Origin of the sequence: Comamonas testosteroni, assembly GCF_000761245.1 — a bacterium.
GTDB lineage: Bacteria > Pseudomonadota > Gammaproteobacteria > Burkholderiales > Burkholderiaceae_C > Comamonas > Comamonas testosteroni_C.
This window is the reverse complement of sequence record NZ_AWOR01000044.1, coordinates 1-56,566: the sequence shown is the minus strand read 5'-3', so window position 1 is coordinate 56,566 and position 56,566 is coordinate 1. Positions and strand designations below refer to the sequence as shown.

The window sequence follows — 56,566 nt, the reverse complement described above, 5'->3', positions numbered from 1 at the left end:
CTGTGCTGCGCTGCGCATGCCCGATCGGGCTGCCAGAGCCAGGGGGGCAAAGCAGCTCAGGAAGATCAGCAGAATCTTCGGCGTTTCATCGATGCCGAACCAGATGATGATCAGCGGCAGATAGGCCAGTGGCGGCAGGGGACGGTAGAACTCGATGGGCGGGTCGAAGATGCCGCGTGCGATGCGTGACATCCCCATCGCGATGCCCAGCGGAACGGCAATCATGAATGCCAGCCAGAAAGCCACGGTCACGCGCAGCAGACTTGCCGAGAAATGCTGCCACAGCGGTTTGTCGTTGGCCTGCCCGGTCAGGTATTCATAGAACTGCTGAAACACCGCCTGCGGGCTGGGCAGGAACAGGGGCTTGATCCAGCCGAAATTGGTGGCGGCGAACCAAAGTGCCAGCAGCACGGCCACGGTGACGATGCTGATGCCGAGACTGGAGCCTTCGCCGGGGGTCTTGAAGCGACTGGTCTTCACCGGTCCTGACGCCTGCGAGGCAGTGGCCTTGGGCTGCACGCGCGCTGTCGCGGCGGGCAGATGGTTGATTTGGACTGCTTCAGACATTGGCAGGCTCCCGGTGGTGAATCAGACTCAGAACTTCTTCGCGCATCCTGATGAAGTCGGGGCGCGACTTGACGGCACGTGCGTCGCCGGTGCGCAGAAACTCATGGCAGAACGGCATGTCGTCGTAGACATGGGAGATGCGTCCCGGGCTTGGGCTCATGACGATCAGCCGGCTGGCGAGAAACAGCGCCTCTTCCACCGAGTGGGTGATGAAGAACACCATCTTGTGGGTGGCATGCCATACGCGCAGCAGGATTTCCTGAACCTGCTCGCGCGTGAAGGCATCAAGCGCACCCATGGGCTCGTCCATCAGCAGCAGTGCGGGATCGTTGGCCAGCGCACGGGCAATGCCGACACGCTGCTGCATGCCTCCAGACAGTTCATAGACGGCACGCCTGGCGTAGTCCTGCAAGCCCACGAGGCCCAGTTTCTCTTCGGCGATCCGCGTGCGCGTCTTCAGATCCATGCCGCGCATGCGCAATCCCAGTGCGACGTTGTCGATCACATTGAGCCATGGCATCAGCGCATGTTTTTGAAACACCACGCCCTGATTGGCACCAGGGCCCTGAATGGGCTTGCCGTCCAGCAGGATCTGGCCGCTGGACGGTGCCAGAAAGCCTGCCATGCAGTTGAGCAGTGTTGTCTTGCCGCAGCCCGATGCACCCAGAGCGACCACGAAGTCGCCTTCATTCATGGTCAGGTTGACGGGCGCCAGGGCTTGCAAGTGTCCGCCCTTGACCTCGTAGTTGACGGTCAGGTCACGTATATCCAGAGTCGGCATGACATTGCCCTCCTATGTGAAACAAAGCGGGGAGCCACGACGGGGCTGGCCGTCGTGGGCGGGCAGTCAGCGGCCGAGAGCCTGCTTGACATAGCTGCTGCTCACGTACGCGGCATAGTCGGGCTTGACCTCCTGAATGCGGCCTTGCGACTTCAGAAACGTTGCGGTGTGGGTCATGGCCTTGGCCGCACCGCCTTCCAGCCATTGCGCGCCGAGCTGCTCTTCGGCGCTGGGGAAGCGGTAAAGCGCCATGGCTGCGGGCACGTCCTTGGGGTCGGCCTTGCTCCATTTTGCAATGGCCTTGATCTCGGGCGAATCGGGAGTCCACGTGGCCAGGTTGTCGCGCACCTGGGCGCTGGCCCGGTTCAGGGCCTTGATGAACGCCACCATGAACTGGGGATTTTCCTGGGCGAACTTGCTGCTCACGGCGATGCCTTCGAATGTGGGATAGCCCATCTGTGCAATGGAGCCGGAGGTGGCAATCACCTTGCCCTTTTGCTTGACCTTGGCCAGTACCGGATCCCAGACAAAGGTGCCGTCGATATCGCCGCGCTCCCAGGCTGCGGCAATCTCTGGCGGGCGCATGTTCATGATGTTGACCTTGCGTGCATCAACGCCTTCCTTGCCCAGGGCCGCGACCAGCTGGTAGTGCGCGGTGGAGACGAACGGCACGCCTATGCGCTTGCCCTCCATGCTCTTGAAACTGCTGATGCCGCCGCCATCGCGTGCCACCAGGGCTTCGGCACTGGCGATGTCTGCAGAGATCCAGAGCAGCTTGATGTCCTGCCCCTGGCTGGCCGCAGCAGTCAGCGGGCTGGAGCCTACCTCTCCCATCTGCACGTCGCCCGAGGCCATCGCCCGTATCACGTCGCCGCCGCCCGAGAACATGCGCCAGTTGATCTTGTAGCCCGTCTCCTTTTCCACCTCGCCCGATTCCATCACCAGGCGCAGCGGCACCAGCATGTCCTGGTTGGCGAAGGTCACGGTTTTCTGCTGCGCCAGCGCGAAGCCGGTCATGGCCAGTGCGGCTGTGGCGACACCCGCTTTCAGCGCCCATCGTTTTTGCATTTTCATTGCCAATTTCTCCATGGTTAGAGCGATATCGGTTGAAGACTTCGATCAGAGAACCCTTGCTGTGCTCACTCTTGCTGACTTGCTTTCCCATTCCCTCTTCTGGCTGAACCGGTTGAAAGCCGCATCGCGAGGCTCAAAGAGCTTTCTCAGCGGATCGTAGTGAGCAACCTTGCGCAGCCAGTAGGGCCAGTTGATGTGAATCGTTAGGTCCAGTCGCGCACGGTCCCGGATGGTGCGCGCAGCATGGGTTGGCCTGCACCGCGACCGTGCATGGCAAAGCCTTGCAGGGCGTGGCTTGCGCGGGATATCCCGGTCCTGGTGGAAGGCGTTTTTTCGGTGTCTGAATGGGCTTAGGTGGTTTCACTGATCGCAGGCAGAGGCGGGAGGATTGGGCTGTCCGGCAGGCATGAATGCTTGCGCAATATGCGTGCCAGAGGTGCGGCTTTCCTGTGGCCCGGGCGCTGGGGTGTGCACCGCATCGCATCCGCAGATCGGATGAAAAAAAGCACCTTCCTGGCGGAAGGTGCTCTTCGTTACGTGCAGCCGGACGGCGGCTGCAAGGATCAGTTCTTCTCGTCGTTCATGTGATACCAGTGGTAGAGAAAGCGCTGGCCCATGCGGCGAAATGGTGCAAATGCCTCCGAGCGCACCATATTGAACACATTCGGATATTCGAGCGATGAGTTGTAGATTGGCAACTCGAAGGCCTTGATCTTCTGGCCTGCGATGCGCTGGGCCATGCGCCGGCCTGCATGCGCAGAAAAAGACACGCCATTGCCGCCATAGCCGACCGCATAGAAGACGCTTTCCCTTGGATCGGGCTGGGTGATGCGCGGCATCATGTCGTGGCTCACATCGACCCAGCCCCACCAGGAGTAGTCCACCTGGATTCCCTTGAGGGCCGGGAACTTGTGGTGCAGGCCCTCGACCAGCTTGGCCATATGGACCGGATTGGGCGCGTCGGCGCCGGTGACGGCGCTGCGGCTGCCGATCTGCACGCGGTTGTCGGGCAGCTTGCGGTAGTAAAAGCGCAACGTACGGGTGTCGGTGATGACTTGCGTGGTCTTGAAGTTGGTGGCGGCCAGCTCTTCTTCCGTCAGGGGCCGGGTGACCAGCGAGTTCGAGAGAATCGGCATGATCTTCGAGCGCAGGCTGGGGTGCAGGCCGTTGCTGGTGTAGCCGCCGGTGGCAAAGCCGACGGCGCGTGCCTTGACCGTGCCGCCCGGTGTCTTGAGGTAGTGCACGCCGTTGCGCGTTTCCATGCCCAGCACGGGACTGGCGGGATGCACCTTCACCCCCAGTTCGCGGGCCTTGCGCAGATAGCCGAATGCCAGCTTGAGCGGATGCACGCCAATGCCGTCGGGCTCGTGCATCGCGCCACGGCAGTCGGCGTCATCGACATAGTCGCGGCGCACGGCGTCGACGCTGAGTATGCGGGCGTCGTAGCCGAAGACTTCGCGCATGATGCGGGTCTCGTTGCGCAGAAAATCCATTTTCCTGTCGCGGTGGGCGATATACAGATGCCCTCCTGGTTGTGGCTCGCATTCTGGAAACTCCGCCACCAGTTTTTTGAACGTGTCGAATCCTTCGCGGATTTCCGCATCCAGCTTCAGGGCGGTGTCCTTGCCCCAGCGCTCTATCCACTGCGAGCGATAGAGGCGGCCGCTGGCATTCTGGCCCTGGCCGCCGTTGCGGCTGGTGCAGCCCCAGGCGCTCTGGTTGGCTTCGAGAACCACGGCGCGAATGCCGTGTTCGCGGGCCAGAAACAGCGCAGTGGACAGGCCCGTGAAGCCCGAGCCCACGATGACCACATCGGCTTCCATGTCGCCGCAGACCGGACCATCGTCCTCGGGCGGCCGGCCTGCTGTTCCTACCCAGTAGGTCGGAGCGTAGCCGGCCCCATGTCCGGGGTTTCTGGCAACCAGGGGGTCGTATTGCGGGTCGTATGGATTCAGATGGCTGGGGCGGATGTCCTCGGCTTTCATGGTGCTCGTCTCCTGGTGTGGCTGCGTTTGAAGCGGCGCTCTATTGCTATGGAATTGATGGACGCAAAGTCAATGCAGATGCCGTTGCAGGCCACTGCTTGCGGGGTCCAGAGCAGCATAGCCAGCCCCTTGCGCAGCTGGTTAGGGCCACGGCGAAGGTTTTGATGGAGCCAGAGCGCAAGCCTGGTCGCCCGATTCTTAGGATTGCCTCAGACGGGCTGCGAAGCGCCTCCTGCAAACCGGGCTACGCATCGAGCCGCGCTCGCCGGGCGGGGCTGCACGCTGGCCTGCTCCAGGCCGGCATGACGAGGCTGTGCCGGTCGCAACCTCAGGGGGATGCATTGGAGTTCACCGCAACCTGTGCAGCCAGCGGGTGTGGCTGCAAGCAATCCCTGCGCCTGTGGCGGCGATGACCGCATTGAGCGTGTTGATGCTCTCCTATCGTTTTCACCTAAATGAAGCGGCCGAAGAGGCGTTTGCCCACGGGCTTCGGTGTGCCTGTGCAAGAGCTGCGACACAGCGTCGCGCTCAGAGGAGAAGCGGACTTTTTCAAGGCATCTTGCGGTGCGCGCCGCCGTCATTTCACGAGGGATCCGCGCCTTGCGCGGCAAGGTCTTGGACTTAACGATAGCCGGCAACTGGTCCTACGAAATGGAGCCAGTGCTACCTACCATGAGCCATCGGAATTTCAGGCATTTTTCGATCAAAAGGGGGCGCTTTTGCAACGGTCGGCCCCCATGACATGACAGCAATCTGGAGAGCATATGAACAAGCAAGAATCCCAACCCGACGTCCAGTTCCTGGCGCGTTTCTCCGACGCGTGGAATCGGCATGACATTGATGCATTGATGGACTTCATGGCCGACGAATGCGAGTTTCACGCCGTTGCCGGCCCTGATCTGATGGGGCGCAGCTTTGTGGGGCGTGAAGCCGTGCGTGAGGGCTTTCAGCTGGCCTGGCAGGCATTCCCCGATGCAGCCTGGGTGGATGGAGAGCATTTTGTGCAAGGCTCGCGCGGCGTTTCGGAGAGCACCTTCAAAGGCACCAAGGCCGATGGCCTGCGTGTGGAAGCTCGCATGGTCGATGTGTTCACCTTCCGCGACGGCAAGATCGCCGTCAAGAACGCCTACCGCAAGGATCGTCCACCTGTAGCGCTTTCCTGACACGAGCCTGGTGTGCGTGCGCGCCTCTTTGTCTCACGGCAAGGTCCGCTGCACGCATGGCTTCGCTCAACAATTTTTAAGCAGATAACTGAACGATCACGGCAACGGCCTGCATGAGCAGCAAGGCACAACCAGATACATAAAGCCGTGGCGACCGGCATTTCCAGGCCGGCAAGACAGGAGACAAAAATGATTGGAAATCCGCATTCGTCGCCGGACGGGCTGTCGCACAGTCTCAAGCAGCGGCACATGACCATGATTGCCCTGGGCGGCGTCATCGGTGCCGGGCTTTTCGTTGGCAGCGGCGTGGTCATCAAGTCGGCCGGGCCGGCGGCCGTCATCTCTTTTCTGATCACCGGCCTGCTGGTGGTGCTGGTCATGCGCATGCTGGGCGAGATGGCCTGCTCCATGACGGGGGGCTCCTTTTACGAGTACGCCCGGGAAGCATGGCGCGATCGGCCCGCCGTCGGTCAGCTGGCGGGATTTCTGACGGGCTGGATGTACTGGTATTTCTGGGTCATCGTCGTGGCGATCGAAGCGGTGGCGGGGGCCGAGCTGGTGCGCTACTGGCTACCCGACGTGCCGGCCTGGAGCATCAGCCTGGTCCTGCTGATCATGATGACGCTGACCAATCTGGTCTCGGTCAAATCCTTTGGCGAATGCGAGTTCTGGCTGGCTTCCGTGAAAGTGGCCGCCATCGTGGTGTTTCTGTTCATCGCCGGTGTCTATGTGCTGGGCCTGACCCCGGGGAGCGGCGGAATGCATGTCGCCAATCTGAGCCAGAACGGCGGCTTCATGCCCAACGGCATTGTTCCTGTGCTCACGGGCGCCGTGGCCGCGACCGGCTTCTATTTCGGCGCGGAGATCGTGACGATTGCCGCCGCCGAAACCGCTGAGCCCCAGAAGGCCGTGGCCAAGGCCACGAATTCGGTCATCCTGCGCGTGCTGGTGTTCTACGTGGGATCGGTGCTGCTGGTGGCCTGCCTGGTGCCATGGAACTCCACCGGTATGTCCATGCCCTATGTCAGCGCTCTCGATGCCATGGGCGTGCCGGCGGCTGCACAGATCATGAATGCAGTGGTGCTGACCGCCGTGCTGTCGGCGCTCAACTCCGGGCTCTATGCTTCTTCGCGCATGCTGTTTGCGCTGACGCGACGCGGCGATGCGCCCAAGGTGCTGGCCCAGGTCAGCCGCAACGGCGTGCCCGTGTACGCGATCTTGGTGGCTACATTGTTCGGCTACGGTGCCATCGTCATGTCCTATCTGTCGCCCGACAAGGTGTTCGCCTTTCTCGTGAACTCCTACGGAACGGTTGCCATCTTTGTCTATATCCTGATTGCGATTTCCCAGCTGCGCCTGCGCTATCGATTGGAGAACGAGGCGCCGCATCTGCTCAAGGTGCGCATGTGGTGCTTCCCTTATCTGACCTGGCTGGCGATTGCGGGCATGCTGTCCATCGTGGTGGCCATGGGCTTCATTCCCGAACAGCGCACGCCGCTGGCCCTGGGTGTGGCCAGCCTGTGCATCTTGCTGATTGCCTATGGCGTGCGCCAGACGCTGCGACGCGGGGTGAATCCAGAGAGCCTGCTCGACGAGCTGGCGCCGCCCAAGCTGCGCAAGAATTGATGAGACCCGCAAAAGCCCCGGACCTTGAGTCCGGGGCTTTTTTTTGCGCCTCTACATGCAGTGCATGGCTTCTGCCAGGGCCTTGATGCCCTGGGAGATTTGTGCCGCAGGAATGGACTGGTAGCCCAGGCGTATGAAGTTGCCCGTGTTGCGAGGGGAGGTGAAGAACACATCGCCGGGCTCGATCAGCACTCCATGCTCGGCGGCCTGGCGTGCCAGTGCCTGCGCGGGCACATGCTCGGGCAGTTGCACCCAGCACGAGCCGCCGCCGCGTACCGGCGTGATGCGACATTGGGGCAGGTAGCGAGCCATGGCTGCCGTCAGCTCGGCATGACGCTCTTTCTGGGCCTGGCCCAGGCGGCGCAGCTGGGCTTCGTAGTGGCCCAGCGAGATGAACATGGCCAATGTGCGCTGGATGAAGGTGGACGGATGGCGGATCATCAGACGGCGCAGGGCACGCAGCTCCTTGACCAGCTCGGGGGGGGCCACGATATAGCCCACGCGAAGGCCGGGTGCCAGACTCTTGGACAGACTGCCGATATAGATCACGCGGTTGTTGCGGTCCAGGCTTTTGAGTGCCGGGATGGGTTGTTCGTCGAAGCTGCTTTCGCTTTCGTAGTCGTCCTCGATGATGATGAGATCGTGCTTTTGTGCGGCTTCGAGCAAGGCTTCTCGCCGCTCCAGCGGCATGGTGACGCCGGTGGGGCACTGATGGCTGGGCGTGACGTAGAGGTACTCGAGCTTGCGCATGGCATTGACTATAGGCAGTCCATCGCCATCCACGCCGATCGGGATGACCTGCGAGGTGCGGCTGCTGAAGATATTGCGCGCATCGGGGTAGCAGGGGTTTTCGATGCCGATGGAGGTGCCCTCGCGCATCAGCAGATCGGCCACCATGTACAGCGCATGCTGGGCGCCGACGGTGATGATGATTTCGTCGGGTGACGCCCAGACGCCGCGGCGCGGCAGGATCTTGGTCTGCACCTGCTGGATGAGGCTGTCGTCGTCGCGGTTGATGTGATCGGGCGCCCACATGCGGATGTCCAGCACGCCCAGGGACTTGAGGCAGCACTCGCGCCAGGCGGCCGTGGGAAACAAGTCCTTGTCGAACTGGCCGTAGAGAAACGGATAGGGGAACTGCTGCCAGTCGTCTTCCTTCACGATGCTGCGCTGCAGGCTGGGGCGCAGCCACAGGCGGCGCGACCAGTCCGTGCGCGCCTCAGCGTCCGAGCTTCTGCCGCTGCCCGGTGTGCGTTCGGCCGTGCGGCCCTGCAGCACGTCGGGATGGATGAAATGGCCTTTTCTCTCGCGACTCAGCAAAAAGGCCTCTTCGGTCAACTGCTGGTAGGCCATGACCACGGTGATGCGGCCCACGCCCAGCAGCTTGGCCAGTTCTCGACTTGAGGGGATGGCATCACCGGGCGCGAGAATGCCGGCGAGGATGGCATCGACCAGCATTTCGCGAATCTGGCCCTGAAGGCTCAGCGAGGGCCTGGCGCTGCGGCGAAACAACTGCTCCCACATGGCCACGGATGGAGGAATCGAAGGCGAGGCCTGTTTTCTGTCTGTCGTCATTGATGGTTCTGAATGCACTGCCGCAGCCCGTGGTGGCCTGGAGCGACCGGCGCCCCTGACGCGCGGGGTCTGGCTCTTTAGGGTCCATGAACGCGACATCGCAGAGGCCGCCAGCAGCTTGCTGGCGGACCGGTTTCAGCGCTCAAGATTAGCGCATATGCATGTGCTTGGAATCAGGCTTTTCATGTGGTTGCACGCGCGCAGCGGCGCCCGGAATTTGAAAAATCTGGGGGACTTTCCTGCAGGCTAAAAAATAAGTATATAATTCGAGGCTTAGCGGCTGTAGCTCAGCTGGATAGAGTACTTGGCTACGAACCAAGGGGTCGTGGGTTCGATTCCTGCCAGCCGCACCAAACGACAAGCCTCAGAACTGCAAAGTTCTGAGGCTTTTTCGTTTCTGCCGTGTGTGCTTCGCCGGACTGATGGCAGTTTAGTGTCTTTGAAGAAAAATTCGGGTTTTTACCGAGCGCCCTCAGAATCTGTATATAATTCGAGGCTTAGCGGCTGTAGCTCAGCTGGATAGAGTACTTGGCTACGAACCAAGGGGTCGTGGGTTCGATTCCTGCCAGCCGCACCAAACGACAAGCCTCAGAACTGCAAAGTTCTGAGGCTTTTTCGTTTCTGCCGTGTGTGCTTCGCCGGACTGATGGCAGTTTAGTGTCTTTGAAGAAAAATTCGGGTTTTTACCGAGCGCCCTCAGAATCTGTATATAATTCGAGGCTTAGCGGCTGTAGCTCAGCTGGATAGAGTACTTGGCTACGAACCAAGGGGTCGTGGGTTCGATTCCTGCCAGCCGCACCAAACGACAAGCCTCAGAACTGCAAGGTTCTGAGGCTTTTTCGTTTCCGGGCTTTGACGAGCCCTGGCCAGATCAGGCCCCGATCTGTGTGAAGATCGGCCTCATGAGCAAGGCTTTCACCAAAGAATCGGACGGCGACGACGATGATGACGTCGGCGCTCTGCCGCCATTGCCCGCGGGCGGCAAGAACTACATCACGCCTCGGGGCTACCAGCGCATCAAGGACGAGCTGCTGGATCTGATCGACAACGAGCGCCCCAAGATCGTGGAGATCGTGCACTGGGCGGCCAGCAACGGCGACCGCTCAGAAAACGGCGACTATCTCTATGGCAAAAAGCGTCTGCGGGAGATCGATCGCCGCATCCGCTTTCTGACCAAGCGGCTGGAAATCGCCGAGGTGGTCGACCCTGGCGTGCATGCAGGCAGCGACCAGGTCTTTTTTGGCGCCACGGTCAGCTACGTGGATGACGAGGGCGTGGAGCGCACCATCACCATCATGGGCATTGACGAGGCGGACAGCGCTCAGAACCAGGTCAGCTGGATTGCCCCGGTTTCGCGTGCGCTGCTCAAGGCGCGCGTGGGCGACGAGGTGGCCTTGCCCACGCCGGCCGGTGTGCGAATGCTGGAGATTCTGGACGTCAGCTATCCTCAGCCCACAACTCGATCCTGAGTTCACCGGCAACAAAAAAGCGCGGCTTCCGTATCGGAAGCCGCGCTTTTATTCTGTGAGCTGCAATCGCTTGATGTCAAACGATTTCAGATAGTTTTAGTATTGAAATCGTTGATCACAAAGCGCTAAAAGCTATTATTTTTGAGGCTGATTGCCAACCTGCAGGCGTTGCAGCAGCTCCAGCGTGGGGTAGCCGTCTGCCGCCAGACCCTGGCTCTGCTGGTACTGCCGAAGCCCGGCACGGGTGGCCGGACCCATCACGCCGTCGGCCACTCCGGTGGCAAAGCCGCGCTGGGTGAGGGCGGTCTGCAGCGCCCGGGTCTGCTCACGCGTGAGTGCGCCGAGATCGCGTGGCCATTCGGCGCTGACACCGCCATTGCCTGCCAGCTGCGATGCAAGCAGGCCCACGGCGAGTGCGTAGTTGGTGGAGTTGTTGTAGCGCAGGATGGCGCGGAAGTTGCTGCCCACCATGAAGGCCGGACCACGGGCACCGGCCGGTGCAATGATGCTGGCTCCGGCCATCGCGGGCAAGGCCTGGCCGTTGACGCTTTGCACGCCTTCTGCAGCCCAGGCATTGCTGTTTTGGCGCGTGGAAAGCTCGGTGCGCGCGTAATCGAAATTGGCTGGCAGGCGCACTTCAACGCCCCAGGGCTCGCCGGGGTTCCAGCCCGAGCTTGCAAGATAGTTGGCGGTGGAGGCGGCCACATCGGCCATGGAGCCCCAGATGTCGCGGCGGCCATCTCCATCGGCATCGACTGCATATTGCAAAAAGACCGAGGGCAGAAACTGGGTGTTGCCCATGGCACCGGCCCACGAGCTGATCATATGGGCGGCGTCGATGTCGCCGTTGTCTATGATGCGCAGCGCGGCAATGAGCTCCTTCTGAGCCCATTCGGCGCGGCGGCCGTCGAAGGCGAGAGTGGCCAGTGCATCCACGGCCGAGAAGCTGCCGAAATTGCTGCCGTAGTTGCTCTCCATGCCCCAGATGGCTGCAATCACGGGTGCCGGCACGCCATAACGCTGGCTGGCCGCTTGCAGACTGGCTGCGTATTCCTGCATCTTGAGCTTGCCGGTCTTGATGCGCTGTGCGGAGACGGCGCTGTCCAGATACTGCCAGGGCGTGCGCGTGAACTCGGGCTGGGAGCGGTCGAGCTTGACGATGCTGGGCTGCAGCTTGGCACCGGCCAGGGCACTGCCCAGCGTGCGCTCAGAAATGCCGGCGGCGCGCGCACGCGGGGCAAATTCCTGCTTCCAGTGCGCGAAGTTGCTGGCCTGTATGGGGTTCTCGGCTGCTGCCGCCTCGCCCGTGGCCTGCTCTGCCTTGGCGGCCGGTGCCGGCTCGGGCGTGGCCACCGCAGGAGGTTCGGGCCGGGTGGCGCAGCCTGCAAGCAGGGCTGCTGCGATGGCGGCGATCAGCAGCTGCTGGCGGGCATTCAGAAGCGAAGGTGCGGTTTGGAGCATGAATGCCATTGTCGCCTGCTGTCGTGGCCGGCAGGCCCTTGCAGGGCGGGATGGTGCCCGCAGAATGCAACAAAATCTTTCGCCCATGAAAAAGGCCGCCCGAGGCGGCCTTGTGGAGCATGGAAGAGATCAGGCCATGACGCGGCTGGCGCGAATCACCGAATGCAGGCGGCGCAGATTGCGCAGCGCATTCTCCAGCTGCACGCTGTTTTGCACGGAGATGACAAAGCGCAGGTCGGTGGTGCCGATCGCTGCTTCGTCGGTCATCTCGACGCGCACGATATCGGCTTCGGCGTTCGATAGCTCGGCCGCCACGCGGGCCAGCACGCCCTTGTTGTTTTGCACCGTGACCACGATGCCGGCCTCGAACAGGCGCGTGATGTCGTCCGACCAGTCCACGGTGATGAAACGGTCGGCATCCTTTTCGCGCAGCTTGATGGCATTGTTGCAGTGGGCGTGGTGCACGACCAGGCCCTGACCGCCCAGGTAGCCCAGAATCGGGTCTCCCGGCACGGGGCGGCAGCAGTGCGAGTAATAGACCGAACTGCTCTCGTCGCCGTTGAGCGTGACCGCGCCCTGGAAGGGGCGGTTGTGTGTGTTGAAGCGCTCTTGCGTGATGAGCAGGGCATCCGGGCGCACACCCTGCTTGGTCATGAAGCTGGTCATGCGCGCGGCCACCAGGGAGGCGATGCGGCGACCCATGCCGATATCGACCATGAGGTCTGCGGGCGTGCGGTTGCCCGTGATGCGCAGGATCTCGTCCCAGACGCCCTTGTTGGCATCGTCCTGCGACGGCACGCTGTCAATGCCTTCGGCGCGCAGGGCCTGGGCCAGCAGCGTTTCTCCGAGCTGGCCGGCTTCGGTCTGGGCCGCATTCTTGAGGTAGGAGCGAATCTTGGAGCGGGCGCGTCCGGTTTTTACAAAGCTCAGCCAGGCCGGATTGGGCGTGGAGGTCTCGGAGGTGATGATCTGCACCACATCGCCGCTCTTGAGTTCGGTGCGCAGCGGCACTTCCTCGTCATTGATCTTGGCCGCCGTGGTGCGATGCCCGATCTTGCTGTGGATGGCGTAGGCAAAGTCCACCACCGTGGCGCCGCGCGGCATGGCCATGATCTCGCTCTTGGGCGTGAACACGTACACGGCATCGGGAAAGAGGTCCACCTTGACGTGATCCCAGAACTCCGCCGCGTCGCGGGTCTCGTTCTGGATATCGAGCAGGGACTGCAGCCACTGGGTGGACAGATGCTCGGAGTCATGACCTTGCTGCGCCTTGTACAGCCAGTGGGCCGCGACGCCGGCCTCGGCCACGATGTTCATCTCTTCCGTTCGAATCTGGAATTCGATACTGACGCTGGAGGGCCCCACCAGCGTGGTGTGCAGCGACTGGTAGCCATTGCTCTTGGCAATGGCGATGTAGTCCTTGAAGCGGCCCGGCATGGGCTTGTACTTCTGGTGCAGCACGCCCAGGGCGGTGTAGCAGTCCAGCGTCTTGGGGACGATGATGCGAAAGCCGTAGATGTCGGTGACCTTGGCAAAGCTCAGCTGGTTCTTCTGCATGCGCTGGTACAGCGAGTACAGCGTGCTCTCGCGGCCCAGCAGCCGCACCGGCAGACTGTGCGTGGCAAAAGCGGTGCTGACTTCGTCCTGCACGCGTTGCACCAGATCACGGCGGCGCGTGCGCGAGCGGTCTATGGCTTTTTCCAGCGTGGCATAGCGCCAGGGATGCAGATGCTTGAACGACAGATCCTGCAGCTCGCGATAGGTCTGGTTCAGACCCAGGCGGTGCGCGATGGGAGCGTAGATTTCCAGCGTCTCGGACGAGATGCGACCCCACTTGCTGCGCGGCATGTCGCTCATGGTGCGCATATTGTGGGTGCGGTCGGCCAGCTTGATCAGGATGACGCGCACATCGCGCGCCATGGCCAGCAGCATCTTGCGAAAGGACTCGGCCTGGTTTTCCTCGCGGGTATTGAACTGCAGCTTGTCCAGCTTGGTCAGCCCGTCCACCAGCTCGGCCACATCCTCGCCAAAGCGCTCCTTCAGATCCAGCTTGGTGATGCCGCAATCCTCCATGGAGTCATGCAGCAGGGCCGCCATCAGGGCGGGGGCATCGAGCTTCCAGTTGGCGCAGATCCCCGTGACCGCGATGGGGTGGGTGATATAGGGGTCTCCACTGCTGCGCCACTGATCGGTATGTGCTTGATCTGCGTAGACATATGCCTGGCGCACGCGCTCGGCGCTATCGGCATCCAGATAGCCCAGATGCTCCATCAACCCGTCAAAAGCAGCAGCCGACACACGTGCAGCCTGTTCAGCGGGCATGCGCTGAGGCTTGGCCGGTGCCGTAGAAGAAGGTGCAATCGTCGAGTTCTGGGCCGCTGTCATATTCCTTAAATGTAGCCTGCAAGTACCGAGTGCAAGGTGATAGGTACAAAAAAGCACCGACGAGCGGTGCTTAATTGTCTATTTTGGTGCTGCGATGCAACAGCTTAACCCGGCACCTTCTTCAGCATTTCCAGGCCTACCTTGCCGTCTGCGATTTCACGCAGGGCAGTGACGCTGGCCTTGTTCTTGGTTTCAATCTTGGGGGTATGGCCTTGATTGAGCATGCGGGCGCGGTAAGTCGCGGCCAAAACGAGCTGGAAGCGGTTGGGGATCTGCTCCAGGCTATCTTCAACAGTAATGCGTGCCATCAGGAACTCCGGGAACGGTCAGTTAGATTCAGGGATATTGAGCGACTCGAAGGTGTCGGCGCGAAGGCGCCGCTGGGCCGCATATTTGAGGCGTTGCGCGTGAATGATCGCCTTGAGATCAAAGAGCGCACTCTCAAACAGTTCGTTGATTATAACGAAGTCGAATTTTGCGACCTGCGCCATTTCCTCTTCGGCATTCCTCAGGCGCATTTCAATGACTTCGGGAGCGTCCTCGCCACGATTTTCCAGGCGCGCGCGCAGCTCGTCCCAGCTGGGCGGCAGGATGAAGATCAGCACGGCATTGGGAAAGGCCTGCTTGACCTGCAACGCACCCTGGTAGTCGATCTCGAGCAGCACATCGGTGCCGCTCTGGATGCGCTCTTCCAGAGACCTCTTGGCAGTGCCGTAGCGGCGGCTGTGCACATTGGCCCATTCGACAAAGCCGCTGTTGGCGACCATGGCGTCGAATTCGGCGTCCGAGACGAAGTAGTACTCGCGGCCGTGTTTTTCCTGGCCGCGCGGCGCGCGCGTGGTGTGGGAGACGGAGGGGTAGACGCGTGCGTCGAATTCACGCAGAGCGCGTACCAGAGAGGATTTGCCGGCACCGCTGGGTGCCGACACGACAAATAGATTTCCGGGATGGTCCATGACTTTGGGCATGACTTTGGGCATGAATCGAGCGTACGGAGTAGTACGCTCAGGGCTTGCTTACTCGATGTTCTGCACTTGTTCGCGCATCTGCTCGATCAGCACCTTCATGTCGACGCTGATGCGGGTCAGCTCCAGCGTGGCTGATTTGGAGCCGAGGGTGTTGGCTTCGCGGTGCAATTCCTGGATCAGGAAGTCCAGACGCTTGCCGATGTCGCCACCCTTTTTGAGCAGACGCTCGATTTCGTCGAGGTGAGAGCCCAGACGCGTGACTTCTTCAGCCACGTCGATGCGGATGGCAAAGGCCGTGGCTTCGGCCAGGGCGCGGTCCTGGGCGGCCTCGGGAGCCACCGAGCCTTCACCGAGGGCCATGGCCTCCTTCCAGCGCTCCAGAAACTTCTGGCGCTGCTGCTCCACCAGCTGCGGCACCAGCGGCACGGCGGTCTTGGCCAGCACACGCAGTTGCTTGATGCGGTCGAGCAGCATGTCAGCCAGGCGCTCGCCTTCGCGGGCACGGGCCGCGAGCAGCTCGGTGATGGCCTGTTCGGCCAGGGCCGGAGCGATCTCGCTCCAGTCCGTGGTGGTGGTGGCGGTGCCGCTGCACAGGCGCAGCACATCGGCCACGGACAGGTCGCGTGCCTTGGGCAGCCAGGCCTGAACCGAGTCCTGCAAGGTCACAAGGCGTTGCAGCTGTGGGGCTGCGGGAATGGGCAGGGATTGGTTGCTGGAGACGTCGATGGCGGCTCGTACTTCCACCTTGCCGCGCTTGAGGCGCGCGGTGAGCAAGGTGCGCAGGGCCGGTTCAAGGGCGCGCAGTTCGTCGGGAAGGCGGAAGGACAAATCCAGAAAGCGGCTATTGACCGCGCGGATCTCAAGGCCCAGACGGCTGTTGGACTGGGACTCTTGACCACCCTCAACGGATGCGCTGTGCTGGGCACTGGCGTATCCGGTCATGCTGTAAACTGGCATTGGACTTTTGATGGATGCTTGCAATTTCCCGATTATCCGGGTTTCGTATCATCCTTGAGGTTTACCGGTAAAAAATGTCTACAAAAACCAAGCCAGCCCCCCTACCGTCGGGCAGCACAATAGGCGGATACCGGGTGGTGCGCAGGATTTCCTCGGGGGGGTTCGGGATTGTCTACCTGGCTCTGGACGCCGATGGCCAGCAGGTAGCGATCAAGGAGTACCTGCCGGCTTCGCTTGCCACTCGGGCGCCTGCCGAACTGCAGCCCATGGTGGCGCCAGAAAAACTGTCCCTCTATCGCCTCGGGCTCAAGAGCTTTTTCGAGGAAGGACGCTCGCTGGCGCAGATTTCCCACGCCTCCGTGGTGAGCGTGCTGAACTTCTTTCGCGAAAACGAGACCGTCTACATGGTGATGAACTACCTGGAAGGGGCGACCCTGCAGGAATTCATCGTCACGGCGCGCGAGCTCAAGGCCGACAAGGTGTTCAGGGAGTCGACCATCCGCTCCCTGTTTGACGAGGTGCTGCGCGGCCTGCGCATCGTGCATCAGCACAAGATGCTGCATCTGGACATCAAGCCCGCCAATATCTTCATCACCAATGACGACAAGGCCGTGCTGATCGATTTCGGCGCGGCGCGTGAAGTGCTCTCCAAGGAGGGCAACTTCATCCGTCCCATGTACACGCCGGGCTTTGCTGCCCCTGAGATGTACCGGCGCGATTCCCAACTGGGTCCCTGGACCGATATTTACGCCATTGGCGCCTGTATCTATGCCTGCATGCAGGGCATACCTCCCAATGAAGCTCCGCAGCGTCAGGACAAGGACCGATTGGCCCTGGCCTTGAACAAGCTGCGCGGCGTGTATTCGGACAATCTGATCGAGGTGGTGGAGTGGTGCATGGCCATGGATCCGCTCTCGCGCCCGCAGTCGGTGTTTGCTCTGCAAAAAGAGCTGAGCCGCGAAGGCGAGCGTCGCTATACCAAGCTCAGCATGCAGGAGCGCATGCGCATGCAGTTTGACAACATGGTGCAAGACGCCAGGAAGAATCTTCAGAAACTCGGCGGCTCCGAACGTGGAGCGGTGACCGACAGCAATCGCAAACCATGAAATTTTCCGTCTTCCAGCTCAGCCGCCGCGGAGGCCGTGCCCTCAACGAAGACCGCATGGGCTACTGCTATACGCGAGAGGCGGCGTTGTTCGTGCTGGCAGACGGCATGGGCGGGCATCCGGACGGCGAAGTGGCCGCACAGATAGCATTGCAGGTGGTTTCCACGCTTTTTCAGCAAAAGGCCAAGCCCATGCTGGAAGAGCCTGTCCTGTTTCTGGAAGAGGCGCTGCTGCAGGCCCATCGCCAGATCCTGCGTTATGCCAGCACCAAGGGCATGATGGACACGCCGCGCACCACGCTGGTTGCGGCCGTGCTGCAGGACGGCAAGGTGACCTGGATACACTGCGGCGACTCACGTCTGTACTGGGTGCGCGAGGGGCAGCTCGTGGAGCGAACACGTGATCATTCCTACAGCGAGATGCGCAAGGTCTCCGGTGCGCTGGCGCCGGCCAACCGCAATGTGCTGTTCACCTGCCTGGGCTCGCCTTCCAAGCCCATCTTCGATGTGAGCGAGACAAGGCGGCTTGAAGAGGGCGATCAGCTGATGCTGTGCTCCGATGGTCTCTGGGGGGCGGTCCCGACACCGGAAATTCTCCAGATCATGAGTGGCAAGGCTGTGGCCCATTTTGTGCCCATGCTGGTCGATACGGCACTCAAGCGAGCCGGGGACGGCAGCGACAATGTCACCGTGCTGGCACTGGTATGGGAAACACCGAATAATTTCGAACCGTCTTCCATCTCCACACAGGAGATCGAGGATCAGGGCTTCGAGTCCACGATACAGGTGGGACCGATCGATGAATGCGAGGATGAACTCGACGACGAGGCCATCGAGCGATCGATTGCAGAAATCAACGAGGCCATACGCCGCTCGGCACAGCGCCACAAAGCCAAGACCTGAACACGGTTGCACGCTGCAACGGGCGCTGGCTTGAAACTACTGATCAATAGCTGATTGCGCAAGCGCCATAAGCGCTTGCATGGATTTTTATTATGAAAATTGTGCTGGCATCCAACAACCGCGGAAAGCTCGTCGAGCTGCAGGCCATGTTTGCCCCGCTGGGTGTGGAGCTGATCCGCCAAGGCGATCTGTTCGAGGGAGAAGCTCCCGAGCCCTATGGCACCTTTGTAGAGAATGCTCTGTCCAAGGCGCGCTTTGCGGCCGAGAAGACCGGCTTGCCTGCCATTGCCGATGATGCCGGCATGTGTGTGGATCACTTCGGCGGTCTGCCCGGTGTGGACACGGCCTACTATTGCACCCAGTTCGGCTACGAAAAAAGCGACGACAACAATGTGCGCGCGCTGCTCGAGCAGATGCAGGGCGTGGCCAACCGCCGTGCCGCCATGGTCAGCACCCTGGTGGGCGTGCGTTCGCCCAAGGACCCCGAGCCGCTGATTGCCGTGGGCCGTGTGCAGGCTCTGCTCACGACCGAGCGCCGTGGCAGCAATGGCTTCGGCTTTGACCCGGTACTGCTTATCCCCGAGCTGGGCTTGACCTTTGCCGAGATGGAGCCCGAGCTCAAGCATGCACATAGCCATCGTGGACTTTCTTCTCGGAAGATGATCGCGATGGTGAAAGAGAGATGGTTATAACCAGCGGTCTTTGACCGCACTCCCCCTGAGGCGCTTTGCGCCTTCCCCCTCTCTCGCTTCGCGGGATGGGGACGACAGCCTCGCTGCGGGGCGGCGGGGCCGCCTAGGCCCTTGCTTGCTGTCCCCTGGTTGGGGTGTGCTAGTTTTAGCAGTGTCGGTTTTGTTTGCGCTAGAAAAGCATATTTCCCATGATCCCCATTCAGCCTCAAGCAGAGACTGCCGAAGCGGCGGTGCAGCGCGATATTCAGCACTACATGCGGCCCGGTACGCTTCAGCTGGGCAGCCTGCCGCCGCTGTCGCTGTATGTGCACCTGCCCTGGTGCCTGAAGAAATGCCCGTACTGCGACTTCAACTCGCATGCCTGGGCCAAGGCAGATGCGCTGCCCGAGGATCGCTATATCGATGCTTTGATGGCCGATCTGGAGTCTGCGCTGCCGCTGATCTGGGGGCGTACGGTGCACAGCGTCTTCATGGGCGGCGGAACGCCCAGCCTGTTTTCGCCCGAATCCATCGACAAGCTGATTGCCGGTCTGCGCGCGCGTCTGCGCATGGAGCCCGATTGCGAAATCACCATGGAAGCCAACCCCGGCACCTTTGAGAAGGACCGTTTCAAGGCCTTCCGTGCGGCCGGCGTGAACCGCCTGTCAATCGGGGTGCAGAGCTTTGACGACCGCTATCTGCAGGCTGTGGGCCGTGTGCATGATGCGGCGCAGGCCCAGGCTGCGGTGCGCGAGGCAGCCGACAATTTCGAGACCTTCAATATCGACCTGATGTATGCGCTGCCCGGCCAGAGTCTTGCCGATCTGCAGCGCGATGTAGACACGGCACTGTCGTTTGCACCGCCACATCTGTCGATTTATCACCTCACCATCGAGCCCAACACCTATTTCGCCAAATATCCGCCCGTGGTGCCGGAGGACGATACGGCCTATGAGATGCTGGACCTGATCACGGCCAGCACCCAGCGAGCTGGCATGCAGCGCTATGAGGTCTCGGCCTATGCCAAGGACGGCCACCAGTGCTTTCACAACAGCAACTACTGGCAGTTCGGGGACTATCTGGGCATTGGCGCCGGTGCGCACAGCAAGCTGAGCTTTGCCCACCGCATCGTGCGCCAGGTGCGTTTTCGCGATCCGGCCCGCTACATGGACATGGCGCTGGCCGGCACGCCGCTGGCACAGGACAACGAGGTCAAGCGTGCCGAGCTGCCGTTTGAATACATGCTCAACGCGCTGCGCCTGCGCGGCGGTTTCGCGCTGCAGGAGTTCATGGAGCGCACGGGCCTGCCCATGTCGGCCATCGCCAAGGGACTCGATCAGGCGCAGGCCAAGGGCCTGATCACGCGCGACCTGGGCCGCGTGGTGCCCACCGAGCGCGGCTTCGACTTTCTGAGCGACCTGCAGGAAATGTTCCTGGCCGACTGAGAGGCAGGCCGCCATGGCAAAACGGGAGGTCCAGGCCTGCCGGACGGTGCCAACCGCAGCGCCGGGCGCCCGTGTCATGGCATTCCTGAGGAGAGCCTGAGTTGAGCCATGAACTCAACGCGAAACGGTTGCGGGCCATCCTGGCTGAGCGCGAAAATCATTGTCGTAATGGGCTACTGCCAGCTTGCGCATAGGCGTCGAAGTCGCTGCCTGTGCGCTGAATGAGGCAGACCAGCGGAGTGTTCTTCCGCTTGCCTTGACTAGGAAAGCCGTCGCCATGAAATTACGTCATGCCGTTTTTGCGGGTTCTGGCCGTCCTGTTTGGTATAGGCTCGAATTCAAGCGACTTTTCAAAGGGCTGGCATCCCGTGGTGCAGTCGCTGGCAGCGTCGTCCGCCCCGGACTTCATGCGTGTCTGCTGCTTGGCATGATGGCTTTGACAGCGCCGGCCAACGCCGACCTTCGCTTTGTCTGCAACCCGGCTCAGCTGCCCATGCTCGAAACGCAGATGCTCGAGTACCTTGGCAAGTTGGACATCGACCTCGCGCTGGTCACCCAATCAGAGCAGCAGGACACTGGGGTCGTCGTTTATGCACTGGCCACGCCTGCGGACGATACCGACACCTTGGACCTGGTCCGTCGCGTGGAGTACAACGTGCCGTTGGAAATCGTCCAGCTGCCGGAGCGCAAAGGCAAGCTGCGCAAGGTTGCCACTGTTTCCAAAAAGGAAATCCTGCTGTCTGTGCTCCAGCATGGCCGGATGACCTCATTCGATGACGGCGCTTGCAGCCTGGGGGCTTTGGAGGACCACATAGGCTTGCGCCAGAATATCGTGGCGTGGACCGAAGTCTTGCAATGGACTTGGCCCAATGGTGGGCGTGCGCGCTGGAACGTGCGCTACTGGGCGAATGGCACCCCCAGGAATGGCGTGTCGACAGCAGCGGCGCTGATGGACGCTTTTCAGTCGCAGCACAAATACGCAATCGGCTGCTATACCGCCGCCAAACTATTGATGGCCCAGGGTGTGGTGGACTACTTTCAGCGCGTAAGACCTGATGCCAGCCGGGAGCTTGGCGTCGAAAGACGGCTGGCCTTGGACGGCGACCCCTTGGTTGACGTGGAGCCGCCCCGGATGTGGAGTTTCGAGAAGGAATTCGACCCAGCGACATTGTCGCGCCCCGGTAAATTGCTTCGCATTGCAGAGCATGTCGCGCCGCGCAACTTCATCCCGGGCGACTGGGCCTATTTCGTCAATACGGATCCGCGATTTTCGCAGAAGACGGGATATGAAGGTTCCAACGCCATCTATCTCGGGCGTGGAAAATTCGGCGATTTTTACAACGACAACCACCATGCCTATACCTTCGACCAGAAGCTGGATGAAGTGTATCAATGGCGCAATGGCGTTTTCAGCCGGTCCCGAGACTTCAGGAAAATCCAAGAAATGTCCGCCCAGGACTACGAGCGGCTTGCCAGGACGCCCGAGGAAGGTGGTCTGGTGCTCGATATTCGTGCCACCCCGCAGCTTTTCGGATACGAAACCCAGCCCCCGCCTGCGGCTCGGTGAGACGAGGCCGTATTTCGGGTTTTGTTCCTGTGCTCTCGGCCCTGTCCTCGTCGCGACTCGATGTCAGCTTTCGGCGTGCTTGCTCGGCTTTGCGCACCGTATCGTTTGCCAGGTGTGCTTGCGCGATTCGGGCCGTGTGCTGCCCACCGAGCGCGGCTTCGACTTTTTGAGCGACCTGCAGGAAATGTTCCTGTAGGCCCGGCAAGGAAATTCAGCCGCAGCGCAGCGCCGTGATCTTGCCTGCGTCATTGGTGATGACGTTCAGGCGCTCCTGGTTGTAGTCCATGGTGGCGGGCTGACCCTCGCGCAGCACGCGCAGCTGATACGAGCCGGACTTCTGGCGGATGGTCTCCAGCGTCGACGCCACGGTGTTGTGGCCCAGATAGATCTGGACTGGCTCCGCATGGCATACCTGCAGCTGACGCGCAGGCGGGGCGGTCGTGCCGCCTGCGACCATGCCGTTGCTGGCGCAGCCAGCCATCAGCAGAGCCATGCTGGCTGCAGCCATGCCCAGCAAAGGGCGGGTGGAAATATGCAGAGTGGGTGTTCGATGCTTCATGCCCCACACCATAGCGCCCCCAGGTGCTCGCGCATGCCAGACCAGGCCTTGATGTGCAAGCGGGTGCAACAAAGAAATGCGTAAATTTGATAGCTTCATGCGCAAGGCCATCAGGGGAATGCTTGCATTTGGACTCTCAATGTTTGGCGCCAGAGTCTATGGCTTGCGGGCGTCTTCTGCACTTTGAAAGATGCCGGCATCGATATTCGCTGCCTGCAGCTTGCGCGCAGCCTTTTCAGCGCGCTTTCGGCTCTCGAAGGGGCCGCTGCGTACCCGGGTGACTTCCCCCTTGTTGCTGGCCATCTTCTGCGTCAGCGCGGGCAGTCTGGACTTTTGCAGCTGCGCCAGTACCTTGTCTGCATTGCCGGCCTCGGAATAGACGCCCAGATTCAGATAGAACTTGCCAGGAACCAGATCCGAGCCGGCATGGGGTGTCGAGGAGGCATCTTTGACGGGCTGCTCCTTTGTATCTGCCGCCGGCCTGGCTGGTGGCTTTTCGCTCAGCTCGGCCTTGAGCGCCGCTTTGCTCGGCACTGAGGCAGCGGCGTCGGGCGCTGCTTGCTCTGCGCTTGTGTCTGTCTCGGTGGCGGTCACAGGCGCTGGCGCTGCCGAGCGGCTTTCTGGCTGGACGGCAGTAGAGGCAGCTTCGGGGGCGGGCTTTGCCAGGTCCGGGCTGGCAGCCGGACGACTGGCCACGGCGGCGGCTGCAGGCTCCGCGCTCTTGGGTGGTGCAGGGTTGCCGGCGGGCAGCAAGGCCAGGCCCGCGCCTGCGGCCGCTGCAACAGGCAGGGCCAGCACCAGCATGGCTGCGGTTCTGTTGCGAGGAGAGCCGACCTGCGCCTGCAAGGCAGCATGGGCGGCGGCCATATTGGGCGCGTCCGTAATCGCCTGCAGCGTCTGGGCCCTGATCTTTCGCCAGTACCAGCCATTGCCCAGCAGGCCGGGCACGGCCACGGCGACCAGCCACAGCGCAATGCCCAGGCCCAGGGCCATGGCCTCGGGCAGAGCTGGGCGCAGGCCAAACCACCAGATCAGCGCGGTTGCCGTGACGGCTGCCAGGTATTTCGCAGCCTCGCGCCATAAACCGTGCAGGCTGCACCAGGCCAGGGTCAGCAAGGCGGCCGCCATATTCCAGCTGGGCAGGCTGCGGTCCAGGGCATCGAAGCGCTTGAACTGGGCCAGGTAGAAGTCGCGTGAACGCGGGCTCAGACGGCTGGCATAGAGTTGGGGCAGCAGGCCGCTGTCTTCCTCTTCGGGCGCAGCGGTCTGCTCGGCCTGGTGTTGCAGACTGTGCTGCATGGAATAGGCCGCGGCTGCAAAGGCTCCTGCAATGGAGGCAGGCAAGGGGCTGGCATCCGAGCGCGCAGGCTGGTCCAGCGCGGGCTCCTGGCGCTGGTTTCGGCCAGCAGGGGCGAGTGCAGGGGTGGGGGTGTCCGAAGCGGAAGGCATGGCTGCAATTGTGTCATGGCGTTACGGGCAGGCCGAAGGCAGATTCCCAACAAAAAACCGGCGCCAGGCCGGTTCTTTGAAGGGATGGCCGAGGCGCGCTCAGGCCTGGTGTGCAGGCAGCACGGTGGCGCGGCATTCGCCAAAGCCGATGCGAGCGGCTCCAGGCTTTTCGCACCAGCCGGTAAAGACCACGGCGTCGCCGTCGAGCAAGAAAGTGCGGGTTTCGCCGTTGCTCAGGCTCAAGGGCTTTTTGCCGCCCTCGGTGATTTCCAGCAGGGCACCGGCTTCGGCCATGGTGGGGCCGGACAGTGTGCCCGTGCCCAGCAGGTCGCCGGGTTGCAGATCGCAGCCGTTGACGGTGTGGTGGGCAATCAGCTGGGCCATGGTCCAGTAAGCGTGGCGGTAGCTGGTCCGGGTGATCTGCTCGGCTGCCTTGCCTTCGGCGCGCATCTTCCCGGTCTGGATGGCGACCGTGAGCTGTACATCGAGCGCACCGCGCTGCGAGTTGGCTTCGGAGCTGAGGTAGGGCAGAGGCTGTGGGTCCTCGGACGGGCGGACAAAGGCCGTGCGATAGGGCTCCAGTGCTTCCAGCGTCACAATCCAGGGCGAGATGGTGGTGGCGAAGTTCTTGGACAGGAAGGGGCCCAGTGGCTGGTATTCCCAGGCCTGAACGTCGCGGGCCGACCAGTCGTTGAGCAGGCACAGGCCGAAGATGTGGTTTTCGGCGTCCTCGATGCCGATGGCCTCGCCCCAGGCATTGGCCGAGCCTGCATAGACGCCCATCTCCAGCTCATAGTCGAGGCGGTTGCAGGGCTTGAGCACGGGGTCGGCATCGGGGGCCTTGAGCTGGCCGTTGGGGCGCTTGAAGTCCACGCCGGAGATGCGGATGCTGGAGGCGCGACCGTGGTAGCCGATGGGCACCCACTTGTAGTTTTCCATCAGCGGGTTGGTGGGGCGAAACAGCTTGCCCACATTGGTGGCGTGATGCACGGAGGTGTAGAAGTCCGTGTAGTCGCCCACCTGTGCAGGGACGCTGTACTCCACATCGGCCTGGGGCACGAGGCAGGCCTTGAGAGCGGCTTCTTGGGCAGCGCCGCCGCGCAGAGCGCGCGACAGGGCCAGGCGCAGGGCCGACCATGACGCAGGGCCCATGGCCATCAAGCTGTTGAGCTGACCCTGCGCTGCTGCTTCGAGCTGGGCCTGCACATCGCCGCTCAGTGCCTGGGCATCGCGAACGGCCGCCATATCGAGCACCTGGTCGCCAATTGCCACGCCGCCGCGAAAAGCCTCGCTGCTGTTCTTGCGACGAAAGACTGCAAACGGCAGGTTCTGGATGGGGAAGTCGCTGCTGCCTGTGTTGGCGCTGGTGACCCAGCTTTGCAGGCCGGCGTCGTGGGTTTCGTTCAATGCCATGTTCGTCTCCTTAAACGATTTGAATAAAAACAGGCTGCAGCGCTGATCTGCTGTGCGCTGTCAGCCATTGATCTATGACCGATCCATGGGATCTGGCTTGTGCTGGCTGGTGGACCTTTCATGCCGCGGTAAAGCCTCCATCCATATTCCACTGTGCACCACGCACCTGGGCTGCGTTGTCGCTGGCCAGAAAACTGACCAGCGCCGCAACCTGTTCCACCGTTACAAAAGCCTGCGAGGGTTGCTTGGCACCCAGCAGCTTGGTGCGGGCTGCGGGCTCGTCCAGGTTTTCGCGCAGCGCCAGGGCCTGGATCTGGGCCTGTACCAGCGGCGTGAGCACCCAGCCGGGGCAGATGGCGTTGCAGGTCACGGGCGTGGTGGCCAGCTCCAGTGCCACGGATTTGCTCAGGCCCAGCAGGCCGTGCTTGCTGGCCACATAGGCGGGCTTGTGGGCCACGCCGACGAGGCCGCTGACGGATGCCATATTGATGATGCGCCCCCAGCCGCGCTCCAGCATGGCCGGCGTGCAGGCCTGTATGGTGTGAAACGGTGCGCTCAGGTTGACGGCCAGCATGGTGTTCCACTGGGCCGAAGGGAAGCTGAGCACCGACTCCACATGCTGCATGCCTGCGTTGTTGACCAGGATGTCCACTTCCCCCAGATCGGCGGCAATACGCCGGGCCAGGGGGGCAATGGCTTCGCCGTTAGCCAGGTCGAGCGCGTAATAGCGGGCTGCCACACCCAGCGCCTGCAGCTCGGCCAGCTGGGCATCGGTGCGAGCGCTGGGGGCGGCGCTGCCATGCAGGGCAATGGCGGCACCTTCGCCAGCCAGTTGCCTGGCAGCGGCCCAGCCTATGCCGCTGGTGGAGCCGGTGATCCAGGCTACGCGGCCGCTATGGGGCTTGGAGAGCTGCTGGACTTGGGGCGGGACGGTGGTCATTTGAGCAGGTCCATTTCGATATGCACGTATTCGCTGATGAAGCGTACCTTGGCCCAGTAGACGATCAGGCCCTGTGGATTGCAGGCCCAGCGCAGCGCCTGCATCAACGGCGTGCCCAGCGGCACGCCCAGATGCTCGGCAATCAGCTCGTCGGCCGGGGCTACGCTCAGGTACTGGCGGGCCGTGGCGATCTGCGCTGGATCATTTCCCAGCGCCTGAGCCAGCGTGGTGCGCTCCAGCTGTTGCTGCAGCCTGGGGTAGAGGTTCTGCTCCAGGTACAGCTCGGACAGGCAAAAGCGTGCATCGCCGTGCTTGTGCACGCGCAAAAAATAGGTATAGGCAGGGGCCAGCTCGCCAGGGGAGGGGAAGCCGGCCGGAATGGGCGGCACGCAGTCATTCGCCTGCTGCAGCGTGGTCTGCTGAATCTGCTCGCCAAAGGCCACCAGCTCCTGCCAGGTCGTGGGCAGCAAAAAGGATGGGGGCTTGTAGGGCTGGCCCACGACCTTGGTGCCGCCGCGCTTGCGGGTCTCCAGCAGGCCTTCGTCGACCAGCGCATGCACGGCCATGCGCACCGTGGTGCGCGAGACGCCGTGCAGTGCCTCGAGCTCCTCGACCGTGGGAATGCTTTGTCCGACCGGCCACTCGCCCGTCGCTATCTTGTTGCGAAACAGCCGGGCCAGCTGCAGGTGCAGCTTGTCGCGGGATTGGGAGGCGGTGGACGTAGCAGTCATAGGCGCAGTTTCGCGGGGCAGTGTAGCAAATAAAGTATCTAAAAAAGTACTTTATTAAGGCAAACAAGCAGACGCTCAAGAGGGCGCAATAAGGCTGCGGGAGGCAGTGCCAACCAGCCCCAAGAAGCGCAAGAGTTCACAAATGTCACCATTCTGGCAGTGCAAATGACTTTTAAACTCCTCGCTTTTGATAGCGGATAGTGCAGGCAGCCATTGGTTGCCATGTGCTTTGACAAGGGCAATCCTTGCCTGGGAGTTGGTAGTTTCATGCACAAGCAGTACGAGTGGCAGTTTTTCCGCGCCGGCGAGGTGGATCAGGTGGTGATCCGCACGGGCCAGGACATTGCCCATATTGGTGAGCTGGATCAGAAGCTGTGGGTGGCTCTGGCCTGTCCCACCAGAGGTATCGAGTTCGACAGCGCAACGCTGGATTTGATTGACGAAAGCAAGGACGGCCGTATTCGTCCCCCGGAGCTGGTGGCCGCCTGTGAATGGGCCGTGGCAAGAGTGCGTGACCCGCAAGTTCTGGCCGATGGCGGTGATGCGCTGCAGCTGAACAGCATCAACGATGCGACGCAGGAAGGCGCGCTGCTGCTGGCAGAGGCCCGGCGCGTGCTGGAACTCGCGGGCCTGCCCGATGCCCAGGCCATCACGCTGGCCCAGGTGCAGGAGCGCATGGCCTCGCTGCAGGCCCTGCGCTTCAATGGCGACGGCGTCGTCAACGCGGCCACGGCAGAAGGCGACACGGCCCTGGCTGGTCTGATTGCGCGCATTCAGGAGCTTTATGGTGCGGTGGATGGCCACGATGGCGTGCCGGGAATCGATCGCGCCAAGGCCGAAGCTTTCTGGGCAGATCTGCACAGCCTGCAGACCTGGTTTGCTCAGGCGGCCGAGCTGGGCTGTCATCTGCAGCCGCGCGCGCTGGCGCTGGCTGCTGCCGGGGCTGTGAACGCCGTGCAGGCCAAGGTCGATGACTTTTTTGCCCGCACGCGACTGGTCGAATTCGATGCCAACGCTCGAGCTCCTCTCAACCCGACCGAAGAAGGCTATGCCGCCCTGGGCGCGCAGGTGCTCAGCAATGCCTCCGAATCGCTGGCCGCGCTGCCGCTGGCTGCGGTGACGGGCGAGCGCAGCCTGCCGCTGGTGAATGGCGTCAATCCCGCCTGGGCTGCTGCCTTGCAGACCCTGCGCGAGCAGGCCGTGCAGCCCGTGTTTGGCGAGACGCTGACCGTGCTGAGCGAAGCGCAGTGGGAGCAGCTCAAGACCATGCTGGCCAACTGCCAGCAATGGCTGGCCGCCTGCCCTGCCACGCCCCTGGGGGCAATCAGCGAAGCCGAGGTGCAGCAACTGCTGTCCAGCGGCATGCAAGCAGCGCTGACCCAGTTGCTGGACCATGACGATGCCGAAAAAGAGCATGCCGTGCAGGCCATGGCCCTGGAAAAGTTGATCCGCCTGCAGCGCGATCTGCTGGAGCTGCTCAACAACTTTGTCTCCTTCTCCCGCTTCTATCGCCGCGAAGGCGCGGCCTTCCAGGCCGGTACCTTGTTTCTCGACGGCCGCAGCTGCGATCTGACCGTGGAGGTGGCCGATGCTGCAGCCCACTCCACGCTGGCCGCCATGGCCAAAACCTATCTGGCCTACTGCGAATGCAAGCGCGAAGGGCAGAAAAAGACGATCGTCGCGGCCTTCACGGCAGGCGATGTGGACTTTCTGTTCGTGGGGCGCAACGGCGTCTTCTACGACCGTGCGGGCAATGACTGGGATGCCACCATCGTCAAGCTCATCGACAACCCGACCAGCATCGGCCAGGCCTTTTTTTCGCCCTACAAGAAGTTCCTGCGCATGATCGAGGAGCAGGTCGCCAAGCATGCCGCCGCCAAGAACGATGTGGTCAATACCAGCCTCAGCGACAACGCCACCAAGCTGGTGACGGCCCCCAAGGATCTGGCTCCGGCAGCTGCAGCCCCTGCCGCGGCGCGCAAGACCGATGTGGGCACGGTGGCGGCGATTGGCGTGGCACTGGGCTCGCTGAGCGCCGTGATCGTCGGCATCTTTGGCAAGTTCATCGAACTGGGGCCATGGATTCCCATGGCGATTTTGGGCATCATCCTGGCCATCTCGGGGCCGAGCATGCTGATTGCCTGGCTCAAGCTGCGTCAGCGCAGCCTGGGACCGATTCTGGATGCCAGCGGCTGGGCCATCAATGGCCGCATGAACATCAATCTGGGCCTGGGCCGCAGCCTGTCGCAGACGGCCAAGGTGCCTGCCAACGCCAAGCGCAACATTGCCGACCCTTATGCGGACAGCCATGGCCTGCGCAACAGCCTGTGTGTGCTGGCGCTGGTGGCAGCCGCGGCGCTGCTGGCCTGGCGCATGCACTGGCTGGACGCCGTGCTGCCCGTCAGCTGGCAGCATGTCCCGGCTGCCGCCAGCGTGCCAGCGGCCAGCGCGCCGGCAGCGGCCGCAGCAGGAGCCGCAGTCAGGTAAGCCAGGCAAGCCGGGAGCGCGTGCCGTCTGCACAGGCTGGCGGCAGGCTCATCGCCTCTTTGGCAGGCAGCTCGCTGCGCCCCCAATACCGCTGGCATGGGTGCGGTATTGGGCGGCTCAGCCGGAATCTGTCCTAGAGTGCAGTTCTGTACTCACCGAAACACCTTGGATGTGCATGCATCCAAGGTGTTTTTTCATTGCATTTGATGACAGGAGCAAGCCATGGGACGTGCCATCCATAGCGCACATGAACTTCTCGCCACCGATGAGCGTGAGCTCTACGACCTTTCCCAGTCCGATACGGCCCTGGTCAAGCTGAGCCCGGCCCAGCGCCGCCTGCAACTGCAGCGCGCCCGTGCCATGCGCGACCGGGCGCGTGCGCTGTACCGCAAGCAGGTCGGCCATACGCTGCACCACACGGCCACCAAGCGTGGCTTCACGGGCATGGCCAACGAGCGCACCCGCCAGAAGGCCCAGGTGCTGTCCGAGGTGGTGCGCCGGCTGGCGGGCGAGCCGACTTGAATCCCCGCCGTCTCGGTGGATCTGTGTAGCTATTGAAAAGTGAGCTTTTTGCGCAAGCCATTCATGGGTTTCAATATGAAAACACATTGAAATCGTTGAATGGATTGCGCTATCAGCTCCTTTTTTATGCTTGGGGCAGATTCACGGCCGACAGCAGCGGCATGCCGGTGCGGCGCGTGAACTCCTCGTAGCTGATGGGCGGGCCCATGCGGGTGTCGGCACTATTGGCCTGCCAGTACACCCAGCTCTTGCCGGTGCTGGCGTCATAGACCAGCTTGAAGAGGTAGTCAGGCACTGCCACCTTGCCTGCTCCGATGGTCGAGGCATTTTTGCTGAACACCGGGCCGGTGAAGACATAGACGTCGCCCCGGGCACGCAGTGCGTATTTGCGCGTGGCCTGCTCCACCTGGCTCCAGGCTCCCGCGTTGTGCACCTGGTTTTGCGGAACCATATTGGCGAGGCTGAAACTCTGGGCCATGGCCTCGGGCGTGCTCATGTCTGCTGCCGGGGCCATATGGCCGCGCGAAAAGCCGGAGCGCTTGTAGTCATCAAGCTCGGAGCGCTCGGCGCGCGGCAGGCGTGCGTCGGCATAGAACTTGTCGCTGCGCTGCAAGCCCTGGGCCTGCTGCAGCGTCTGGCGGTTCAGACGCTCGGCCACAAACACCGGGGTCTTGGTGCTGCCGTTGTGCAGAACGGCAAAACCCGAAAAGCACAGCTCGCGCTCATGGGAGTGCAGTTGCAGGGCCGGAGCCTTGCCGCCGGGAAAGAACTGGGGGCAGCCGGCAAAGTGCGTGGGCTGGGCAGTTGCAGTGACATCGGCCTTGCCCACCTTGCCGCCCACGCTGGGCGTGTGGGAGCCGGAGCCGGAATGCAGGCCATCCAGATCCGGCCAGCCGTTCTTGCGAAAGGCCTGCAGGCTCTGGCCCAGCGCATCGAGCGCGGGAATATGCAGGGCCGCCAGCGCCTGGCCCAGCAGTTTTTCGGCAGAGACACTGGGGTTGAAGCTGCAGCTGGCAATCTGGAAGCTGGCCAGCGCTGCTGCACCCGCAGACAGGGCAAAGCGCTTGATGCGGGAGAGGCTGTAGCGAGCAGTCCTGGAAGCATTGCCGCGCTTGCGCGCAGGCGTTTTCTTTTTCTTGGCGGTCGTCATTGAGGCGGCAATGGTACGCCGCCTCAATGCTGCTTGAAGCATGGTGCGCCCCGCAGGCCGCACTTTGTGTGTCCGGCAATGAAACCGTATGTGAATCGCATGCCTGCGGGCGCGCAATTCAAGGGCCGAGTGTTTGTTTCAAGCCGTGATGTTGCCGGTACTGGCCTGGCGTCAGGTCCAGGTGTTTGCGAAACACATGGCCCATATGCGACTGGTGGTTGAAGCCGCATTCCAGCGCGATCTGCGTCAGAGGCAGATCGGTGCCTCGCATCATGGCGCGGGCCGCCTGCAGCCGGGTCTCCGTGATCCAGGCATGCGGCGTCATGCCCGTGAGCCGTGTGAACTCACGCAGAAAGCGCAAGGGGCTGGTGTCCACCATGGCAGACAGATCGGCAATGCTCAGCGGCCGCCCGAACTCGGCGGCAATGCGGTCCAGCACGCGCGCATAGCCGGCGCCTGCGGGGGCTGCGCGCGCGTCGCCCCCGCAGGCGCTGCCTTCCTGGCAGGCCAGAAAGCGCAGCGCCGCCTGCTCGATGGCCAGAGCGTTCGGCTGTGGGCTGAGCAGCAGCCGGCGCAGATGCTGCGCCATCTGCAAGGCCGCACGCTGGCCATGTCGCGAGACGCGCTGCGATGGGCTGGGTGCGTCAGCCTCATGGGCGGCATAGCGCAGCACCAGATATTCACCGCCGGTGGCCGACTCGGAAAACACCTCCACGCCCGGAGGCGTATAGCTCAGGGTGCCGGGCCAGGTGTCGAAGTCCACGCGCCTATCGGAGGCAATGGCGTGCACGCCTTGCTGTCTTTGCAGCGCAATGCCCAGCGCATGCATGCGCACCGGGTCGCGGCTGCTGTAGGCAGCGCGGCCGAGCAAATGGATCTGCACGGCTGGCGCATCGGTTGCCGAAGGCTGAATCAGGTGGGTCTTCATGGCGGGCTGAAATTTCATGATAGACGATGGCGGCCAGCCGGCCTCACACTGGCGCTCATGAATCAAAACCTGCAAACGAGCGCCGGGCCGCAGCGCGTCATAGGCCTGATCGGCGGCATGAGCTGGGAGTCCAGCGCCGAGTACTACCGGCTGATCAACCAGGATGTCCGGGACCGGCTGGGCGCGTTGCGCTCGGCCAGGCTGCTGATGTACAGCGTGGACTTCGGCCCTGTCGAGCAGGCCCAGCATGAAGGGCGCTGGCATGATGCGGCAGCGCTGCTGGCCGATGCCGCCCGGCGTCTGCAAGCCGGCGGCGCCGACTGTGTGCTGCTTTGCACCAACACTATGCACAAGGTGGCGGATCAGGTGGCAGCAGCCGTGTCGATTCCGTTTTTGCACATAGCCGACCCGGTCGGTGCGGCCGCGCGCGCAGCCAGTGTGCAGGTGCTGGGGCTGCTGGGCACGCGCTTCACCATGGAGCAGCCGTTCATGCGCGAGAGGCTGGAGCAGCAGTTCGGCCTGAACGTGCTGGTGCCTGATGAGGCCGAGCGCACGCAGGTGCATCGCATCATCTATGAGGAGCTTTGCGCGGGGCAGATCAGCGATGTGTCGCGCAAGCTCTATCAGCGTGCCATCGAGTCATTGGCGGCCCGTGGGGCGCAGGCCGTGGTGCTGGGGTGCACGGAAATCGGCTTGCTCATCAAGAGCGAAGACAGCGTGCTGCCGGTGCTGGACACCACGGCCTTGCATGCGGCTGCGGCCGTGGACTTTGCGCTGCGGGCCTGAGCTGACGGATATCAGCGCGCCGAGCCCGGCTGGAGGATCTCCGCAATGGCGCAATGCGTGCTGGCCTCGTTCATGGCGATGTCATGCTCGTGCTTGGCCACCTCCACCGACATGGCCTGCGGCAGCGGCACGGCGTTTTTCACGGCCAGAATCTCGGCCATCACGCTCACCGCGATCTCTGCCGGAGTCTTGCTGCCGATATAGAGGCCGATGGGGCCGCGCAGCTTGGCCAGCGAGGCTTCGGTCTCGCCAAAGTGCTCCATCATGCGCTCGCGCCTTGCGTGGTTGTTGCGGCGCGAGCCGATGGCGCCCACATAGAAGGCCGGGCTGTGCAGGGCTTCAAGCAAGGCCAGGTCGTCGAGCTTGGGGTCATGGGTGAGGGCGACGATGCAGCTGCGTGCATCGGGCTTGAAGGCCGTGACGGCATCGTCGGGCATGTCGGTGACCGTGCTGACCTGGGGCACCGACCAGCTACCCATGTATTCCTCGCGCGGGTCGCAGACGGTGACAGTGAAGCCGTTGAACAAGGCCATGGTGGCCAGGTATTCGGCCAGGGCCCCCGCACCGATCAGCAGCATGCGGTAGCCGGGGCCGAGGTGGTTGACGAGTTGCTGGCCGTCAAACTCCAGCACATCGGGGTACTCGGCCGTCTGCAGGCTGACTTCGCCGCTGCTGCAGTCGATGCTGCGTTTCACCAGTGATCCTGCTTCCAGTTCGGCCACCAGTTGCTGCAGGCTGGCCGCATCGGGGTTGAATTCCAGCAGCAGCTCCAGCGTGCCGCCGCAGGGCAGACCGAAGCGGTGGGCCTCGTCGGCACTGACGCCATAGCGCACCAGCTGCGGCGGGGCGTCCGGAATGCCCAGATTCTGGTTCAGGGCCTTGGTGTGGCGAGCTATCAAATCGTCTTCGATGCAGCCGCCCGATACCGAGCCAATGGCGCGACCGTCCTCGCGCAAGGCCATCATGGAGCCCACCGGGCGCGGGGACGAGCCCCAGGTGCGCACCACGGTGGCGAGCAAGGCGTGCTGACCGGCCGAGCGCCAGTCACGCAGTGCCTTGAGTACCAAGACGTCGATATTGTCCATTGCTTGCTTTCTCTGTTTCTCTCGCTCGCTGCAATTTTGAAGCATCAGGCGGGCGCTGGGTAGCGGCGCTACCCGTAAATGATCACGCGCAAAAAGGCCTTCCGAGGCCCGATGGGACAGGGAAGGCCGGCTTGTGCAGAGCTGTGCAGCGCTTTGGCAGCGCCTGCTGTCAATGCGCCTGGGTCTGCTTGCGCAACTGGCCTACCTTGGCAGCCAGATCCTTCCACTCGTCCACGCCGTACTGGGCACGCATGGTGTTGAGCAGGGTGGCGATCTGTGCATCGCTGAGTGCATGGCGGAAGGCCGGCATGGTGCCCAGGTCGGCATGGGCCGGATGTTGCACGCCTTCGAGCACGGCCATGATGGCGTTGTCGGGCGATGCGGAGTGCAGGCTGGTGCTCAGCGCCAGCTGGGGACGCACGCCGAAGCTGCTGCCCGAGGGATCTGCCTTGTGGCAGGCCATGCAGGCGCCCTGGTACAGGCGGTAGCCTTCGGCATCGAGCGCCAGCTTGGGCTTGGCGGTCTTCTCTTCGATGAGTGCCTTGGCATCGCCGGGCGCGGCGTCGGCCTTGCGGTAGCTCATCAGATAGGTGGCAATGGCGTCGATGTCGGCATCGCTTTGCTGCGACAGGCCGTGGGCAACGGGAGCCATGGGGCCGGCTGCCACGCTGTGACGGGCCGAGAAGCCGGTCTTCATATAGTCGACCATATCCTGCTTGGTCCAGGGCAGGGGCGATGCCGTCTTGTCCGTCAAAGCCGGAGCATCCCAGCCTTCGGCGCTGCCGCCGGTGAGGTGGAATTCACCCGTTTTTTCAGCGGCCAGGCCGTTGCGCGGTGTGTGGCAGGCGCTGCAGTGACCCAGGCCTTCGACCAGATAGGCGCCGCGATTCCACTCGGGAGCCTGCTTTTCATCGTCCTTGACGACGCCGGGCTTGAGGTAGAGCCAGTTCCAGGCCGCAATGCCGCGGCGCACGTTGTAGGGGAAGTTCAGCGCCGTCTTGGGCGCCTCGTTCTCCACGGCAGGCTCGCTCATCAGAAAGGCGTACAAGGCCTTCATGTCCTCATCCGTCACGCGGCTGAAGGCCGTGTAGGGGAAGGCGGGGTAGAGGTACTGGCCTTCGCGGTCCACGCCGTGGCGCATGGCGCGCTCGAAGGCTTCATAGCTCCAGCTGCCGATGCCGGTCTGCAGATCGGGCGTGATGTTGCTGGTGTAGATGGTGCCGAAGGGGCTGGGCATGGCCAGACCGCCCGCGTTGGTCTTGCCGTTGGGAGCAGTGTGGCAGACGGCGCAGTCGCCCATGGCGGCCAGCAGCTTGCCCTTGGCAATCTGCTGGGGCGTGAAGTCGGCAGCGGGAATGGCTGACTGGGGCGCAATCTCGCCCTGATGGGTGAGTGCCAGGCCGGCGGCAGCCAGCACGACCACTACAGCCGCACCGCCCGCCAGAATCTTTTGGAACGTTCGCATATCTATGTTCTTTATCGGTGGAGTCACTTGGACGAGGCGGCGCTGCTCTTGGCGGCCTTGAGCGCGGCCAGCACGCGGCTGGGCGTGAACGGCACTTCCAGCAGGCGCACGCCGGTGGCGTCAAAGATGGCGTTGGCCACGGCGGCGGCGCTGGGCACGGAGGCCGATTCGCCAGCGCCCATGGGGGCCTCGTTGGGGCGCTCGACCAGCAGCGAGTCGATCTCGGGCAGCTCGTCAAAGCGCAGGATGGGGTAGCCGCCCCATTCCACGGAGGTGACGCCGCTCTTGTCGAAGGTGACGAACTCCTTGAGCACGCGGCTGGTGGACTGCACCACGTTGCCGTGCACCTGATGACGCACGCCTGCGGGGTTGACCATGGCACCGGTGTCCTGGGCGACAAAGACCTTGTCGACCTTGACTTCGCCGGTTTCGCGGTCTACGGTCACGTCGACCACCCAGGTCGCCCAGGCCGCACCGTAGCCGGGGAACTTGCTGTGGAAGTAGCGGGCGTAGGCAAAGCCGCGACCCTTGACCAGGCGCTGATCGTCAGCAGCCGCATTGCGGCGCGCCGGGCCTTCCTGCCAGTTGCACTGCTTCTTGGCCTCGGCAATCAGCGCCACGGCGCGGGGGTCCTTGAGGTAGCGCAGGCGGTACTCGATGGGGTCGGCCTTGGCCAGGTAGGCGCATTCGTCGATCCAGGACTCATGGGCGAACACATTGGGCAGGGCGGAGACGCCGCGCATCCACGAGGCGCGCACGATGGGCACGGCGTCCTGGGAGATCACGCGCATCTTGGGATATTCGTACTGCGGAATGGCAGTGCGGTCGCCCATTTGCTGGGCCTCGATCTTGGCGGAGACCTTGCCCGTGAGGATCAGGGCCAGTGCCGTGGCGTTGTTCGAGGGGTAGCAGGTGCGCAGCTCGTAGGCGGCCACATTGTTTTGCTCGTCCAGGCCGCCGCGCACGCGAATCAGCTGGCCCGTGCCCTTGGGCTCCCAGCCGGCTTCCTGCTCGCGCATCAGTTGCACGCGCACGGGCTTGCCCACGGCGGCAGACATCAGAACGGCGTCCGAGCAGACGTCGTCCGCGCAGTTGCGGCCGTAGCAGCCAGAGGCTTCGAGGCGGGTGACGTTGATGTTGTCGGCATTCACGTCCATGAGCTTGGCAATGTCCTTGCACACGTCGTGAGGGTTCTGCGAGCCGGTCCAGACCTGGATCTGGCCGTTGCCCACTTCGGCAATCGCGCAGGACGGGCCGATGGAGCCGTGAGCGTGATAGGGCCAGACATAGTCGCGGGTCAGCGCAGTCTTGACCTGCTCGATCGCCTGCAGCGCGCCTTCGTCTTCCTGCAGCACACGGTCGGTCTTGGCGTGGTCCACCAGGGTCTGGTGCAGGCCGCTCAGCGACATATCGGGCAGGCCGCTCCATTCCTTCCAGGTGACCTTGAGCTGGCGCATGGCAGCGATGGCCTGCTCTTCACGCTCGGCCACCACGCCCACGAAGTCGCCCTTGACCACGACCTTGACGATGCCTGGCAGATGGGCGATGGACTTTTCGTCCACCGACACCAGGCTGGAGCCCAGGGGAGCCGTGGCATCGGCACCGGTGTAGGGAGGGCGGATCACGCGGCCGTGCAGCATGCCGGGTACGCGCAGGTCATGGATATAGGTCAGCGCGCCCAGCACCTTGTTGGGGATGTCCACGCGCTGCACCGATTTGCCGATGTACTCGAAGCCGGACTTGCGCAGCTCGATCTTGTCGTCGACCTCGATCTGCAGATCCTGGCCCTGGACCAGCTCGCCATAGCCGTAGCGCTTGCCGCCGGCGATGACAAAGCCTTTCTGGGTGGTGATGCGCTCGGCGGGAACACCGGATTTTTCGCTGGCCAGCTTGATCAGCAGCTGGCGCACCTGCGCTGCGGCATGGCGCATGGGCAGGGAAGAAACCTGGATGGTGTTGCTGGCAATGGTGGGGCCCAGATCCGGGGTGCGGGCGGTGTGGCCCAGCACCATGGTCACGGCGGCAAAGTCCACATACAGCTCGTCGGCCACCAGTTGGCCCAGAGCCGTGCGCACGCCTGTGCCCAGGTCCACGTGGCCGTTGTAGGCCGTGACGGAGCCGTCGGCGCCAATCGCGATGAAGCTGTCCACCAGCTTGGCCGACGGAATGGGGAAAGCGCCCTTGGCAGCCGCTTCGGGGGCGGTCTGGGCCATCAGCATATGGCCGCCTGCAACGGAGCCGACCATCAGCATGCCGCCGGCCTTGAGCAGCTGGCGACGGGTCAGTTGAGCGTGATTGTCTTTGGTGAAGAATTTCATGATCAGGCAGCCTTTGCGGTGGTGGATGCGCCGGCGGGGAGGGCCGGGCTGTGGCCCTTGGCAATCAGCTCACGGGCGCGCGCGGCGGCCTGCATGATTTCCACATGGGTGCCGCAGCGGCACAGATGGCCGGACAGGGCGTGCCTGATTTCTTCGTCGCTGGCCTTGGGCTGCTGGTTGAACAGGGCGACCAGCGCCATGATCATTCCGTTGGTGCAATAGCCGCACTGCGCAGCCTGTGCATCGACAAAGGCTTGCTGCACCACGTGCAGGGTGTAGGTGCGTGGGGTGGCCGGCGCTTTTGCCTCGGCGGCGCTGACATCCAGCACGGCGCGGTCCTGCAGGGCTTGCGCGCTGGCGGCCTTGCTGGCGTCGGGCGACAGGCCTTCCAGCGTGGTGACCTTCTTGCCGTCGACCGCCTTCAGGGGCACGGAGCAGGAGCGCGCCACCTTGCCGTCGATCAGCACGGCGCAGGCACCGCACTCGCCCAGGCCGCAGCCGAACTTGGGGCCGTTGAGCTGCATGTCGTTGCGCAGCACATACAAAAGAGGTGTATCGGCAGTGGCGCTTTGCGCATCCACTTCCTGGCCGTTCAGAGTGAATTTCATGGCGTCAAAAAATCGTAGGGTTCAAGAAGTCAGTCTTATATATGTGTAGTCAATTATATGACTAGACAAAAATAAAGTGCATTGGCTTGATCTAAAGCAGATCCGATTGCTCTGGTGTGTGCCGGCGACGCAAGGCCGGGCCGGTGCCAAGGAGTGGCTTCTGGGCCCGGATCTGCGGCAGCAGGGCGGGACTGGCGTGGTTCCTGGGGCGGCCTTGACTGGGCTTGACCGGCCTTGACCGACCTCGACCGGCCCCGACCGGCCTTGAAACCCGCAGGGCCGATGCAGCCTGATCCATTTCCGGTGTCTTCGCGAGAGCAGGGGCGCTATGGCTGTATCGGAGGGATGGCCCTGCACCGTGCGACATGGGGATTGAAGAGGTGGAGAAATCCGGCTTCAATGCACAGACACCGAAAGCCGCCAGTACATCGGTGCATCGATAGAGAGGGGTTCGCGGTCTGCGGGTTTGCAGACATTCATCAGTCCCTGTTCAGGAGAGCCAAGATGGTCAGCAAAAACACGATTTGTCTCTGGTATGAAGGCGAGGCACTGGAAGCCGCCAGGTTCTACGCCCAGACTTTTCCCGATAGCGCCGTGGGCGCGGTCCACCACGCACCGGGAGACTACCCCTCCGGCAAGCAGGGCGATGTGTTGACGGTCGAATTCACGGTCATGGGCATTCCCTGCCTGGGCCTGAACGGCGGCCCTGTGTTCAAGCACAACGAGGCGTTTTCGTTTCAGGTCGCGACGGACGATCAGGAGGAAACGGATCGCCTGTGGAACGCCATCGTCGGCAATGGCGGCCAGGAGAGTCAGTGCGGCTGGTGCAAGGACCGCTGGGGTCTGTCATGGCAGATCACGCCGCGTGTGCTGACCACGGCCATTGCCGACCCGGATCGCGCGGCGGCCAGACGGGCCTTTGAAGCCATGATGGAGATGAGGAAGATCGATATCGCCGCCATCGAGGCCGCATGGCGCGGCTAGGCGACCGGCTGCGATAGCAAAGCCGCGACAGGTCGGCGGGCTGCATTCATCGTCGCGGCACAGCTGTGACGGGCCCGGTCGGCCCGGGCCAAGGGCGCATCAGGGTGCATCAGGGTGCATCAGGGCACCGGCATGCGCTGGCGCACTTTGCCAAGCTTTGAGCGTCCTAGGGCAAACGCTTTGCAGACAGCTCTTCTACAGTGAAATTGCTTTCAATTTCGACGATTCGGTGCCTGCTGGCCGGTGTTGCCCATGCCTTTTGAATGCCTGGCGGCATTGCACAGGGTGGGCAAGCCGCGGCCGTGGCTGTGCGTCGAAGCCCGCATTCACTTGGAGACATGTCATGAACTTTCTCGACGGCCACCTGTTCCCCGAAAACCAGCAACCCCTGATCATTACTGCGGCGCCCTATGCTCCGGGCTGGCTGCCTTCGGACTTCCCTGAAGACATTCCCGTCACCATGGAGGCGCAGATTCAGAAAGCGGTGGACTGCTATAACGCGGGCGCCACGGTGCTGCACCTGCATGTGCGCGAGCTGGACGGCAAGGGCAGCAAGCGCCTGTCCAAGTTCAACGAGCTGATCGCCGGCGTGCGCAAGGCCGTGCCCGAGATGATCATCCAGGTCGGCGGCTCCATCAGCTTTGCTCCCGAAGACGAAGGTCAGGCGGCCAAATGGCTCTCTGACGACACCCGCCATATGCTGGCCGATCTGGAGCCGGTGCCCGATCAGGTGACCGTGACGGTGAACACCTCACAGATGAACGTGACCGATCAGGCCGAAGACGCGGACTTTGCCGGTACCTCGCGCGCCAATCCCACGCTGTTCAATGCCTACAAGGAAATGACCGTGCCCGCTCAGCCGGGCTGGGTGGAGGAGCATGTGCGCCGCCTGACCAAGGCCGGCATCCAGAGCGCTTTCCAATGCTACAACCTGAACAGCTTCGAGTCGGTGGAGCGCCTGATGCGCCGCGGCTTCTACATGGGCCCGCTGGTCATGAACTGGGTGGCGATCGCCGGCGGCATGGACACGCCCAGCCTGTACAGCCTGGCCAACTTTGTGCGCGCCGTGCCCGATGGCGCCGTGCTGACCGTGGAGAGCAATGTGCGCAACGTGCTGCCCGTGAACATGTGGGGCATTGCCGCCGGTCTGCATGTGCGCTGCGGCACCGAGGACTGTCTGTGGAACCAGACGCGCACCGAGAAGGCCAGCACGGTCTCGCAGATCGAGCAGCTGGTGCGCATCTCGCGCGAGTTCGGCCGTCCTGTCGCCACCGCCAGGCAGGCGCGCGAGATCAGCAAGATCGGCGTGTTCTACGACAGCGTGGAGGAGAGCCTGGCGGCCAACGGCTTTGCGCCCAACCGGCCCGGTGCCAACCAGGGTTTCCTCAGGAAGACCTCCTGATCTTCCGGGACAGGCTTGCAGGCAAGGCGATCACGGCCTCGCCTGCAAGCGGTCTTTGCTGAACTGACATGCGCAAAAACGGCCTCCGCGATGGAGGCCTTTTTCATGTCTGGATGATTTCGGGCAGACCCGGAAAAATGCCTCTGGCACGGCCGGGGCCGGGCCTGAGACAGGCTGGTCAAGGTGTCTGGGCCGGCGGCTGCCGATGGATGGTCTTGAGCATGTCTCTGGGCGGCTCACAGCGGTCAAGGCGCGGGAGGAGCTGGAGGGCGGGAGGGGCGGGAGGTCCGTGATGCGCACGCCGCGCGCTGCAGTGCTCGCCACAGGATCGCCAAGCAAAGATGCTGCAGGCGCGGCTGACGAGGATCACCATGGTCATATTCAGACTCGTCAGGCTCGTTAGACTCGCGCGTGCCATGGCTCACAGCAATGGCAGGCTGTATCTCGGTATCTTGCAGTGCTGCCGCCCTTCCGGGCCTGCGCTTTGTTTTCGGCCTCAGGACGCGATCGGCGCAAGGCAGGGCCTGGTCAGGCGCACATTCATGCAAAGGAGTGATGACTAAAAAATAATAGCTGCCTGCGCTTGATTTAAAAGCGTTTCAGGCAGCTATGAATCTATCTTTGATGGCAGTCAAGCGATGCCAGCTATTGTTTTTGTGCAGCGCCGGTGTGATGCACCGTGTTCCGGCGCCGGCACGCGGCGGCGCTGGTGGCTGGCAATAGAGGGTGAGAAGAAGCGGGGCAGAAAAGCGGCTCGGATAGCTCGCTCAAAAAGGCTTGTCGCCGATGATGGCAGCGCGCTCCATCTTGCGCGCGGCGGGCCAGTAGTCCTGCACGGCGTAATGCTGGGTGCAGCGGTTGTCCCACATGGCGACGCTGCCGGGCTTCCAGCGAAAGCGCACCTGGTACTCGGGGATGGCCGCCTGACTGATCAGATAGTTCAGCAGCATGCTGGCACCGGGCGTCTTGTCCTGGCCATAGCGCACGTTCTCGGGCGTGTGGTAGTTGGCAAAGTGGGTGGTGAAGCTGCAGACGTAGAGAATCTTCTCGCCGGTTTCGGGGTGGGTTCGCACCACGGGATGCTCGACCGGGGGATGCTGGCGGCCCAGCTCCAGACGCTTTTCTTCGGGCATGACGGCACCGAAGCCATGCTCGATACTGGACTTGGCCTTGAGACCGTCAATCTTTTTCTTGATGTCTTCGGGCAGGTTGCGGTAAGCCTCGGCCATGTTGACCCAGATGGTGTCGCCACCGACGGCAGGGCCTTCGATGCAGCGCAGCACGCAGCCCATGGTCGGGTTCTCGCGCCACTGACCGTCGGTGTGATAGGTGTTCTCGTAGTTTTCGCGCTTTTCGCTGCGGTAGATCTGCACCAGGCCGGGGTGGTCGGGGTCGCTGCCGGCCACGGGGTGGTCTTCCAGATCGCCGAAGTGGCGGGCAAAGCCCACATGCTCGGCCCGCGTGATGTCCTGGTCGCGGAAGAACAGCACTTTGTGCTGCAGCAGCAGGGCGCGAATTTCCTCGGCCAGGCCCTTGTCGCGGGACGCATCGCCGAGGTGGATGTCGGAAACCTCAGCGCCGATGCTGCAGGTCAGTTGTTCGACTTTCATGGTCTTCTCCTAAGTACCCGGCAAAGCCTTGATGCAGGGCGCCGCCGTCTGATGGAAAAATTCTCGGCGCAGCAACAGCCTCGGGGCTTGACCGATCGCGTCAGCTTGTTGCCCTCTTGGGTGGGTGCAAGGAAAACCCTAGGGCCCGGCCTGGGGCGTCTTGAAGTGGACGCATCTGCGCGCCGAACCGTCATATCTGTCGCGATCTACTGGTATCCATTGATTGACTGCTTGTCGTGATATTGATAAACATCAACACCCGAAATGCAGGTTGCCCTTAAGGCCTGCTTCCATCCATGAAATCCGGGCCTGTTGCGCAGTACCCGGGTCAACCGTTTTCCTGGTCACGATGAAGCCCCGTATCCGAAGTGTGAGCCTGTGCAAATACGCCAAGGTGGCGAATGAGCTCGGCATCGATCCGCTGCGCATGTTCCGCCAGGTGGGGCTGGATCACAGCTGCCTGAATTCTCCCGACCTCATGGTTCCCGAAGCTGCGTTTGCGCAGTTGCTGGAGGCTTCGTCCGCCCAGGCCGGGCATGCTTCGCTGGGCCTGCTCATGGGCTCGCACTGGCGTCTGTCCGACTTCGGGCCGATCAGCCTGCTGCTGCAGCACCAGGCCAGCCTCTCCAGCATGCTCAAGACCTTCAAGGACTATGACCACATGATCAGCACCACCGTGGGCACGGAGGTGGTGACCCAGGGGCGCTATTCCATCATCCAGCTGAACCTGGATACCGAGCGTGAGAGTCCGGGGCGCCACCCGGTTGAGCTGGGCATCACGGCGCTGATGAGTCTGTGCCGATATCAGCTGGGCAGGGGCTGGAGCCCGGCCAGCATCCACTTCTCGCACAGCTCGCCAGGCAGCACCATGAGCCATCGCCGCGTGCTGGGCAGCGAGATCGTGTTCGGCTCGGACTTCGATGGCATCGTGGTGAGCAACGAGGATCTGGAGGCCATCGATGCCGATCACGACAGCCTGATGGAGAGCCACGCCCGCAGCCTCATGGAGAGCCACGCACCGCGGCCCATGGCCAGATCGCTGGAGCAGCAGGTGCGCAGCACCTTGCAGTCGCTGCTGCCCCATGGGCGCCACAGCATTGCCCATGTGGCCGGCGCGCTTGGCTATACGGCCCGCTCGCTGCAGCGGCACCTGGAAACCCACAACACCAGCTTTCAGGAAACGCTGGACGCCGTGCGCAGCCAGGCCGCGCTGCGTGCGCTGCAAAATCCGCAGCTGTCGGTGAGCGAAGCGGCCGCTCAGGCCGGCTTTGCCGAAAACAGCTCGTTCACGCGCTGGTTCAGCAAGCATTTTCAGCAAAGCCCCAGCAGCTGGCGCCAGCAGAATCTGAATCGCAGCCTGTCCTGAGGCCTGTGTCCGAATGAAAACGCCAGCCTGCTCGCTGGCGTTTTTGCGTTGCGGCTCAGGGCTGGGGCATCGCGGCCAGCCGGGTCGCTTCGGGCTGGGCCTTGGCCAGCAGGAAATCGATGCAGGTGCGCACGGCCTTGGTCTGATGCCGGTTGGGCAGGTAGAGCAGATACATATGGGTGCCGAAAATGCTGAGCCGGTACTCGTCCAGCGTGCTCAGCACCTCGCCCGTGGCCAGCTTGTCCTGCACCACATAGTCGGGCACCAGGCCTACTCCCAGGCCGGCCAGAATGCCGTCGCGCAGAAAAGGGAAATGCTCGGAGATCATGGTGGGCTCCAGCATCACTTCGTGGCGCTCGGTGCCCAGATAGGCGGCCAGGCGCAATTGCCGCCCCGTGACCCCGGCGGTGATCAGCGGGCTGGCGCGCAGGGCATGCAGGGTTTTGGGCAGGCCGTGGGTCTGCGCATATTCGCGTGAGGCGCAGGCCAGGTAGCGCACCGTGCCCAGGCTGCGCGCCACCAGGGACAGGGGCGGCTCCTGGATCACGCGCACGATGATGTCCACATCGTCGCGCAGATTGTCGGCCCGGTTCTCGAACAGCACGTCGAGCACGATGCCCGGGTACAGGCGCTTGAACTCGATCAGCCATTCGCTCATCACGATCTGGCCGTAGCCGCTGGGCACGCTGATGCCAACGCGCCCCTGCAGGCTCTGGCCCAGCGCCGTGATGGCCTCGCGTGCGGCCAGCATTTCGTTGTGGATGTTGCGCCCGTGCTCGTACAGGCGCAGGCCGATCTCCGTGGGCTCCACGCGGCGCGTGGTGCGCTTGACCAGTTGCACGCCTGCGGACTTTTCCAGCTGGGTCAGGTGATAGCTCACATTGGCACGCGTCATCTTGAGCTTGCGCGCAGCCTGACTGAGATTGCCGCTATCGATGATTTCGACCAGCAGGGTCAGCGATTGGGAGTCCATGGCGTGTTTGTCCAATTTCCTTTGACAGTCTGTCAATGATTCATGGGATTGTTAGAAAACATTGTCGTCGTAAAAATAAAGCCCATTCCATAAAGAGATTCAGGAGACTCGCATGACCGCCCAAGCCAGCACCTCTGTCGTTGAACTCAGGCAAGACGGTGACGTCCTGCTCGTCAGCGTCAACAATCCGCCCGTCAATGCGCTGGGCGCTGCCGTGCGCCAGGGTCTGATGGCGGCCATTGAGCAGGCCGATGCCAGCGCCGCGGTCAAGGCCGTGGTGATCGTGGGCGAGGGCAAGGCTTTCATCGCCGGTGCCGATATCCGCGAATTCGGCAAGCCCCCGGTCCTGCCTTTCCTGCCCGATGTCTGCAACCGTATCGAGGCCTGCAGCAAGCCCGTGGTGGCCGTGATTCATGGCGCGGCACTGGGTGGCGGCCTGGAGATTGCCATGTCGGCGCATTACCGTCTGGCGCTGCCTGGCGCGAAGCTGGGTCTGCCCGAAGTCTCCCTGGGTCTGGTGCCCGGCGCCGGCGGCACGCAGCGTGCGCCGCGCCTGATGGGCGTGAAGGCCGCGACCGAGCTGATGCTCAGCGGCCAGCAGATCGGTGCAAAAGCCGGGCTGGCGGCCGGACTGGTGGACAAGCTGGAAGAGGGCACGGACCCCGTGGTCGCAGGTCTTGCCTATGCGCGTGAGTTGCTGGCGCAGGGCGCTCCGCTGCGTCCCGTCAGCGCCACGCCGGGTCGTCTGGCCGACAAGGCTGCAGCCCAGGCTGAACTCGATGTGCTGCGTGCCGACACGGCCAAGAAGTCGCGCGGCCTGTTCTCGCCGCTGAAGATCATCGATTGCGTTCAGGCTGCGCTGGATCTGCCGTTTGCCGAAGGCCTGAAGTTCGAGCGTGCCCAGTTTCTGGCCTGTATCGACAGCCCGCAGCGCGCCGGCCTGATCCACGCCTTCTTTGCCGAGCGCGAGACGGCCAAGATTCCCGAAGCCCGCGCCGCCCAGCCGCGCGCCTTCAGCAAGATTGCCATCATCGGCGGCGGCACCATGGGCGCGGGCATCACCGTCTCGGCGCTGGATGCCGGCCTGGTCGTGACCATGATCGAGCGCGATGCCGAATCCATCGCACGCGGCCAGGCCAATGTGGAGAAGGTCTACAACGGCCTGATCGCCAAGGGCCGCATGAGCGAGGAGGCCAAGGCAGCCATCATGGCGCGCTATACGCCCTCGACCCGCTATGACGACATTGCCGATGTGGACCTGGTGATCGAGGCGGTCTTTGAAGACCTGGAGGTCAAGAAGGCCGTGTTCAAGGAGCTGGATCGCGTCTGCAAGAGCGGTGCCGTGCTGGCCACCAACACCTCGTATCTGGACATCGACGCGATTGCCGCCGTCACCAGCCGTCCGCAGGACGTGATCGGTCTGCACTTCTTCAGCCCGGCCAACATCATGAAGCTGCTGGAGATTGTCGTGCCCGCCAAGGTGGCGCCCGATGTGGTGACCACGGCCTTCGAGCTGGCCAAGAAGATGAAGAAGGTGCCCGTGCGCGCCGGCGTCTGCGACGGCTTCATCGGCAACCGCATTCTGGCCACCTACAAGCAGGCTGCCGACTACCTGATGGAGGACGGTGCCAGCCCCTACGAAATCGACGAGGCCGTGCGCGGCTTCGGCTTTGCCATGGGTCCTTTCCAGGTCACCGACCTGGCCGGCGGCGACATCGGCTGGGCCACGCGCAAGCGCCGCGCCGCCACGCGCGACCCCAAGGCCCGTTATGTGGAGATTGCCGACCGCATCTGTGAAAACGGCTGGTTCGGCCAGAAGACGGGCCGGGGCTTTTATCTCTACCCACAAGGCGCGCGCATCGGTCAGCCCGACCCCGAGGTGCTGGCGATTGTGGACGCCGAGCGCGCAAAGAAGGGCGTGACGCCGCGCTCCTTCACGGCCGAGGAAATCATGCGCCGCTACATGGCCGCCATGGTCAACGAAGGTGCCAAGGTGGTGGGCGAGGGCATTGCGCTGCGCCCGCTGGATGTGGACGTGACCTTTATCTCCGGCTACGGCTTTCCGCGCCACCGCGGCGGTCCCATGAAGTGGGCCGATATGCAGGGCCTGGCCAAGGTGCTGGCCGATATCGAAGCCTTTGCCAAGGAAGACGCGCTGTTCTGGAAGCCTGCGCCGCTGCTGCAACAGCTGGTGGCCGAGGGCAAGAACTTCGAAAGCCTGAATAAGTAACACCCCCTGAGGCGCTCCGCGCCTTCCCCCTCTCTCGCTTCGCGGGAGGGGGACACTGCCCTCGCTGCGGGGCGGCGGGGCCGCCTAGGCCCTTGCTCGGCAGTCCGCCGATGGGGCGTGCCAGTTTTTGCGGCCAGTTTATAGAAAATAGGAGCTGCTATCGCTTTATTTGTATTGATTTCAGTATGAAAAGTATCTGAAATCAATGAATGACAAGCGAAGACAGCTATCAAAAATAGTTTTCAACATTCACAGAGACAAGCACCATGCGTGAAGCCGTTATCGTTTCCACCGCCCGCACACCGCTGACCAAGTCGCATCGCGGCGAGTTCAACGTCACTCCTGCCGCCCAGCTGGCTGCCTTCTCCGTCAAGGCGGCGGTGGAGCGCTCGGGTGTCGATCCCGAAATGATCGAGGACCTGATTCTGGGCTGCGGCAACCCCGACGGTTTCCAGGGACGCAATCTGGGCCGCCAGACCGTGTTGCGCGCCGGGCTGCCGCTGTCGATCGCCGGCACCACGATCACGCGCTTTTGCGCTTCGGGCCTGCAATCCATCGCCATCGCGGCGGGCCGCGTCGTGGCCGAGGGCGTGGACGTGATGCTGGCCGGCGGTATCGAGACCATCTCCGGCATCCGGGCCGGCAACAATCTGCCCACCGACATGGACCCCTGGCTGGTGGAGCACAAGCCCGAGCTGTACATGGCCATGATCGACACCGCCGATGTGGTGGCCAAGCGCTACGGCATCACGCGTGAAGACCAGGATGCGTTCTCGCTGCAAAGCCAGCAGCGCACGGCAGCGGCCCAGGCCGCCGATCTGTTCAAGGACGAGATCATTGCCTGCTCCACACGCATGATGGAGAAGAACAAGGAAACTGGCGAAGTCACCTACCGCGACGTGGTCGCCACGCAGGACAACTGCAACCGCGCCAGCACCACGCTGCAGGGGCTGGCCAAGCTGGAGCCTGTGAAGGGCCCTGGCAACTTCATCACGGCCGGTAATGCCTCGCAGCTGTCCGACGGCTCCAGCGCCTGCGTGGTGATGGAAGCCAGGCTGGCAGAGCGGCTGGGCCTCAAGCCCCTGGGCGCTTTCCGCGGCTTTGCCGTGGCCGGCTGCGAGCCTGACGAGATGGGCATTGGCCCCGTGTTTGCCGTGCCCAAGCTGCTCAAGCGCCACGGCCTGACCGTGGATGACATCGACCTGTGGGAGCTGAACGAAGCCTTTGCCTCGCAGGCCCTGTATTGCCAGCGTCAGCTGGGCATTCCCAACGAGCGACTGAATGTCAACGGCGGCGCGATTTCCATCGGCCACCCCTTCGGCATGACGGGCGCGCGCCTGAGCGGCCACATCCTGCTCGAAGGCCAGCGCCGCAAGGCTCGCAACCCCCAGGTCAAGTACGGCGTGGTGACCATGTGCATCGCCGGCGGCATGGGCGCTGCGGGCCTGTTCGAGATTTTCTAAACACCCCCTGAGCGGCTGGCGCCGCTTCCCCCTCTCTCTTCGGGAGGGGGACGACGCCTTTGCTGCGAGACGGCTCTTGCTCGGCGCCTCTGGTTCAGAGCGTGCCGGTGTCAGAGGCTGCAAAGGCGCGCTGCGCCATGGATTACCAGGAAATAGCAATGGATTTGCAATTCACCCCCCAGGAAGAGGCGTTTCGCGCCGAGGTGCAGACTTTTCTCAAGGAGAAGCTGCCCAAGCATATTTCGCTCAAGATCAAGGCCGGCCAGCGTCTGAGCAAGGCCGATCAGGACGAGTGGCATGCCATCCTCAACGAGCGCGGCTGGTATGCGAATCACTGGCCCCAGGAGCATGGCGGTCCGGGCTGGGGAGCGGTCGAGAAGTTCATCTTCGACACCGAATGCGCCCTGGCCGGCGGCCCGCGCATCGTGCCCTTTGGCGTGAACATGCTGGGGCCGGTGCTGATCAAGTACGGCAACGAGCAGCAAAAGAAGTACTGGCTGCCGCGCATTCTGAGCGGCCAGGACTGGTGGTGCCAGGGCTATTCCGAGCCCGGCGCAGGCTCCGATCTGGCTTCGGTGAAGACCACGGCCGTGCGCGATGGAGACTTCTACATCGTCAACGGCCAGAAGACCTGGACCACCCAGGGCCAGCACGCCAATATGATTTTTTGCCTGGTGCGCACCAACCGCGAGGCCAAGGCCCAGGCCGGCATCAGCTTTTTGCTGGTGGACATGAACAGCCCCGGCGTGGAGCTGCGTCCCATCCGCACGCTGGACGGAGACAAGGAAGTCAACGAAGTCTTCTTCACCGATGTGAAGGTGCCTGTCGAGAATCTGGTGGGCGAGGAAAACCGGGGCTGGACCTATGCCAAGTATCTGCTGACCTATGAGCGCACCGGCATTGCGGGCGTGGGCTTTTGCATCTCGGCCCTGGCCAAGCTCAAGGTCATCGCCGCCAAGGTGCACAGGAACGGCAAGCCTTTGAATCAGGACCCGCTGTTCGCGGCCCGCATGGCGCGCGTCGAGATCGACCTGGAGAACATGAAGACCACCAATCTGCGCGTGATCGCCGCCGTGGCCGGTGGCGGCGTGCCCGGTGCCGAAAGCTCCATGCTGAAAATCCGCGGCACCGAGATCCGCCAGGAAATCCTGTCGCTGATCCGCCGTGCCATGGGCGTGTATGCCGTGCCCTATATCGACGAGGCCCAGTACGAAGGCTATGACCAGGCGCCCCTGGGCGGCATCGACGAAGCCGCCACGGCCTCGGCCAACTACTTCAACTACCGCAAGCTGTCGATCTTCGGCGGCTCCAACGAAATCCAGAAGAACATCATCTCCAAGATGATTCTGGGCTTGTGAAATCCCCCCTGAGTCGCTGCGCGCCTTCCCCCCGGGGGGACGACGCCCTCGCTGCGGGGCGGCCCTTGCTGGGCGTCCCTGGCGAACCGGGCGGTGGCATGCGACACCGATTCGTTCGATTGGGTAGAGAGAATTTGTCATGAACTTCACACACACCGAAGACCGCCGCATGCTGGCGGACAGCCTGAACCGCTTTGTTTCTGAGCAGTACGGGATCGAGCAGCGCAACCATTTGGCCTATGGCGCAGAAGGTCACAGCCCCGCGCTGTATGCGCAATTTGCCGAGCTGGGCGCGATCGGCGCGCTGTTCCCCGAAGAGGAGGGCGGATTTGGCGGATCGGGCTTTGACATCAGCGTGGTGTTCGAGTCGCTGGGCCGCGGCCTGGTGGCCGAGCCCTTGCTGGGTGCACTGGTCGTGGGCCAGGCCCTGATTGCGGCCGGCAGCGATACGCAAAAGCGCCAGCTGGAGGACATCATCGCCGGCGGCGTGATCGCTGCCCTGGCGCACGACGAGCCGGGCAGCCACTACGAGCTCAACAAGGTCACGGCCACGGCGGCCAGGACCGCCACGGGCTGGGTGCTCAACGGCGCCAAGAGCGTGGTCGCCTTTGGCGAAAAAGCCGATCTGCTGCTGGTGTCGGCGCGCACCGCAGGCGGCATGTTCGATACTGCCGGCATCAGCCTGTTCCTGGTCGACGGCAAGGCCGCCGGCATTGCCAAGCGTGGCTATAGCCGCATGGAAGGCGGCCGCGCCGCCGAGCTGACTTTCGAGAACGTGCAGCTGGCCGAGGATGCGCTGCTGGGCGCCGAGGGCCAGGGCCATGCCGTGCTCGAGCATGTGCAGGGCTTTGCGCTGCTGGCGCTGGCTGCCGAGGCGCTGGGCGCCATGGATGTGGCCAAGCAGAACACGCTGGAGTATTTGCAGACCCGCAAGCAGTTCGGCGTGGCCATCGGCAGCTTCCAGGCGCTGCAGCACCGCATGGCCGATCTGCTGCTGGAGGTGGAGCAGGTGCGCTCCACCGTCATCAATGCAGCCGATGCCATCGACAACGCCCAGGGCACCGAGCGCGAGAAGATGCTGTCTGCCGCCAAGTACACCGTGGGCTCCGTGGGGACCCTGGTGGCCGAGGAAAGCATACAGATGCATGGCGGCATCGGCATGACCTGGGAGCTGCCGCTGGCGCATTACGCCAAGCGACTGATCATGATCGACCACCAGTTTGGCGACGAGGACCATCATCTGGCGCGTTTCATGGCCTTGACGCAGGCCTGAGCTTCGGGGCTGAGGTGCTGCGGTTTCGCTAGACATGGAGAACATCAATGAGTGACGCTTTGCTGATCCGCCGCGAAGGTGCCGTACTGGTGCTGAGCAACAACAACCCGGCCGCGCGCAATGCGCTGTCGCCCGCGTTCTACGCGGCCGTCACGAGCGCGCTGGCGGATGCTGCGGCCGATGCCAGTGTGGGCGCGGTCGTGCTCACGGGCGAGGGCGGTCATTTCTGCGCCGGTGGCGATCTGCGCCAACTGGCCGGGCGCCGCGAACTGCCCGTGGAGCAGCGCCGAGAAAAGCTCGAAGGCCTGCATGACCTGATTCGCGCCGTGCGCGACTGCCCCAAACCCGTCATCGCCGCCGTCGAAGGCGCGGCAGCGGGCGCGGGCCTGTCGCTGGCCCTGGCTTGCGATATGCTGGTGGCCGCCCGCGACAGCTTGTTCTCCGTGGCCTATGTGAAGGTGGGGCTGACGCCCGACGGCGGCGCCACGGCCTTTCTGGCCGAGTTCGTCTCGCGGCAGGTATTGACCGAGCTGTGCCTGAGCGGCGAGCGCATCAGCGGCGAACGCATGCACGCTCTGGGCCCCGTCAACCGCCTGGCCGAGCCCGGTCAGGCCCTGGCCGATGCCGTGGCGCTGGCCGCGCAGATCGCGACCGGCCCGGACCAGGCCATGGCCTTGATCAAGGACCTGTGCCGCCAGGCACCGCGCAATACGTTGGAGCAGCAACTGGAGCTGGAAGCCCAGCACATGGTGCACTCGCAGGGGAGCGAAGAGTCCCGTGAAGGCATTGCCGCCTTTCTCGAAAAGCGCAGCGCCGATTTCACCAAACTGCGTGCGTGAGCGCTCGACGAAACCAAGATTTTCCAAGGAGACAAGGCAGATGGCCGACAGCAATACAGAACAGAACCAGGACATCGACTTTCCGCTGGAGGGGGTGCGAGTACTCGATCTGTCCCGCGTCTTCGCCGGGCCGCTGTGCGGCATGGTACTGGCCGACTTCGGCGCCGAGGTGGTCAAGGTCGAGCACCCGGGCCGCGGCGACGACACGCGTGACTGGGGCATTCGGATCGGCAAGACCGAGACCACCTACTACAACAGCATGAACCGCAACAAGCGGTCCATCACGCTGGATCTGCAAACGCCCGAGGGCGTGAAGATCCTCCATGAACTGCTGCCCCAGTTCGACGTGCTCATTCACAACTTCAAGACCGGCGGTGCCGAGAAGCTGGGCCTGGGCTACGAGCAGCTCAAGGCCATCAAGCCCGACCTGGTCTACTGCGCCGTGGCTGGCTACGACAGCAGCGGCCCCGAGGCCAAGCGTCCCGGCTACGATCTGGTGATCCAGGGCGAGGCGGGCCTGATGGCGCTCAACGGCGATGCCGGCATGCCGCCGCTCAAATTCGGCGTGGCCGTGGTGGATCTTGTCACCGGCATGTATGCGGCCCAGGCCGTGCTGGCCGCCTTGTTCCGCCGCGATCGCACGGGCAAGGGCCGGCTCATAGAGATGGCGCTGTACGACAGCGGCATCACGGTCACTGGCTACTACGGCCTGGATGCCCTGCAGCTGGGCCACGACCCCGAGCGCTACGGCAACGCACACCCGTCCATCGTGCCCTACGGCATGTACGAGGCGGCCGACGGCCCGCTGATCATTGCCGTGGGCAACAACAGCCAGTTCGACAAGTTCTGCCGCCAGGTCGTGCTGCGCCCTGACATCGTCGAGGACCAGCGCTTCTCCACCAATGTCAACCGGGCCAAGAATCGGCTGGAGCTTCTGCCCATGCTCAAGGAGCTGATTGGCAGCTTCCCGCGCGATCTGCTGCTGGAGCGTTTGACGGCCGCCGGCATTCCCTGCGGCCGCGTGGCCGGTCTGCACGAGGCCCTGACCAGCGAGCGCACGCGCCGCAGCGGCCTGCTGCGCGACATGCCCCATCCCGTGGTCGGCACCACGCCCGTGTTCGCGCCGCCCTACCGCCTGGACGGCCAGCGTCTGCCCATCCGCCATGCACCGCCCACGCTGGGTGAGGGCACGCGAGAAGTGCTGCAGCGTCTGCTCACGCTCGATGATGCGCAATTGCAGGACCTGCAGGCCAAGGGCGTTCTCACGCTGCCCCAGGAACCTTCATGAAGCACCCCCTGAGCCGCTGTGCGGCTTCCCCTCTCTCGCTTCGCGGGAGGGGACGACACCCTCGCTGCGGGGGCGGCCCTTGCTCGGTGTCCCTGTTGGGCCGTGTCAGGCTCACAGGCCGCGGACATCTTCTAGTGCCATAAATAACTCAAAAGCAAGATTAAAGGCCGCGCAAGACGGCAGATAAAGACAGCGACTTCATAGGAGACAAACCATGAGCATCCCAGTCACACGCCGCGATCTTCTGCAAGGGCTGGCCGCCATCGGCGGCGGCAGCCTGCTTGCCACGGGCGCCGGCAGCGCACTCGCACAGGCAGGCAAGCCGGCCTGGCCCGCAAAGCCCATCCGCGTGGTCGTGCCCTTCAACGCGGGCGGCGCCACCGACATCATCGCGCGCACCATCGGCGAGGCTCTGGCCAAGCGCCTGGGCCAGCCCGTGGTCGTCGACAACCGCGGCGGCGCGGCCGGCATCCTCGGCACCGAGGCCGTGGCCAAGGCCGCGCCCGATGGCCATACGCTGATGGTCTCGCTCAGCACCTCCATGCTGATCAACCAGTTCCTCTACACCAAGCTGCCCTACAACCCGCAAAAGGACATCGCGCTGATCAGCCAGATCGCGGCGGCGCCCGTCACCCTGGTGGTCCATCCCTCGGTGCCGGCCAACAATATGAAGGAGCTGCTGGCCTATGTGAAGGCCAACAAGGGCAAGCTGTCCTATGGCTCCTGGGGCGTGGGCTCGTATGCCCATCTGGCCGGCGCCTATATGAGCAAGACCATGGACGCCGACATGAACCATGCGGCCTACAAGGGCGAGGCTCCCATGATCCAGGAGCTGATTGGCGGCCAGCTGCAGCTGTGCTTTTCCAGCGCGCTCAACACCAAGCCCTTTATCGACTCGGGACGCCTCAAGGCCATCGGCGTGACCGGCAAGGAGCGCATGGACATCCTGCCCAAGCTGCCCACCATTTACGAGCAGGGCGTGCATGACGACGCCTACTCCATCTTCGGCTGGGTGGCCATGGGCGCACCCGCAGGCGTGCCCAAGGAGGTCGTGGACCAGCTCTACGGCCACCTGCGCGAGATCATCAAGGAGGCCAAGGTGCTGGAGCGCATCGCGGGCGCGGGCTTCATCCCCATGATGAACAGTCCCCAGGCTTTCCGCGAGAACTACCAGCGCGATATGCCGGTCTGGAAGGCGCTGGTCGAGCAGGCTGGCGCAAGGCTTGATTGAACCCCCTGAGTCGCTTCGCGCCTTCCCCCTCTCTGCCCGCTACGCGGGGGAGGGGGACGACAGCCTCGCGGCGGGGCGGCCCTTGCTCGCTGTCCCTGGCGTCGGGCTGCGCCGGTTTCATGAGCTGGGGGTTGCGCACAGCGCCATGGATCACTGAGTGACTGATTTTTACGGCCTGCGGTAGCGGGCCACCACCGACGACTGCTTAGACAGTCCAGACAGGAGACTTCATGGACACGCGCAATACCGCACCCCAAGCCCGCGCTACCCGGCGCACCGTTCTGGCACTGGCCGCCGCGCCGCTGCTGGCCGGCATGGCCGGCGGCGCGCTGGCCGAGACCGACTGGCCAGCCAAGATGCTGCGCCTGGTCGTGCCTTTCCCTGCGGGCGGCCCGACCGACACGGCATCGCGCATCGTGGGACAGAAGCTCAGCGAGCGCCTCAAGCAGACCGTGGTCGTGGAAAACCGCCCCGGGGCCTCGGGCTCCATCGCGGCCGTGCAGGTCGCCAAGAGCCCGGCCGACGGCTACACGCTGATGATGCTGGCCACGCCCACGCTGCTGGCACCCCATCTGTACAAGAAGGCCGGCTACGACACTGTCAAGGACTTCGCGCCCGTGGCCACGGTCTATGACCTGCCCATCGTCATCGTGGTCAACCCTGCGCTGCTGCCCGATGTCACCGATCTCAAGAGCCTGATTGCCCACGCCAAGGCCCAGAAATCACCGCTCAACTACACCAGCTCGGGGGCCGGCAGCTTTGGCCACCTGAGCATGGAGCTGCTCAAGCAGATGGCCGGCTTCGACATGCAGCATGTGCCCTACAAGGGCGGCGTGCCCGCCATCACCGACACCATCGGCGGCCAGGTGCCCATCATGTATGCCGACCTCGTGGCCGCGCTGCCTCATATCCAGGTCGGCAAGCTGCGTGCCATCGCCGTGGGCTCGCCCCAGCGCGTGAGCATGCTGCCCGACATCAAGACCATTGCCGAGCAGGGCATCAAGGGCTATGACGCCGTTTCCTGGGGCGGTCTGCTCGCGCCCAAGGGCACGCCCAAGGCCGTGATCGAGCGCATCGCCTCCGAAGTCCAGCAGATACTGGCCGACAAGGACGTCCAGAGCAAGCTGCTCAACGCCGGCGCCATCGCCGCCTTCCAGAATCCCGCCCAGCTGGGCCAGCGCATCCAGCAGGACTACACGCGCTGGGGCCAACTGATCCGCGACAAGGGCATTGCAGTGGAGTAACACGGACATGAAGACACGCATCACCGAACTCTTTGGCATAGAGCACCCCATCATCCAGGGGGGCATGCACCATGTGGGCCTGGCCGAGCTTGCCGCCGCCGTCTCCAACGCGGGTGGCTTGGGGCTGATCACGGGACTGACCCAGCGTACGCCCGAGCTGCTGGCGCGCGAGATCGCGCGCTGCCGCGAGATGACCGACAAGCCCTTTGGCGTGAACCTGACGTTTCTGCCCTCGGTCAACCCGCCCGACTACCCGGGCTACGTCAAGGCCATCATCGAAGGCGGCGTCAAGGTGGTGGAGACCGCCGGCAACAACCCGCAGAAATGGCTGCCCGCGCTCAAGGAAGCCGGCATCAAGGTGATCCACAAGTGCACCTCGGTGCGCCACGCGCTCAAGGCCGAGGCCATCGGCTGCGATGCCATCAGCGTGGACGGCTTCGAATGCGGCGGCCATCCGGGCGAGGACGACATCCCCAACTTCATCCTGCTGCCGCGCGCTGCCGAAGAACTCAAGATTCCCTTTGTCGCCTCGGGCGGCATGGCCGACGGCCGCTCCCTGGTGGCCGCGCTGGCCCTGGGCGCCGAAGGCATCAACATGGGCACGCGCTTCATCGCCACGAAAGAGGCACCCGTGCACGCCAACGTCAAGCAGTCCATCGTCGCGGCCAGCGAGCTGGACACCCGTCTGGTCATGCGCCCGCTGCGCAACACCGAACGCGTGCTGACCAACTCCGCCACCGAGCGCCTGCTGCAAAAGGAGCGCGAACTGGGCGCGGCTGTCACCTTTGCCGACATCGCGCCCGAGGTGGCTGGCGTCTATCCGCGCATCATGCACGACGGCGACATGGACGCGGGCGTCTGGTCCTGCGGCATGGTCGCCGGCCTGATCCACGATGTGCCTACGGTTGCGCAGCTGATCGACGGCATCATGGAGCAGGCCCATGCACTGATCAACGAGCGGCTGGCAGGCCTGGCCCGCTGACCGCCCATCTTCACAGGACTTACGCAAACAGGATGCGGCAACGGGCTGCGCCCCATGGCAAGCAGCTTGCCTTGTTCCTTGTTGCGTAGGTCGTACTTCAAAAACCAGGAAAGAGCTTTCTCATGAAAATCCTTGTACCCGTCAAACGTGTGGTGGACTACAACGTGAAGGTCCGCGTGA

47 protein-coding genes and 3 tRNA genes (1 of these 50 cut by a window edge) are annotated in these 56,566 nt (G+C 63.3%); 27 read left to right on the top strand and 23 right to left on the bottom strand.

What is annotated here, in order from left to right; translation table 11 throughout:
• From P353_RS10325 to tauA, 3 genes are all read right to left on the bottom strand, one after another.
• A protein-coding gene (locus P353_RS10325) for an ABC transporter permease subunit (RefSeq protein ID WP_034368835.1) crosses the window boundary here: on the bottom strand, positions 1-567 show its 5' portion. It extends 315 nt beyond the left edge of the window; the window shows 567 of its 882 coding nt (coding positions 1-567); it begins with the start codon at positions 565-567; its stop codon lies beyond the left edge, outside the window.
• Positions 560-1,348 (bottom strand): taurine ABC transporter ATP-binding protein, encoded by a 789-nt coding sequence (locus P353_RS10320; RefSeq protein ID WP_034368833.1) that lies wholly within the window; start codon positions 1,346-1,348, stop codon positions 560-562. Before P353_RS10320 ends, P353_RS10325 begins: the two co-directional genes overlap by 8 nt.
• A 66-nt stretch (positions 1,349-1,414) precedes the next feature.
• Positions 1,415-2,422: a taurine ABC transporter substrate-binding protein gene (gene tauA, locus P353_RS10315; RefSeq protein WP_034368831.1), complete on the bottom strand. Its 1,008-nt coding sequence runs from the start codon at positions 2,420-2,422 to the stop codon at positions 1,415-1,417.
• 414 nt (positions 2,423-2,836) lie between these two features.
• Here tauA and P353_RS29200 point away from each other — a divergent pair, with 414 nt between their 5' ends.
• A complete protein-coding gene (locus P353_RS29200; RefSeq protein WP_157839591.1) occupies positions 2,837-3,010 on the top strand; it encodes a hypothetical protein in 174 nt (57 codons plus the stop codon).
• On the opposite strand, the gene P353_RS10310 is transcribed toward P353_RS29200, so the two are convergent.
• Positions 2,986-4,407 (bottom strand): NAD(P)/FAD-dependent oxidoreductase, encoded by a 1,422-nt coding sequence (locus tag P353_RS10310; RefSeq protein WP_034368830.1) that lies wholly within the window; start codon positions 4,405-4,407, stop codon positions 2,986-2,988. The two genes, P353_RS29200 and P353_RS10310, sit on opposite strands and share 25 nt — an antisense overlap.
• Positions 4,408-5,171: 764 nt before the next feature.
• On the opposite strand from P353_RS10310, the gene P353_RS10305 reads away from it, so the two are divergent.
• Complete coding sequence (locus tag P353_RS10305) at positions 5,172-5,570, top strand: nuclear transport factor 2 family protein (protein WP_034368828.1); 399 nt, start codon at positions 5,172-5,174, stop codon at positions 5,568-5,570.
• A 189-nt stretch (positions 5,571-5,759) separates the two neighbouring features.
• The gene (locus tag P353_RS10300) at positions 5,760-7,196 is read left to right on the top strand and encodes an amino acid permease (protein ID WP_034368825.1); all 1,437 of its coding nucleotides are present in this window, start codon (positions 5,760-5,762) and stop codon (positions 7,194-7,196) included.
• Between the two features lie 51 nt (positions 7,197-7,247).
• On the opposite strand, the gene P353_RS10295 is transcribed toward P353_RS10300, so the two are convergent.
• On the bottom strand, positions 7,248-8,771 hold the full coding sequence (locus P353_RS10295) for a PLP-dependent aminotransferase family protein (RefSeq protein WP_034368822.1): 1,524 nt from the start codon (positions 8,769-8,771) through the stop codon (positions 7,248-7,250).
• Positions 8,772-9,047: 276 nt separating this feature from the next.
• Between P353_RS10295 and P353_RS10290 the strand changes: the two genes are divergently transcribed.
• From P353_RS10290 to greB, 4 genes are all read left to right on the top strand, one after another.
• Positions 9,048-9,124, top strand: a tRNA-Arg gene (locus P353_RS10290).
• 147 nt (positions 9,125-9,271) lie between these two features.
• Positions 9,272-9,348, top strand: a tRNA-Arg gene (locus tag P353_RS10285).
• Positions 9,349-9,495: 147 nt separating this feature from the next.
• Positions 9,496-9,572: transfer RNA gene (locus tag P353_RS10280), tRNA-Arg, on the top strand.
• A 101-nt stretch (positions 9,573-9,673) separates the two neighbouring features.
• The gene (greB, locus tag P353_RS10275; RefSeq protein ID WP_034368962.1) at positions 9,674-10,240 is read left to right on the top strand and encodes a transcription elongation factor GreB; all 567 of its coding nucleotides are present in this window, start codon (positions 9,674-9,676) and stop codon (positions 10,238-10,240) included.
• 135 nt (positions 10,241-10,375) lie between these two features.
• Here the strand turns inward: greB and P353_RS10270 are convergent, their stop codons facing one another.
• The 5 genes from P353_RS10270 to P353_RS10250 form a co-directional block, all read right to left on the bottom strand.
• Positions 10,376-11,710, bottom strand: a complete 1,335-nt coding sequence (locus P353_RS10270) for a lytic murein transglycosylase (protein ID WP_034368820.1) — start codon at positions 11,708-11,710, stop codon at positions 10,376-10,378.
• Between the two features lie 120 nt (positions 11,711-11,830).
• On the bottom strand, positions 11,831-14,086 hold the full coding sequence (locus P353_RS10265) for a RelA/SpoT family protein (protein ID WP_034368817.1): 2,256 nt from the start codon (positions 14,084-14,086) through the stop codon (positions 11,831-11,833).
• Positions 14,087-14,190: 104 nt separating this feature from the next.
• Positions 14,191-14,394 (bottom strand): DNA-directed RNA polymerase subunit omega, encoded by a 204-nt coding sequence (rpoZ, locus tag P353_RS10260; protein WP_003052081.1) that lies wholly within the window; start codon positions 14,392-14,394, stop codon positions 14,191-14,193.
• A gap of 18 nt (positions 14,395-14,412) precedes the next feature.
• The gene (gene gmk / locus P353_RS10255; RefSeq protein ID WP_034368961.1) at positions 14,413-15,042 is read right to left on the bottom strand and encodes a guanylate kinase; all 630 of its coding nucleotides are present in this window, start codon (positions 15,040-15,042) and stop codon (positions 14,413-14,415) included.
• Positions 15,043-15,102: 60 nt separating this feature from the next.
• Positions 15,103-15,996 (bottom strand): YicC/YloC family endoribonuclease, encoded by an 894-nt coding sequence (locus P353_RS10250; RefSeq protein ID WP_034368813.1) that lies wholly within the window; start codon positions 15,994-15,996, stop codon positions 15,103-15,105.
• Between the two features lie 89 nt (positions 15,997-16,085).
• On the opposite strand from P353_RS10250, the gene P353_RS10245 reads away from it, so the two are divergent.
• From P353_RS10245 to P353_RS10225, 5 genes are all read left to right on the top strand, one after another.
• Positions 16,086-17,117 carry a serine/threonine protein kinase gene (locus tag P353_RS10245; protein ID WP_034348094.1) on the top strand — a complete coding sequence of 344 codons (1,032 nt, stop codon included), beginning with the start codon at positions 16,086-16,088 and terminating at the stop codon, positions 17,115-17,117.
• The gene (locus tag P353_RS10240; RefSeq protein WP_034368812.1) at positions 17,114-18,019 is read left to right on the top strand and encodes a PP2C family protein-serine/threonine phosphatase; all 906 of its coding nucleotides are present in this window, start codon (positions 17,114-17,116) and stop codon (positions 18,017-18,019) included. The genes P353_RS10245 and P353_RS10240 overlap by 4 nt, the downstream gene beginning before the upstream one ends.
• Positions 18,020-18,111: 92 nt before the next feature.
• On the top strand, positions 18,112-18,711 hold the full coding sequence (locus P353_RS10235) for a non-canonical purine NTP pyrophosphatase (RefSeq protein ID WP_034368809.1): 600 nt from the start codon (positions 18,112-18,114) through the stop codon (positions 18,709-18,711).
• Between the two features lie 188 nt (positions 18,712-18,899).
• Positions 18,900-20,135, top strand: coding sequence for a radical SAM family heme chaperone HemW (gene hemW / locus P353_RS10230; RefSeq protein WP_034368808.1), 1,236 nt, complete (start codon positions 18,900-18,902; stop codon positions 20,133-20,135).
• Positions 20,136-20,412: 277 nt separating this feature from the next.
• Positions 20,413-21,702 (top strand): hypothetical protein, encoded by a 1,290-nt coding sequence (locus P353_RS10225; protein ID WP_157839590.1) that lies wholly within the window; start codon positions 20,413-20,415, stop codon positions 21,700-21,702.
• Between the two features lie 211 nt (positions 21,703-21,913).
• Here P353_RS10225 and P353_RS10220 read toward each other — a convergent pair whose 3' ends face one another.
• The 5 genes from P353_RS10220 to P353_RS10200 form a co-directional block, all read right to left on the bottom strand.
• Complete coding sequence (locus tag P353_RS10220; RefSeq protein ID WP_230847765.1) at positions 21,914-22,261, bottom strand: I78 family peptidase inhibitor; 348 nt, start codon at positions 22,259-22,261, stop codon at positions 21,914-21,916.
• A 156-nt stretch (positions 22,262-22,417) separates the two neighbouring features.
• Positions 22,418-23,710 (bottom strand): SPOR domain-containing protein, encoded by a 1,293-nt coding sequence (locus P353_RS10215; protein WP_034368802.1) that lies wholly within the window; start codon positions 23,708-23,710, stop codon positions 22,418-22,420.
• Positions 23,711-23,809: 99 nt separating this feature from the next.
• Positions 23,810-25,123 (bottom strand): fumarylacetoacetase, encoded by a 1,314-nt coding sequence (fahA, locus tag P353_RS10210; RefSeq protein ID WP_034368801.1) that lies wholly within the window; start codon positions 25,121-25,123, stop codon positions 23,810-23,812.
• A 118-nt stretch (positions 25,124-25,241) separates the two neighbouring features.
• Positions 25,242-26,063, bottom strand: coding sequence for a 3-hydroxybutyrate dehydrogenase (locus P353_RS10205; protein WP_052084824.1), 822 nt, complete (start codon positions 26,061-26,063; stop codon positions 25,242-25,244).
• Entirely contained in the window at positions 26,060-26,794 is a 735-nt protein-coding gene (locus P353_RS10200) for a GntR family transcriptional regulator (protein ID WP_034368800.1), read from the bottom strand. The genes P353_RS10205 and P353_RS10200 overlap by 4 nt, the downstream gene beginning before the upstream one ends.
• A gap of 267 nt (positions 26,795-27,061) precedes the next feature.
• Between P353_RS10200 and P353_RS10195 the strand changes: the two genes are divergently transcribed.
• Both P353_RS10195 and P353_RS10190 read left to right on the top strand, forming a co-directional pair.
• Positions 27,062-29,281 carry a hypothetical protein gene (locus P353_RS10195; RefSeq protein WP_034368958.1) on the top strand — a complete coding sequence of 740 codons (2,220 nt, stop codon included), beginning with the start codon at positions 27,062-27,064 and terminating at the stop codon, positions 29,279-29,281.
• 222 nt (positions 29,282-29,503) lie between these two features.
• Entirely contained in the window at positions 29,504-29,803 is a 300-nt protein-coding gene (locus P353_RS10190) for a hypothetical protein (RefSeq protein ID WP_034368797.1), read from the top strand.
• A 124-nt stretch (positions 29,804-29,927) separates the two neighbouring features.
• On the opposite strand, the gene P353_RS10185 is transcribed toward P353_RS10190, so the two are convergent.
• Entirely contained in the window at positions 29,928-30,953 is a 1,026-nt protein-coding gene (locus P353_RS10185; RefSeq protein ID WP_034368796.1) for a DNA/RNA non-specific endonuclease, read from the bottom strand.
• 118 nt (positions 30,954-31,071) lie between these two features.
• Positions 31,072-31,881, bottom strand: coding sequence for an AraC family transcriptional regulator (locus P353_RS10180; RefSeq protein WP_034368795.1), 810 nt, complete (start codon positions 31,879-31,881; stop codon positions 31,072-31,074).
• Between the two features lie 57 nt (positions 31,882-31,938).
• Between P353_RS10180 and P353_RS10175 the strand changes: the two genes are divergently transcribed.
• Positions 31,939-32,667, top strand: a complete 729-nt coding sequence (locus P353_RS10175; RefSeq protein WP_052084823.1) for an aspartate/glutamate racemase family protein — start codon at positions 31,939-31,941, stop codon at positions 32,665-32,667.
• A gap of 11 nt (positions 32,668-32,678) precedes the next feature.
• Here the strand turns inward: P353_RS10175 and P353_RS10170 are convergent, their stop codons facing one another.
• The 4 genes from P353_RS10170 to P353_RS10155 all read right to left on the bottom strand — a co-directional run bounded on the left by P353_RS10170 (position 32,679) and on the right by P353_RS10155 (position 38,143).
• Positions 32,679-33,752, bottom strand: coding sequence for an XdhC family protein (locus P353_RS10170; protein WP_034368793.1), 1,074 nt, complete (start codon positions 33,750-33,752; stop codon positions 32,679-32,681).
• Positions 33,753-33,921: 169 nt separating this feature from the next.
• Positions 33,922-35,217, bottom strand: a complete 1,296-nt coding sequence (locus P353_RS10165; RefSeq protein ID WP_034368792.1) for a c-type cytochrome — start codon at positions 35,215-35,217, stop codon at positions 33,922-33,924.
• A gap of 23 nt (positions 35,218-35,240) precedes the next feature.
• Positions 35,241-37,535 carry a xanthine dehydrogenase family protein molybdopterin-binding subunit gene (locus P353_RS10160; RefSeq protein WP_034368790.1) on the bottom strand — a complete coding sequence of 765 codons (2,295 nt, stop codon included), beginning with the start codon at positions 37,533-37,535 and terminating at the stop codon, positions 35,241-35,243.
• A 2-nt stretch (positions 37,536-37,537) separates the two neighbouring features.
• Positions 37,538-38,143 (bottom strand): (2Fe-2S)-binding protein, encoded by a 606-nt coding sequence (locus P353_RS10155; protein ID WP_034368787.1) that lies wholly within the window; start codon positions 38,141-38,143, stop codon positions 37,538-37,540.
• Positions 38,144-38,647: 504 nt separating this feature from the next.
• On the opposite strand from P353_RS10155, the gene P353_RS10150 reads away from it, so the two are divergent.
• Both P353_RS10150 and P353_RS10145 read left to right on the top strand, forming a co-directional pair.
• Positions 38,648-39,127, top strand: a complete 480-nt coding sequence (locus P353_RS10150) for a VOC family protein (RefSeq protein WP_003062636.1) — start codon at positions 38,648-38,650, stop codon at positions 39,125-39,127.
• A 343-nt stretch (positions 39,128-39,470) separates the two neighbouring features.
• Positions 39,471-40,529 carry a 3-keto-5-aminohexanoate cleavage protein gene (locus P353_RS10145; protein WP_034368785.1) on the top strand — a complete coding sequence of 353 codons (1,059 nt, stop codon included), beginning with the start codon at positions 39,471-39,473 and terminating at the stop codon, positions 40,527-40,529.
• A 767-nt stretch (positions 40,530-41,296) separates the two neighbouring features.
• On the opposite strand, the gene P353_RS10135 is transcribed toward P353_RS10145, so the two are convergent.
• Positions 41,297-42,139 carry a TauD/TfdA dioxygenase family protein gene (locus P353_RS10135; RefSeq protein WP_003062631.1) on the bottom strand — a complete coding sequence of 281 codons (843 nt, stop codon included), beginning with the start codon at positions 42,137-42,139 and terminating at the stop codon, positions 41,297-41,299.
• 349 nt (positions 42,140-42,488) lie between these two features.
• Between P353_RS10135 and P353_RS10130 the strand changes: the two genes are divergently transcribed.
• Complete coding sequence (locus P353_RS10130; RefSeq protein WP_034368781.1) at positions 42,489-43,505, top strand: AraC family transcriptional regulator; 1,017 nt, start codon at positions 42,489-42,491, stop codon at positions 43,503-43,505.
• Positions 43,506-43,560: 55 nt separating this feature from the next.
• Here the strand turns inward: P353_RS10130 and P353_RS10125 are convergent, their stop codons facing one another.
• A complete protein-coding gene (locus P353_RS10125; protein ID WP_034368780.1) occupies positions 43,561-44,478 on the bottom strand; it encodes a LysR family transcriptional regulator in 918 nt (305 codons plus the stop codon).
• A 112-nt stretch (positions 44,479-44,590) separates the two neighbouring features.
• Here P353_RS10125 and P353_RS10120 point away from each other — a divergent pair, with 112 nt between their 5' ends.
• The 9 genes from P353_RS10120 to P353_RS10080 all read left to right on the top strand — a co-directional run bounded on the left by P353_RS10120 (position 44,591) and on the right by P353_RS10080 (position 56,386).
• The gene (locus P353_RS10120; RefSeq protein ID WP_034368778.1) at positions 44,591-46,708 is read left to right on the top strand and encodes a 3-hydroxyacyl-CoA dehydrogenase NAD-binding domain-containing protein; all 2,118 of its coding nucleotides are present in this window, start codon (positions 44,591-44,593) and stop codon (positions 46,706-46,708) included.
• 266 nt (positions 46,709-46,974) lie between these two features.
• On the top strand, positions 46,975-48,171 hold the full coding sequence (locus P353_RS10115; protein ID WP_034368776.1) for an acetyl-CoA C-acyltransferase: 1,197 nt from the start codon (positions 46,975-46,977) through the stop codon (positions 48,169-48,171).
• 158 nt (positions 48,172-48,329) lie between these two features.
• Complete coding sequence (locus P353_RS10110; RefSeq protein ID WP_034368773.1) at positions 48,330-49,529, top strand: acyl-CoA dehydrogenase family protein; 1,200 nt, start codon at positions 48,330-48,332, stop codon at positions 49,527-49,529.
• Positions 49,530-49,668: 139 nt separating this feature from the next.
• Positions 49,669-50,802 (top strand): acyl-CoA dehydrogenase family protein, encoded by a 1,134-nt coding sequence (locus tag P353_RS10105; protein ID WP_034368772.1) that lies wholly within the window; start codon positions 49,669-49,671, stop codon positions 50,800-50,802.
• A gap of 47 nt (positions 50,803-50,849) precedes the next feature.
• The gene (locus tag P353_RS10100) at positions 50,850-51,641 is read left to right on the top strand and encodes an oxepin-CoA hydrolase, alternative type (RefSeq protein WP_034368768.1); all 792 of its coding nucleotides are present in this window, start codon (positions 50,850-50,852) and stop codon (positions 51,639-51,641) included.
• Between the two features lie 40 nt (positions 51,642-51,681).
• Positions 51,682-52,929: a CaiB/BaiF CoA transferase family protein gene (locus P353_RS10095; protein WP_034368765.1), complete on the top strand. Its 1,248-nt coding sequence runs from the start codon at positions 51,682-51,684 to the stop codon at positions 52,927-52,929.
• Between the two features lie 214 nt (positions 52,930-53,143).
• The gene (locus P353_RS10090; protein WP_034368763.1) at positions 53,144-54,160 is read left to right on the top strand and encodes a Bug family tripartite tricarboxylate transporter substrate binding protein; all 1,017 of its coding nucleotides are present in this window, start codon (positions 53,144-53,146) and stop codon (positions 54,158-54,160) included.
• Positions 54,161-54,390: 230 nt separating this feature from the next.
• Entirely contained in the window at positions 54,391-55,404 is a 1,014-nt protein-coding gene (locus tag P353_RS10085; RefSeq protein WP_034368762.1) for a Bug family tripartite tricarboxylate transporter substrate binding protein, read from the top strand.
• A 7-nt stretch (positions 55,405-55,411) separates the two neighbouring features.
• Positions 55,412-56,386 carry an NAD(P)H-dependent flavin oxidoreductase gene (locus tag P353_RS10080; protein WP_034368760.1) on the top strand — a complete coding sequence of 325 codons (975 nt, stop codon included), beginning with the start codon at positions 55,412-55,414 and terminating at the stop codon, positions 56,384-56,386.
• Positions 56,387-56,566 lie beyond the last annotated feature (180 nt).

Bases quoted from the DNA above. Each gene is read 5' to 3' on its own strand.
- P353_RS10320 (WP_034368833.1), bottom strand. From the start codon at position 1,348: ATGCCGACTCTGGATATACGTGACCTGACCGTCAACTACGAGGTCAAG.
- tauA (WP_034368831.1), bottom strand. From the start codon at position 2,422: ATGAAAATGCAAAAACGATGGGCGCTGAAAGCGGGTGTCGCCACAGCC.
- P353_RS10310 (WP_034368830.1), bottom strand. From the start codon at position 4,407: ATGAAAGCCGAGGACATCCGCCCCAGCCATCTGAATCCATACGACCCG.
- P353_RS10305 (WP_034368828.1), top strand. From the start codon at position 5,172: ATGAACAAGCAAGAATCCCAACCCGACGTCCAGTTCCTGGCGCGTTTC.
- P353_RS10300 (WP_034368825.1), top strand. From the start codon at position 5,760: ATGATTGGAAATCCGCATTCGTCGCCGGACGGGCTGTCGCACAGTCTC.
- P353_RS10295 (WP_034368822.1), bottom strand. From the start codon at position 8,771: ATGACGACAGACAGAAAACAGGCCTCGCCTTCGATTCCTCCATCCGTG.
- greB (WP_034368962.1), top strand. From the start codon at position 9,674: ATGAGCAAGGCTTTCACCAAAGAATCGGACGGCGACGACGATGATGAC.
- P353_RS10270 (WP_034368820.1), bottom strand. From the start codon at position 11,710: ATGGCATTCATGCTCCAAACCGCACCTTCGCTTCTGAATGCCCGCCAG.
- P353_RS10265 (WP_034368817.1), bottom strand. From the start codon at position 14,086: ATGACAGCGGCCCAGAACTCGACGATTGCACCTTCTTCTACGGCACCG.
- rpoZ (WP_003052081.1), bottom strand. From the start codon at position 14,394: ATGGCACGCATTACTGTTGAAGATAGCCTGGAGCAGATCCCCAACCGC.
- gmk (WP_034368961.1), bottom strand. From the start codon at position 15,042: ATGGACCATCCCGGAAATCTATTTGTCGTGTCGGCACCCAGCGGTGCC.
- P353_RS10250 (WP_034368813.1), bottom strand. From the start codon at position 15,996: ATGACCGGATACGCCAGTGCCCAGCACAGCGCATCCGTTGAGGGTGGT.
- P353_RS10245 (WP_034348094.1), top strand. From the start codon at position 16,086: ATGTCTACAAAAACCAAGCCAGCCCCCCTACCGTCGGGCAGCACAATA.
- P353_RS10240 (WP_034368812.1), top strand. From the start codon at position 17,114: ATGAAATTTTCCGTCTTCCAGCTCAGCCGCCGCGGAGGCCGTGCCCTC.
- P353_RS10235 (WP_034368809.1), top strand. From the start codon at position 18,112: ATGAAAATTGTGCTGGCATCCAACAACCGCGGAAAGCTCGTCGAGCTG.
- hemW (WP_034368808.1), top strand. From the start codon at position 18,900: ATGATCCCCATTCAGCCTCAAGCAGAGACTGCCGAAGCGGCGGTGCAG.
- P353_RS10225 (WP_157839590.1), top strand. From the start codon at position 20,413: ATGAAATTACGTCATGCCGTTTTTGCGGGTTCTGGCCGTCCTGTTTGG.
- P353_RS10220 (WP_230847765.1), bottom strand. From the start codon at position 22,261: ATGAAGCATCGAACACCCACTCTGCATATTTCCACCCGCCCTTTGCTG.
- P353_RS10215 (WP_034368802.1), bottom strand. From the start codon at position 23,710: ATGCCTTCCGCTTCGGACACCCCCACCCCTGCACTCGCCCCTGCTGGC.
- fahA (WP_034368801.1), bottom strand. From the start codon at position 25,123: ATGGCATTGAACGAAACCCACGACGCCGGCCTGCAAAGCTGGGTCACC.
- P353_RS10205 (WP_052084824.1), bottom strand. From the start codon at position 26,063: ATGACCACCGTCCCGCCCCAAGTCCAGCAGCTCTCCAAGCCCCATAGC.
- P353_RS10200 (WP_034368800.1), bottom strand. From the start codon at position 26,794: ATGACTGCTACGTCCACCGCCTCCCAATCCCGCGACAAGCTGCACCTG.
- P353_RS10195 (WP_034368958.1), top strand. From the start codon at position 27,062: ATGCACAAGCAGTACGAGTGGCAGTTTTTCCGCGCCGGCGAGGTGGAT.
- P353_RS10190 (WP_034368797.1), top strand. From the start codon at position 29,504: ATGGGACGTGCCATCCATAGCGCACATGAACTTCTCGCCACCGATGAG.
- P353_RS10185 (WP_034368796.1), bottom strand. From the start codon at position 30,953: ATGACGACCGCCAAGAAAAAGAAAACGCCTGCGCGCAAGCGCGGCAAT.
- P353_RS10180 (WP_034368795.1), bottom strand. From the start codon at position 31,881: ATGAAGACCCACCTGATTCAGCCTTCGGCAACCGATGCGCCAGCCGTG.
- P353_RS10175 (WP_052084823.1), top strand. From the start codon at position 31,939: ATGAATCAAAACCTGCAAACGAGCGCCGGGCCGCAGCGCGTCATAGGC.
- P353_RS10170 (WP_034368793.1), bottom strand. From the start codon at position 33,752: ATGGACAATATCGACGTCTTGGTACTCAAGGCACTGCGTGACTGGCGC.
- P353_RS10165 (WP_034368792.1), bottom strand. From the start codon at position 35,217: ATGCGAACGTTCCAAAAGATTCTGGCGGGCGGTGCGGCTGTAGTGGTC.
- P353_RS10160 (WP_034368790.1), bottom strand. From the start codon at position 37,535: ATGAAATTCTTCACCAAAGACAATCACGCTCAACTGACCCGTCGCCAG.
- P353_RS10155 (WP_034368787.1), bottom strand. From the start codon at position 38,143: ATGAAATTCACTCTGAACGGCCAGGAAGTGGATGCGCAAAGCGCCACT.
- P353_RS10150 (WP_003062636.1), top strand. From the start codon at position 38,648: ATGGTCAGCAAAAACACGATTTGTCTCTGGTATGAAGGCGAGGCACTG.
- P353_RS10145 (WP_034368785.1), top strand. From the start codon at position 39,471: ATGAACTTTCTCGACGGCCACCTGTTCCCCGAAAACCAGCAACCCCTG.
- P353_RS10135 (WP_003062631.1), bottom strand. From the start codon at position 42,139: ATGAAAGTCGAACAACTGACCTGCAGCATCGGCGCTGAGGTTTCCGAC.
- P353_RS10130 (WP_034368781.1), top strand. From the start codon at position 42,489: ATGAAGCCCCGTATCCGAAGTGTGAGCCTGTGCAAATACGCCAAGGTG.
- P353_RS10125 (WP_034368780.1), bottom strand. From the start codon at position 44,478: ATGGACTCCCAATCGCTGACCCTGCTGGTCGAAATCATCGATAGCGGC.
- P353_RS10120 (WP_034368778.1), top strand. From the start codon at position 44,591: ATGACCGCCCAAGCCAGCACCTCTGTCGTTGAACTCAGGCAAGACGGT.
- P353_RS10115 (WP_034368776.1), top strand. From the start codon at position 46,975: ATGCGTGAAGCCGTTATCGTTTCCACCGCCCGCACACCGCTGACCAAG.
- P353_RS10110 (WP_034368773.1), top strand. From the start codon at position 48,330: ATGGATTTGCAATTCACCCCCCAGGAAGAGGCGTTTCGCGCCGAGGTG.
- P353_RS10105 (WP_034368772.1), top strand. From the start codon at position 49,669: ATGAACTTCACACACACCGAAGACCGCCGCATGCTGGCGGACAGCCTG.
- P353_RS10100 (WP_034368768.1), top strand. From the start codon at position 50,850: ATGAGTGACGCTTTGCTGATCCGCCGCGAAGGTGCCGTACTGGTGCTG.
- P353_RS10095 (WP_034368765.1), top strand. From the start codon at position 51,682: ATGGCCGACAGCAATACAGAACAGAACCAGGACATCGACTTTCCGCTG.
- P353_RS10090 (WP_034368763.1), top strand. From the start codon at position 53,144: ATGAGCATCCCAGTCACACGCCGCGATCTTCTGCAAGGGCTGGCCGCC.
- P353_RS10085 (WP_034368762.1), top strand. From the start codon at position 54,391: ATGGACACGCGCAATACCGCACCCCAAGCCCGCGCTACCCGGCGCACC.
- P353_RS10080 (WP_034368760.1), top strand. From the start codon at position 55,412: ATGAAGACACGCATCACCGAACTCTTTGGCATAGAGCACCCCATCATC.